Genomic DNA, 57,671 nt, shown 5'->3' on the forward strand with positions numbered 1-57,671 from the left:
TTAGACCATGTTAAGAACTATGAAGCGGTTTCTAAAAAGCAAATGCCTGTTTCATCACTTGGTGTTAAGGCAGATGGTAATTACAAGCTTGTAATTACACTTTCTAGACCACAAAGTTACTTCAAGTACATTGCCGCAATGTCACCATTATTCCCACAATCTGAAAAGGCTGTTAAAGAATATGGTGCTGCTTACGGAACTAAGAGTGCCGACCAAGTTTATAACGGCCCTTACAAGGTGACGGGCTGGACTGGGACTAACGATTCCTGGACTTTGACTCGGAATAAGGATTACTACAATAACAGTAAGATCAAGTTAGATAAAATTAAATTCTCTGTATCTAAGGATGCTGGAACAACTTTGAACCAATACCAAGCTGGCAAGTTTGACGTTGCAACACTATCAGGGAAACAACAAGTTAATAACTTCAAGAACTCTCCTGAACTACATGATTTGAAGACGGCGGCGACTTTCTATCTTGAAATGAACCAAAAGAACAATCCTGATTTAAGAAACGCAAACATCAGAAAAGCAATCTCATTAGCAATTAACCGTAAGGCATTTACTAATGATATCTTAGGTGATGGCTCTGTTCCTGCACAAGGATTGGTTCCAACTGGATTAGCAACACACGATGGTAAGGACTTTGCGACTGCAGCTAATAGTAATAACCAAGATACTAATGGTGTATCATACAACTTAACAGAAGCTAAGAAGTACTGGGCTAAGGGACTTAAGGAATTAGGTAAGAAGAGCATTAGCTTGAATTTACTTGCCGATGATACTCCAAACGGAACTAAGGCTACTGAAACTTTCCAAAGTAACCTAACTAAGTTACCTGGTTTGAAGATTACCAACCAAAACTTGCCATTTAAGACCCGTTTGAGTTACTCACAAAGTGGTAAATTTGATTTAGTAATCAGTGCTTGGAGTGCTGATTATCCTGATCCAATTAGTTTCCTCCAACTATTTACATCTGATGGTTCTTACAACAATGGTCACTGGAAGAATGCTAAGTATGACCAATATGTTACTGATGCAGAAGGAAAGGATGCTAACAACGTTAACAAGCGTTGGGATGACCTTGTTAATGCTGAAAAGATCTTAATGGATAACGCTGGGGTTGTACCAATTTACCAACAAGTTCAACCACAAGTTCGGAAAGACAAGGTTAAGGGACTTGAATACTCCACTACTGGAGCTAACTTCAATTTCCGTGACACATATCTTAAATAGAATTTACTATTAATATTAACCAAAAGTAATATCATGATTATATTGATATTACTTTTGCTGTTTTTAACAGAATTATTGAATTAGATTGCGAGGGAAAGCGAATGGTAAAGTATCTGAGTAAGCGGATTTTTTACTTGGTTTTAACATTGTTTATCGTAACAACGATTACGTTCTTTATGATGAAGTTGATGCCAGGAACTCCGTTAACGAATCAAGAAAAATTATCCCCATCAGAAATTCATACTATTTACCAACAATATGGGTTGGATAAGCCCGTTTGGCAACAGTACTTGAACTATCTTGGTGGAGCGGTCACTGGTAATTTTGGAACATCATTCCAATTTAGTGATCAACCAGTTTCATATTTAATTTTTAGTCGAATTGGTGCCTCAATTCAATTGGGGATTCAAGCAATGATTATTGGGGTGTTAGCCGGATTAGTCGTTGGGGCAATTGGTGCGATCAAACGGAACACGTGGATTGATACCACTACGACAATCATCTCCATTTTAGGAGTTTCGGTTCCATCATTTGTGTTGGCCGTATTACTTCAAAACTGGTTTGGATTGCAATTGCGTTGGTTCCCAATCGCTGAATGGGGTGGCCCAATTTACACGGTGCTACCGACTTTAGCGTTAGCAGCATTGCCATTTGCGGAAACGGCACGGTTCATGCGGACTGAAATGATTGATGTTTTAAGCTCCGATTACATTGAATTAGCGAAGGCTAAAGGATTCAGCCAAACGGGAATCATTTACCACCATGCGCTTAGAAATAGTTTGATTCCAATTATTACCATCATTGGACCGTTGTCAGTAAACATCATGACTGGTTCGATGGTAGTTGAAAACATTTTTTCGATTCCAGGAATTGGGGAACAATTTGTTAAGTCGATCTTGACTAATGATTACCCCACCATCATGGGATTAACGATCATGTACAGTTTTATGCTCTGTGTAGTGTTATTACTTACTGATATCGTTTACGGAATTATTGATCCTAGAATTAGAATTACAGGAAAGAAGGGTTAGTCGATGGCAGATAAAGAAACTCAACAATTACCAGCTGATGCGTTTGATCGTCTTCCTGACGGTGCGCATTTAGATAGTGAAAAAATTGCTGCGCCATCATTGACCTTTTTGCAAGATTCATGGCGACGGTTAAAACAAAACAAGGCAGCAATGGTTTCACTTTGGATTTTAGTAATTCTCTTCGTATTAGCATTTGGTTCTATGATTTGGTCTCCAGCCAATCCGAATGCTACCAACCCTGGGCATGCTAATTTACCACCACGGATTCCATTCTTAGAATTTATCCCTGGGTTTAATGGGACCCTAGTTCAAAGTGGCGAACGGGTGAATGCATATGCACAAGCCCACGTTGCTAACGGTGTGAACTACTGGTTAGGGACTGACTACCTTGGTCGGGACCTTCTTTCTCGGATCCTCTATGGGACGCGAATTTCATTGACGATTGCGCTTGTGGCCACTTTCTTTGATTTAACAATCGGGATTGCTTATGGAATGTTCTCAGGTCTTAAGGGTGGAGCCGTTGATAACGTGATGCAACGGATCATTGAAATCATGCTCTCAATTCCAAACTTGATCGTAATGGTATTATTGATCTTGATCTTGAAGCCAGGAATGCCTGCAATTATCATTGCGATTGCGTTCACTAGTTGGATTAACATGGCACGTTTAATTCGGGCTCAGACTTTGGAATTAAAAGACCAAGAATTTGTGTTAGCTGCACGGACCCTTGGGGAAAGTCAATGGAAGATCGCAACGAAGCACTTGCTTCCAAACTTATCAAGTGTGATTATCATTAATACGATGTTCACGATTCCAAATGCGATCTTCTTCGAAGCATTCCTTTCTTACATTGGGATCGGGATTTCAGCACCAAAGGCTTCGTTGGGGACGTTGATCAACAACGGGCAACAAAACTTCCAGTTCTTACCATATCAAATGTGGGGACCTGCAGTTGTCCTAATTATTTTGATGCTAGCCTTTAATATCTTAGGTGACGGGATGCGTGATGCCTTTGATCCAAAATCTAGAAAGTAGGTGCTAATTTACGATGGAAAACCAAAATGATATTCTTGAAGTTCGTGATTTAAAAGTAAATTTTGATACTTACGCTGGTCAGGTCAAGGCGATCCGTGACGTTAGCTTCGATTTGAAGAAGGGTGAAACCTTAGCAATCGTTGGAGAATCTGGTTCTGGTAAAACGGTAACGACTCGAACGATTATGGGGCTAATGGCCAACAACGCCAAAATTGCTGGTGGTAGTATTAAGTATAAAGATAAGGATTTGCTCAAACTGAGTGAAAAAGAGTTAAGTGGATTGCGTGGTAATGATATTGCCGAAATTTTCCAAGATCCGATGACGTCACTTGATCCCACAATGAAGATTGGGCGCCAAGTTGCCGAACCTTTGATGATTCACCAAGGGTTGGATAGAAAAACAGCGATGGGAAAGGCATTAAAGATGCTTGAACTGGTGGGAATCACCAATGCCGAAGCGCGGATTAATGACTTTCCACACCAATTTTCTGGTGGAATGCGCCAAAGAATCGTAATTGCGATTGCGTTAGTTAATAATCCAGAAATTATCATTGCCGATGAACCTACTACTGCTTTGGATGTTACCATTCAAGCTAAAATCTTGGACTTAATGAATGAATTGAAAAACAAGATCGATACTTCGATTATCTTCATTACCCATGATTTAGGGGTCGTTGCCGGAATGGCAGACCGTGTGGCGGTTATGTACGCTGGTAAAATCGTTGAATATGGAACTGTTGATGAAATTTTTTACAATCCTAAACATCCTTATACTTGGGGATTATTGAATTCAATGCCAACCATTAGTACGAAGGGCAACGAATTACCTTCGATTCCTGGGACCCCACCTGATTTGTTAGATCCACCAAAGGGGGATGCGTTCGCACCACGGAATCCATACGTCTTGAAGATCGATACATTAGAACAACCACCGTTCTTTAAGGTTTCTAATACTCATTACGCTGCCACTTGGTTATTAGATAAACGGGCACCTAAGGTAACACCACCCGAACAAATCGTAGAGCGGCAAAAAACGTACGCTAAATTAAAGGGAATTTCACTTGAAGAAGTTCAGAACGGGGGTGAATAGTAAAATGGAAAAGAAGAATGCACCGGTTATTTTAAATGTTGAACATTTAAAACAGTATTTTAACATTACTAAAAAAGATGCTGTTAAGGCTGTTGACGATATTAGCTTTCATATTTTCAAGGGGGAAACCTTTGGTCTAGTTGGTGAATCCGGTTCTGGAAAGACGACGACTGGTCGAGCAATCATTCGATTATACGAACCAACTGCCGGGAAAATTACCTTTGAAGATGAAGATGTTTCAAAGCTCAAGGGTAAACAACAACTGCAAAAGTTTCGGCGTGATATTCAAATGATTTTCCAAGATCCATACGCTTCATTGAACCCACGGATGAAGGTTCGAGACATCATTGCTGAGGGGATTGACATCAATCACCTTGCTAAGGATGAAAACGATCGTAATCAACAAGTGGATGAACTATTAGAAACGGTTGGATTAAGTAAGGAACATGCTACTCGGTATCCGCATGAATTTTCAGGTGGTCAACGGCAAAGAATCGGGATTGCACGGGCATTAGCAGTGAAACCTAAGTTTATCATTGCCGATGAACCAATTTCTGCACTAGATGTTTCGATTCAAGCCCAAGTGGTTAACCTATTAAAGAAACTCCAAAATGAACGGGATTTGACATTTCTATTCATTGCCCATGATTTATCAATGGTTAAGTACATTAGTGATCGAATTGGGGTAATGCACTACGGTAAAATGTTAGAAATTGCGGATGCAGATGAACTCTATGCGCACCCACTTCATAACTATACACGGAGTCTATTATCATCAGTGCCATTTCCAGATCCTGAATATGAACGGAATCGGAAGGTCATTGATTACGATGCTGCCGAAGAAAATGACGGTAAGGAACGCTCAATGGTTGAAGTAGCACCTGGTCATTTTATTCGTGCAAGCGAGGATGAAATTCCTGAATATAAAAAGCGTTTATCAGAAACACCATTATTTAAAGAAGTTTAGCATTAAGGTTCAATCCGAATTGGGTTGAACCTTTTTTGATACGTCATTAGAACTTTTAATAGTTTTAATGGCGTTTTTTTATATTTTAAATATGTGGATTAATTACAATTTAAATACGATTATTAAATGAATATAAATTAATAATTTGAATTTTATTTTGCACGATTTGTATGCACTGAATTAAATTGTTTATAATGGTTAAAAAAAGGTTTTAATCGTTGTATAATAGTATTTATAAAACACAGCCATAATAAGTGCACTATAAAAACCCCCGCTTTTTTAAACTACATAAAAAAGGAGATATTGATTTATGAAATATAATAAATTCGAATATGAAAAAATAAATGATAAAAAAATAATGAAAAAAGTCAAAAAGAACTGGGTCGTGGTTTCCTTTTCAGTTCTTGGCATTTTGAGCACGGGTTTTGTCTACCAAGATAGTGTTCATGCCCAAACGACTGGCGATAACTATAGTTCATTATCAAGTAGCAATGCCGACAGTAATACGACTTCAAATGGTGATAGTGCAAGTAGTATTGCAAGTACTGGGTCTAGCTCTGCATCAAATAATTCACAAAGTACTACAAGCGGTTCTACAAGTGCTGAATCGCAAAGTAATTCCGGATCTAGTAGTGCCGATAGTAGTTCATCCGTTAACAGTACTACTAGTAGTGCCTCAGTAGCTAGTGCTGGACAAAGTAGTGACAATTCAGCAGCTCCTTCAAGTGCTGATAATGGTTCAGTAACGAGTGATAATGATGATGGCTTAGACTTTAGGGATGCTTCTTATGGAGTAACTGATAATAATGGATCAGATTCAGCACTTCAATCTCAAGCTGTTAGCGCTGCTTCAGCATTAGATTCATTTTTAGCTTCGCTCAGTAATGCTAGTGCTGATGGTGTTGGATCATTATTTGCCAGATTCTCTGAAAATAGCACCGCTGCTTCCAATAGCCTCAGTGTTCTTAGCAGTGTTAATAATAGAGTTAGTTCACAAACGGCCGAAAATTTATTTTCATATAATGGTTCTACTCAATCAAACGCATTAGCTAATTCGCTTGCTACATCAGTATCTTTCGCATATTCGAGTGCGGCTTCAGCCGTTTCTACTTATAGTAGTTTATTCTCACAATATAGTTCTGCAAAATCATCAGTAAATGTCGCACTTGTTGGCCTTTCAAGTGCGCTTTCGAATGCCATTAGTGCAAATTCAATTAGTGTTGATTCCATTAATGCCATTAACAGTCAAATTAGTACTTATAGCAATTTAGCTAACGAATATGAATCAGACCGAGTTGATCAAAATAATATTATCTTCAAGGCTTCTAATGCCGCTACCAGTCTTGCTAATTTAGTTGATAAGGCAATTTCAAATGCCAGTAGCGTAGCTTCAATGGGGAACAGTAATCCAGCTAGTAGTTTAGCTGCTTTTGTTAGCAATAATGCAAGCAGTATTGCTAGCATCGATAGTAATGCATCTTCATATATTAATAAGTACAATAGCATTTCTACTGCTAATAATAATTTATTAAATTCATACTCATCGCTATCTGGAGAATATAGTTCATTAAATTCTTGGTATAGTAGTGTGGCTGATACTTATGCAAGTGACGGCATTAAATCAAATTCTTTATTTGCTAATTTCCAAAGCGATTATAGCGGGATCGTTAGTTTGTTTTCTAGTGCGATGTCTGTTATGAGTAGTACCAATAGTGTTAACTCTAGTAACATGGCAATCGTTTCAAAAGCAAGTAGCGACCTATCTTATGGATCAATCGCATCATATGCAAGTTCATTATCCAGTGCAATGGCATCTGCAATTAATTCAGGAATTAGTGATATCACTAACCCATCTAATAGTGCTGAAGCTACTAGTACATTTGCTAATCTGGATTCTGCAATCGTTAGCAGCATTAACGGTATTTCTTCATCTGCCAGTTCTTATTCAACGATTTTAAATAATAATCTGTTTAACGCTAGTAATACTAGTTATCCAATCGTTGCTAGTAGCGTCGTTAATATTTACAGTAGCGCTGACAGCTATCAAAATAGTTTAAACTCAGTTATTAGTTCGATTAATACTAGCAAGGCCTCAAATACAGGTTCTTCTGCATCTTCAGCTAATGCTATTGCATCGAATGCTTCTAATGAAGCTAACTCTGCTAATAGTGCCGCTGCATCGATTGCTTCTAAATTCCCAAATAATGCATCGATTAATAGCTCAGCTGCATCCATCGCTTCAATTGCTAGTGCTGCTAATTCCGATGCTAGCGCTGCATCAAGTGCCGCTAGTGCTGCTAGTTCCTTGGCATCTCAAGCAGCTAGTGCAGCTTCTGCTGGTAATAATTCATCTGCTAGCAGCATGAATTCAGAAGCATCAATTGCTGCCAGTACTGCTAGCTCTGCCGCTAACGACGCAAGCAGCAAAGCCAATGCTGCATCAGCAGCAAATAACTCATTAGCTTCACTTGCTTCTTCTGCCGCATCCGTTGCTTCTAAGACTAGCTCTGATGCCAATTCAGCAGTTTCATCGGCTGATAGTGCTTCAGCAGCTGCTTCGAGTGCAGCTACTGGATCGGAAAACGGCGCATCCGACGCATCGAATGCCGCTTCACGGGCTAGCTCCGTTAGTTCAGATGCATCTTCAGTTGCATCTAATCGTTCTGCTGCTAGTTCAGCCGCTTCTTCAGCTAATCAAGATGCTAGTGCAGTTAGTTCAATGGCATCTAAAAATCCAGATAATTCAGCTGTGAAGAGTGCGAACTCAGCTGCTAGTTCGGCTGCTTCCGTTGCTAATTCCGCTGCTTCTGATGCAGCCAGTGCTAATAATGATGCTTCAAATGCCAACAGTGTTGCTAGTTCAGCCAAAAGTGCGGCTAGTTCGGCAGCTGCTGTGGCCAGTTCTGCTGATATCGTTGCTCATTCAGCATCTGCTGCTGCTAGTGCTGCTGCTGCTAGTGGGGATTCATCAGCTGCTTCTGCTGCAATTAGTTCTGCTCAATCAGCTGCTTCCGTTGCTAGTTCTGCCGCTTCCGTTGCATCCAATGCTAATGATTCTGCTGCCTCCGCTGCTTCTGCCGCCAATTCAGCTTCCACGAGAGCTTCAAATGATTCTGTCGTTGCCTCGAGTGCTAATTCTGTTGCATCAAGCGCTGCTTCTGCTGCATCCAGTGTCCTCTCATCAGGAATTTCTAGTGCCAATAGTGCGGTTAGTTCTGCAGGATCAGTTGTCTCATCCGCTTCGAGTGCAGCTTCAAGTGCTGCTAATGGTGCTAATGGGGACAGTCAATCAGCAAGCGCTACATCATCTCAAGCCAGTTCTGATAGCTCTACGGCAAGCGCTGCTGCTAATAGTGCCGCTAACGATAGTTCTGCAGCCGCTTCAATCGCATCTAAGTATCCAAACAATTCATCAATTGCCTCTGAGGCTAGCGCTGCTTCCAGTGCCGCTTCAGTTGCATCATCAGCAGCTAAGGTAGCTAGCTCGGCTTCTGACGTTGCATCCAGTGCATCATCAGCTGCTGCCAGTGCTAGTGCTGTTGCATCTAGTGCCAACGCTGATGCTAGTTCCGCAAAAAATGACTTTTCATCCGCTGCTTCTGCTGAATCATCCGCAGCTCAGGCAAATGATAGTTCTGCTGCTAGTTCTGCCGCCAGTGCTGCTTCATCAGCTGCTAATCGTGCTAGTTCTGATGCCTCTGTAGCAAACTCAGCATCTGCTGATGCTAGCGCTGCAAAGAGTGCTGGTAATTCAGCTGCTTCAATTGCATCTAGTGCTAATAGCGTTGCTAGTGACGCAGCTAGTGTTGCTAGTTCTGCTGCCAGTGCTGCCAATAATTCGAACAGTGTATCATCATCTGAAGCTGCTTCTAACGCTAGCTCAGGGAATAGTGCAGCATCCAGTGCCAGCGCCGCTACTTCATCAGCATCGAGTGCAATTGTGCCATCAAATGTAGTTAGCGCGAATGCTTCCAGTGCTGATAGCTACGCTAAGGTTGCCAGTTCCGCTAATAGTGGGGCCAATTCTTCCACCAGCCTTGCAGATAGTAAGACTGATGTATTGAATAGCTATGCATCTCAATTCCCAGCTAACTCATCGATCGCTAGTCAAGTCGCTGTTGCCAGTTCTGCTGATTCAATTGCTCAATCTGCTAATTCAGTTGCCGCTAGTGCTAACAGTGATGCTCAATCTGCTAAGTCAGTTGCTGATTCGGCAGCTAATGAAGTTAGTCAACAAGATTCAGTCGTTTCATCCGCTGTTGCCGTTGCTAACTCTGCATCTAGCGCTGCTTCATCATACTACGCGGCTGGTAACACTAGTTCTGGAAACTCTGCTGCTGCTGTTGCTACTAAGGCTGCCAGTGATGCTAGTTCTGCTGTTGTTAAGGCTCAATCAGATTCAGCAAGTGCTAATTCTGCCGTTTCAGCTGCATCGATTGCTGCTTCAAATGCTGAGTCAGCATCTTCCGTTGCTGCCAGCGCTGAATCAGTTATCGATACAGCATTATCAAGTGTTGCAAGTGCTGCTAATAGTGCCAACAGTGCTGCCAACTCTGCATCGGCAGCTAATTCAGCTGCTTCCAGTGCTAATAGTGTTGCTAGTTCTGCTAACTCCACTGCTCAAAGTGCTAGTTCAGGAGCTACGAATGATTCTTCATCCGCTAATAGTGCTTCATCACAAGCAGCTTCAAACAATAGTGCTGCCAGTCAAGCGGCCTCTGCTGCATCGACCGCTAGTTCAATTGCATCTAGTGCTGGTAAGCCAGACTCATCGATCGCAAGCGATGCTTCAACCGCATCCAGTGCCGCTAGCGTTGCATCCAGTGCCGCTTCTGAAGCAAGTAAGCAAAGTGCATCTGCATCATCAGCCAGCGCTGCCGCATCTAATGATGCTTCGACTGCATCGAGCGCAGCTAGTCAGGCCAGTGCAGATAGTTCAACTGCTTCTAGCGCTGCCAGCGTTGCCTCCAGTGCGGCTGCCAACGGTGATAGCTCAACTGCATCTGCCGCAAATAGCGCTGCTTCGAGTGCTGCCAGTGATGCATCTAAGGCTGCTTCAACCGCTAGTTCGGCTGCTTCGGCTGCTAAATCTGATTCAGCAAATGCCTCCAGCGCTGCCAGTGCTGCTCAATCTGCTAACTCAGTTGCTAGTTCAGCCAACAGTACCGCTAGTTCCGCAGCTTCAGATGCTCAATCCAAGGCTGCCAGCTTAGTTCCATCTAATAATACTTTGAATCCAGATCGCGCATCGAGTGCTGCTGCTGATGCGAGTGCTCATGCTAATAATGCTGGAAGTTATGCTTCGGTTGCAACATCTGCTAATAATGGTGCTCAATCCAATAGTGACAAGACTAATTCAGCAAGTGCTGCTGCTAATTCTGCAGCTTCGACCACTAGTTCGATCGTTAGTCACTATCCAAACAATTCCGCAATTAACAGCTTGAACAGTAGCGCCCAAAGTGCTAGTGCTGTTGCTTCATCAGCAAGTTCTGATGCAGCAGCTGCTGGGGCTTTAGCAAGTTCTGCTGCTTCTGTAGCCCACTCTGCTGCATCAGTTGCAAGTAGCGCCGCTAGCGTCGCTAATTCCGCAAACGCAGTTGCCCAATCAGCAAAGAGTGCGCAACCTTACGATTCCGCTGCTGCTGAATCCGCTGCCAACTCTGCTGCCAGTGCTGATAGCAATGCCGCCAGTGCTGAAAGTGCTGCTAGTGCCGCTGCCTCAGCTGCCATCTCTGCTTCCAATCGGGCTAATAGTGATTCAGAAGTTGCCAGTTCCGCTGCTTCCGTAGCTAGTTCTGCTGCCTCAGCAGCTACTTCGATTGCAAATGCTAACTCCTCAGCAAATGCATCAGCTAATTCAGCTGCATCAAATGCCGCTAATTCAGCTAATAGCAATGCTTCAAGTGCTGCCAGTGCTGCATCAGGAGCTTCAAATGATGCCTCAAAGGCTTCGAGTGAAGCGAGTGAAGCCTCAGCAGCTGCATCTAAGGCAGCAAGCATGGCAAGCAACGTTCCAGGAGCTCAATCTGGTGCAAGTACTGCATCTAGCGCAGCAAGTGCAGCTAACTCAGCTGCTAGTGCTGCAAGTAGCAATGCAAGTAAGGCATCCAGTGCTGCTAGTGAAGCTAGTGCCGCTGCCAGTGATGCATCCAGTGCCGCTAGTGAAGCTAGTTCAGCATCTGCTGCTGGCGATAGCTCCGCTGCAAGCAGTGCTGCCTCAAAGGCTGCAAGCGATGCAAGCAAGGCAAGTAGCGCCAATAGTACCGCTAATTCAGCATCTAGTGCTGCAGCGAGTGCTGCATCAGAAGCATCTAATGACGCTTCGATTGCCTCGAGTGCGGCTAATTCAATTGCATCTAGCGGGGCAAATAACCCTGGTAGTGCTTCGAGTGCCGCTAGCTCCGCTTCTGCAGATGCTAGTTCCGCAGCAAACGACGCTTCTAAGGCTAATAGTGATGCTTCCAGTGCCGATAATGACGCTAATAATGCTTCATCAGCAGCATCTAAAGCATCTAGCATGGCAAATAATGTGCCAGGAGCTAGTTCAACGGCAAGTATTGCATCCAGCGCTGCTTCGACTGCTAGTTCTGCAGCCAGTGCTGCAAATAGTAACGCTAGTGTTGCCTCGAGTGCTGCGAGTGCGGCTAGTGCTGCTGCCAATGATGCAAGTAATGCTGCCAGTGAGGCTAGTTCAGCTTCCGCTGCTGGCGATAGTGCTGCAACTAGTTCAGCTGAGTCTAGGGCTGCTAGTGCTGCATCGAATGCCGCTAGTGATTCAAACAATGCTAAGTCAGCTGCTAACGCTGCATCTAGTGATGCCTCGATCGCCTCGAGTGCTGCTTCAACTGCCTCGAGTGCCGCTAGTTCGATCGCATCCAGTGCTGCATTGAATCCAGGGAGCGCAAGTAGCACGGCTAGTTCAGCATCTGCTGATGCTAGCTCCGCTGCTAATAACTCTAATAATGCTTCTAATGCTGCTAAAAGTGCTTCAAACGATGCAAGTGGTGCATCCAGCGATGCATCCAAGGCTGCGAGTGCTGCTAGTCATAACCCAGATGCTAGTTCAAATGCATCTAAGGCCTCGAGTGCTGCAAGTGCCGCTAGTTCGGCCGCTAGTGCTGCAAATAGCGATGCCTCTCAAGCATCTAGTGCTGCATCAACTGCTAGCTCCGCTGCTAGTGATGCAAGTAAACATGCCAGTGAAGCTAGTTCAGCATCTGCCGCTGGCGATAGCTCTGCAGCTAGTGCTGCTGCATCATCTGCAGCCAACGATGCAAGCAAGGCTGCTAGTGCTTCAAACGATGCAAGCAAGGCCGCAAGTGCTGCATCTAGTGAGGCATCCAATGCAGCCAGTGCTTCTAATGCAGCTAGTTCAGCTGCTAGTGCTGCCATTGCCAGTGATCCAAATAGTAGAGCTAGTGTTGCCAATGTTAATATTAGCAACTACGCTTCAGTTGCGAATGCAGCTAGTGTTGCTGCTAGTCAATACGCTAGTGCTGCTAATAATGATGCCAGCTTTGTTAACAGTGTTGCGAGTGCTAATCCAGTTTCATCAGCATTGTCCCTAGCTAATGTTGCTAACACGGCTTCAGCGGCTGCAAATAATGCTAATAATGCTGCAAGAAGTGCTGCTGCGGTTGCTAATAGTATTTATAGTTCGGCTGTGAATGAATCGCAGGCTGCTAGTTCAGAAGAGTCCCTTGCTAATTCTGCATACAGTGCTGGAAACAGCAGTGCTGGAAGTTCATACATGGCGTTAGCCGCTTCATATGCTAAGAATGCAGAATCGCTTGCTAGTGTTGCTTCTAGTGCTACTTCCGTTGCTGAAATTAATTCATTTAATGCAAGTAACGCAGAAAGTACTGCTTCATCAGCAGCTAATGCTGCCAAGGCCTTCATTGTTAGCTCAGGTACTAATAATGGTGGTTACGTTCCATCTGGTTCAACTGGTAGTTCAGCCGCTAGTGGTAGTGCTAGTTCATCAACATCTAGTTCAAACACCAGCAGCGCTCCTGCTAGTGCTGATTCATCAGATGCAAGCACTGCATCATCTGCTGCTAGCATGGCATCATCTGCTGCTTCTTCTGCACAGAACAACCCACAGGATTCATCTGCAGCTAGTGCAGCTGCTAGTTATGCTAGTCAAGCTGCAAGTGCTGCTAGTCAGGCTGAAGCTGCAGCAAGTGCTGCTAAGAGTGCCGCCAGTGCAGCCGTTAACCAGATGAATAGTGGGAACTCCACAGCTGCTAGTTACTTTGCTAACATCGTTAATTCAGCTAATGGGCAAGAGAGTTTCTTTGCCTCAATGGCTGCCAGTTATGCAAGTTTAGCTATTAGTGCTGCTAATAAGGCGCAGGGGAGTTCAGCTAGTTCTACCGTGGCTAGTTCTAGTGCAGATAGTTCTAGTGCAGCCGATTCCAATGCTGAATACGAAGCTGGTTTGAAGGCTGGATATGCTACTACCTCTGTTTCACGGAGTAATCTTCGTGGTAAGTCTGAAGCATATCGGAGAGGTTATGTACAAGGATTCGATAATCGTTTGAAGAATAAGCCACTTCATATCCAAGTTACCAATACGATCTATAAACACAGCAAGGATGTCTTTACCACGGGCAATCGAGGTAAAAAGCTTGCACGTAAGGTTCGTGAAAAACAACAACAGTTTAAGGTCCTTGGAATTTCGGTTAATAAAAACGGCTTAGTTCGTTACATTGTTAAGGGTGGATATGTAACTGCAAATCCAAAATTCGTAATGAATGCTTATTACCAAGAATCAGATCTTAATGATGCTAAAACGATTAAGGTCAGAGTAATTAACTCAAAGGGTGTCTACACTTATAAGACCCTTAAGTTTACTAAAAATGCACGGATAAATTATCTTAGAAAGAGTAAAGTTAATTACAGTATTTCTAAGGTAGTTCCTTATCAATCAATTACTCGTTTTAAAACTAGTGCGGGTCATTACCTAACAACTAACAAACGATTTATTGAATTTGATAATGAAAAATAATGCTTCTAAATAAAAACCAGATAGGGTCTAGACTTTATCAGAATGTGTTTTAGGTGAAGGGCTGTCGGAATTAATCCGATTGCCTTTCACCTTTTTTGTTTAATGTGAAATAAAAAAACTTCTTTAATATTATTAAAGAAGTTTTTTAATTTCATATGATCATTGAAGTCTCATAAAACGTTAGGCCTTAATCAATATGATTATAGTATTCAATTGAGGGGTGATTATCCTTAACGACCATTTTGGTAATACTACCATTCAGAATTGGTTTTGAAATATCAAAGTCACTATATTGTTCGGTGATCCAACGAATGATACTACCATGAGCCGTAACTAAGACGTTATCACCATCATTAGCATGCTCTAAAATTCGTTTTAAGCCAGGTTGAAAGCGTGCGCGAATCATATCATCGTCTTCAGCTTGGTTATATGGATCAGCCTTGCGAATGAGGGTTGCGGTCCCACCCATTCCTAATTTTTTAAGCATTTCACTAAAATCATTAAAACCATCTGGACCACCAATAACGTGCCATGCTTGACCGCTATCGTTTCCTTCAAAGTAACCAAAGTTTTCCTCACGAAAAGCCTTGTCCAATAATGGTTCTTTTACATCACTTGGGTTTTTAGCTAAAATATGACGACCTGTATTAGCAGCTCTTGGTAGGTCACTTGAATATGCGGCATTAAAATTAATATTTTTAAGCCGTTCACCAGCATTATCAGCATCTGCAATTCCCTTTTTAGTTAATGGGGCATCAATAATTCCTTGAATGCGATTATAATAGTTTAAATAAGTTTGACCATGACGAACAAAATATATGTTTACGGTTGTCATAAATATCCTCCTCAGTAATGCTAATTAATACCTTAATTTTATCATATTTAATGATGAAAGTGATTAATTGTGATTTTACAGCGTTTTAGTTTGTTATTAGCTGAAATTGTGCTAAAATATTTATTCAAGTTTTGAAGTTAGGAGATAAAAAAATGGCTGACTCGATTAAAGAATATGAACAGCATCACTTAGATATAGTAGAAGATGAAATCAGAACCCAAAAGCACAAATTTGAGATTAGTGCTAAAAAAGCAGAAAACGATGAAACGGCGATTCAGGATAATTTTTATAATGATGTCCGCGTCAATACGGGGACCTATAGTGGCTTAATGGATACCTCTATTTCGATTAGACAACAACAACAGTTGTTAGATGAACGACAAAATAGTTGGAACAATGCCACTTTCCAAATCGAAAAATTAAAACGGCTCCAAGAACGTCCATACTTTGCGCGACTTGATATTCGTGAGAATGGTGAAGATCACGATGAAACCATCTATATTGGCTTAGCATCGTTATCAGACGCTCCTGATCATTACTTGATTTATGATTGGCGGGCACCCATCTCCAGTATTTACTATGAAAACAAGTTGGGAGAAGTTCAGTATGTAGCTCCTGATGGTGAACAAACTGTTGATGTAAAGCTCAAACGGCAATTCCAAATTGAAAATGGTAAAATTAAAACGATTTTTGATACCGATGCAGCAATTGGTGATCAGCTTTTGTTAAATAACTTGAGCAACCAGTCCAGCACTAAGATGAAGAGTATTGTTACTACGATTCAAAGGGAACAAAATCAAATCATTCGTGACACTAAGTCTAATTTACTATTTGTTCAGGGGGCTGCAGGTTCTGGAAAAACGGCTGCGGTCTTACAACGAATTGCGTTTTTACTCTATCGTTATCGGGGAAAACTTAATTCCTCACAAGTAATTTTGTTTTCACCAAATCAACTGTTCAATGATTATATTAATCAGGTCCTCCCTGAATTAGGGGAACAAAACATGGTTCAGATGACTTATTACCAATACGCCAGCCATCGGTTACCCCATTTAGCAGTGGAAAACCTTTCCCAACGCTTTTTAGAAGATAATTCTGGGGCCACCCATAAACGCAAAATTAATGATTTTAAAAGTAGTCTGCCTTATTTTGAGGCGGTCACCAAGTATGCTGAGGCATTGAATCATTCTGGAATGCGCTTTAGAAACATTAAGTTTCGTGGTGAAATTTTATTTAGCAAAGAGATGATCCGCGACATTTATTATGGTTTTAACAATTATTATAACCTACGAAACCGCATTGATGGGACCCGCGAAGCCTTAGTGAAGCGATTGAACAACCGCATTAAGTCTGAAATTAAGACCAAGTGGGTGGAAAATGCGATTCAAGACCTAAGCGATGAACAAATCAGGACCCTGCGGATGGGCCACCCAGATGACTTTGCCGACCATAATGCAGAGTATCGGTTCTTAGCAAAGCATATTGTAATTGGTGCGTTTAAAAAGATCCATAAACAAATCATTCATAATCGTTTTTTGAGTATTAACCAACAAACGGTTGATATGCTAAGAAAAATCCCTAAATTAATCGATTTAAGCCAGAATAATATTAACGAGGCAGAATGGAAGGCTGGCATTAATTCAACGATTAAGGGCCTTAAGAATGGCCAAATTTCAATGGCTGACGTATCACCATACTTGTATCTATATGATAAGATGACTGGGCGCCACGTTAATCGTGATATTCGATACTTCTTTATTGATGAAGTCCAAGACTACACGCCGTTCCAGATTGCGTTTTTAAAGTATAACTTCCCACGGGCTAAGTTCACGTTGCTAGGGGACTTGAACCAAGCTATTTTTACCCATGAAAATAGCCGCAGCATGATGAAGGACTTAGCAATTATGTTCGATCCTGAAACAACACGGGTGATCGAATTAAATAAATCATATCGTTCAACGGAACAGATTACTGACTTTAGCAAGTACCTTTTAGGTAATGATACAAAGATTGAATCATTTGCACGGCAGGGTGCATTACCAACAATTAAGGTTGCTAAAAATAATACTGCTGCTTTGGATGACTTGGAATCTGTTATCCAGGCTGAATCAGGAGAAACGATTGCGGTGATTGGCAAGACCCTTGCTGATTGTGAATCCCTTAGTGCACAATTAAATGAACGGGGAATTAAAAATAATTTATTGCGCACCGAAAACCAACGACTTACCAATGGGGTATTAGTAATTCCATCGTATCTTGCAAAGGGGCTAGAATTTGACTCTGTTGTAATGTGGGATGCTTCTAAAAAGCAATATCCTGGTAAGGATGATAGTCAACTCGTTTACACAATTTGTACGCGGGCAATGCATGATCTCACTGTGATTTCAAATGGGGAATTATCACCGCTATTTGCTGCAGTCCCAAGCCAACGCTACCAGTTAAGTTAGGAGCAACCCATGAGTAAACCGATTAACTACTATTCATTTACCAAGGAACGGTGGAGTGAATTTTACTCCGCTCAATCGTTGCCAGTGACTAAAAAGGGCCTCAAACGGGTCAAGGCGTTCAATGATGAGATTTCATTGAAGGACGTTCGGGATGTCTATATCCCACTGGTCCATCTGTTGAAATTAAGAACTGATAGTTTTAACCAGTGGCAGGCAACGCGGGCGGACTTTTTACAACAACCCCACCGTAAGATCCCGTTCATTATTGGGATTTCAGGGAGTGTAGCTGTGGGCAAGTCAACGACTGCACGTTTATTAGAGCTGCTACTATCTTATTTTTTGAATGACCGTAAGATTCAATTGATCACGACGGATGGATTCTTGTATCCCACCGCGGAGCTACAACGACGGCATTTAATGGATCGTAAGGGCTTTCCGGAAAGTTATGACATGGCGCGGCTGATCTATTTTTTAGATCAGGTCAAGGATGGCCAAAAAGACGTGAAGGCACCCGTTTATTCGCATGATGTTTATGATATTATTCCGAACCGTTATGATATTATCGACCGTCCTGATATCTTGATCATTGAAGGAATCAACACCTTACAGCTGCCTAGTAATCAACAAATCTACGTTAGTGATTTTACTGACTTTTCGATCTATATTGATGCTGATCCGAAGTTGATCGAGAGTTGGTATTTAGACCGCTTTGCAAAACTAATGGATACGGCCTTTATGAATCCCTCTAATTATTATTATGATTATGCGACCGGTGATCGTGATGAAGCGATGAAAATGGCGAAACGGGTGTGGCGTGACATTGATATGCCGAACCTAACGGATAATATTCTCCCCACTAGAAGTCGGGCCAATATGATTATTCATAAAGCAAAACATCACATTATTGATGAGCTATTGTTGCGGAAATACTAGAATTTAATTTGACCTTGACCTAGTTTATCGATTATCATTATTGATATAAAAATAATTTGTTTGAATTATGTGAAAGGGTGTAACGGCTTGGCTAATATTGATTTATCTGCATTCGATAAGATTTTGGTATTAGATTTTGGGAGTCAATACAATCAATTGATTACCCGTCGAATCCGAGATTTGGGTGTTTACTCAGAATTAAAACCCCATACGATGACTGCTGAAGAAGTTAAAGAATGGGGACCAAAGGGAATTATCTTCTCTGGTGGTCCTAATAGTGTGTACGATAAGGACTCATTAAGTGTCGATCCTAAGATTTTTGAGTTGGGAATTCCAATTTTGGGAATTTGTTATGGAATGCAATTAATGGCATACACCCTTGGTGGTGGTGAAGTTAAGTCTTCCAACGGTCAATACGGACATGCTGATATTGACGTGACCGAACAAAATAAAGAGACCCTTTTCACTGGCCTTCCAGAAAAACAACCAGTTTGGATGAGTCATGGGGACTTAGTGACCAAGGTTCCCGATGGTTTTGAAAGTGTTGCAACGACTGAAGAATGCCCAATCACTGCAATGCAAGATACTGCTCGCAAGTTCTACGGGGTGCAATTCCATGCCGAAGTTCGCAATACCAAGTATGGAAATGACATCTTGAAGAACTTCGCATTTAAGGTCTGTGGAGCAAAAGCCAACTGGACGATGGATGATTTCATCGACTTACAAGTAAACTCCATCCGCCAAGAAGTTGGCGACCAAAAGGTCATCTTGGCCCTCTCTGGTGGGGTGGACTCCAGTGTCGTTGCCGCATTATTGAACCGTGCAATTGGTGATCAATTGACTTGTATCTTCGTTGACCACGGTTTGATGCGTAAAGACGAACCAGAACAAGTGATGAAGGCCTTAAACGAAGATCTCGGGGTTAACATCATTAAGGTCGATGCGCAAAAACGGTTCTTAGATAAATTAGCCGGCGTTTCAGACCCAGAACAAAAGCGGAAGATCATCGGAAATGAATTCATTCAAGTGTTCAACGATGAAGCAGCTAAGCTCAAGGATATTAAGTTCTTAGCTCAAGGGACGCTTTACACCGACGTGATCGAAAGTGGAACTGATACTGCCCAAACTATCAAGTCACACCACAACGTTGGTGGATTACCAGAAGACATGCAATTTAAGTTGATCGAACCACTCCGCTCACTCTTTAAGGATGAAGTGCGAGTGTTAGGTAAGAAGCTTGGGATTGCTGACGACCTTGTTTGGCGGCAACCATTCCCAGGGCCTGGTCTTGGGATTCGGGTGATCGGTGCGATTACCGAAGAAAAGCTCCACTTGGTTCGTGAAACCGATGCAATCTTACGTGATGAAATCGCAAAGGCGGGGCTCCAACGCGAAGTATGGCAATACTTCACTGTTCTGCCTGGCTTTAAGAGTGTCGGGGTCATGGGTGATGGGCGGACTTACGAATACACGATTGCGATTCGGGCCGTTTCATCGATTGATGGGATGACGGCTGACTTTTCACAAATCCCATGGGATGTCTTATCCAAGATCTCCACACGGATGGTTAACAGTGTGAAGGGAATCAACCGAATTGTGTACGACATTACGAGCAAGCCACCTTCGACAATTGAATGGGAATAATTAATAATTGATATTAATAAAAACCTCATTTCTAAAGGGAAGCGATTTACAATGAGATTTAATAAGCTGATTTTAGGGTTTGTCGTTACTGCTGGACTAAGCTTTACATTTAGTAATATTAATGTAAATGCAGCTACTTGGCATAAGGGAACTCCAAAAGTATTGAGAGGCAAGTATAAATCACATAAATATGGTGCTGATTTAATGTCGACTTTAAATATTACAAAGACAAAAATGATTTATTGGACTTCTGGGATTCCAGTTCAAAATGGATATAATCTTAGTTATAAGATTACCGATAATCACAAGTACGTCTTAAGATACAGCATTAAATCAAGTGGGATTCTTCATGGTGGGAAAAATTTAAAATTCACTATGAAGAAAATAGGCAAGAATATTAAAATTGGAAATGATTCCCATTTGCTATATAAGTATTAATTATGACGATAAAAGAGCGATCAAGATTAAAATTTCTTGACCGCTCTTTTATTGTCTAAGTTCCCTTTTAGTTTGGATAATTTATCAACCATTAAAAAGATTGCAAACTTATGGTTAAATTTTAATAGGATTCGTTGTTAAAGTTGCTTTCGAATGCCTCTTTAAAGTCATTGTTTAAAGTTTTTGATCCTGTTTATATCATCATAGCGTCTTCAAGCTATTAAGTCATGGATGGCGTTTTATCCTTACTTTCTGGTCTGGCCATCCCCGTTGATTACATACTTATACGAAGTTAAGGCTTCCAATCCCATCGGGCCACGGGCATGTAATTTTTGGGTGGAGATTCCGATTTCAGCTCCAAACCCAAATTCAAATCCATCAGTGAAGCGCGAAGAGGCATTCACGTAAACACAAGCAGCATCAACTTGTTTTTGAAATTGGACTCCCGCTTGGTAGTTGTCAGAAACGATTACCTCGGAATGGTGGGTCCCATAATGGTTGATCCATTCGATGGCCGCAGCTTCTGAATCGACCACCTTAATGGCAATTATCAACGCATTGTATTCAGTTTGCCAATCTTCATTGGTTGCTGGAATCACGCCTGGCACGATCATGCGGGTTTGTTCATCCCCCCGCACCTCGACGTTGGCGTTAGTGAGTTCACTCACGATCTTAGGCAGCATTTTAGCTGCGACATCTTTGTGAATTAGGATCTTTTCGGTTGAGTTACATACGGAAGGACGTTGGACCTTACCATTAATAATGATATCAACGGCCATTTTCAGCTCTGCATCCTTGTCAACGTAGATATGACAATTACCAGCACCGGTTTCAATCACGGGGACGCTAGCGTGTTTTACTACGGCTTGAATCAACCTGGCACTCCCGCGGGGAATTAAAACGTCAACATAGTCGGTTAGTTCCATGAATTGTTGGGCAAGCGCGTGTGCAGAATCATCGATGATTTGAACGATGTTTGGGTCTAACTTATGGCTTTTTAAGACGGCGCGCAGAATCGATGCTAAAGCGAGGTTAGAATGCATTGCTTCCTTGCCACCCCGTAAGATGACCGCGTTACCTGCCTTAAAGCATAGTCCCGCAGCATCAATGGTCACGTTGGGGCGGGCTTCATAGATCATTCCAATTACGCCCAAGGGAACGCGTTGTTTGATTACCCGCAGTCCATTTTCAGTTTCCCAACCGCCATCAATTGAGGCGATCGGGTCCTTTAGTTCGACTAGTTTGCGCAGCCCAGTTGCCATGTTGGCAATGCGTGAATCATCTAGTTTTAACCGATCTAAAAAGCGGGGTTCGATATTCGGATTTGCTAAATCCTTTTGATTAGCATTTAAAATGGTGGGGGTGGCCTGTTCTATTGCATCAGCGAATGCGAGCAAGATATCATTTTTTTGTTTCGTACCTAAGTTACTGGCGTTAAAGCTAGCGTGCTTGGCGTTTTTACCCAATTGAATTAAATCATCCTTATTCATTATTACGACCCTCCGGTTTCTTAGTACTGAAGTAGGTACCAACATTGGCACCTGAGATTAGTTGTTCAATAATTGCTGGATCTTGACCATTTAAAATGGCCATTTCTTTGTGGTGTTCAAGGATTAGCCGAGCGGCGTTTAGCTTGGTGGCCATTCCACCAGTTCCGAATTGAGAACCGTGGCCGCCAGCGACTTTCATCAAGTTGTCGTTGACCTCTGGAATCCATTGCAATAACTTTGCGTCGGGATTGTTTTTAGGGTTAGCATCATAAAGGCCATTAATATCGGACAGGATAATTAATAGGTCAGCATCAACGAAGTTAGTCACGATGGCGGCTAGTTGATCATTTTCACCAAAGGTAGTTTGATGATTAAATTCATCGACCGAAACGGCATCGTTTTCGTTGATGATCGGGATGACATTGTTTTTCAAGAGGGTGTTAATGGTTTGCAAAACGTTTTGACGACTTTTAGGATAGTCAACAACGTCCCTGGTTAGTAACAGTTGGGCAACGGTTTGATCGGATGCTTTAAATTGATCAGAGTAAATGTCCATTAACTCACTTTGGCCAATTGCGGATAGGGCTTGTAATTCGGCGATTTGTTCTGGTCGATTTTTGATTCCAACCGTGTTCATGCCGACCCCGACTGCCCCAGACGTCACTAGGATGACCTCAAATTGCTGTTTGCGTAATGTACTCAATACTGCGGTCAATGTTTTAATTACTGGTAGTTTAACGTTACTGTCGGAATCAATAATGGAACTAGTCCCGATTTTGACAACAATGCGTTGGTTTTTATTTTTCATATTGTTTATCCCTTCATTCTTTAAATCTAGTTTACTTTAATTGAGCGTTTCTAACAATTAAATTAGATTTATAATCATCAAAATAATTATGTTACATTTAACTCAAAACTATTGATTGAATTCATATTCATCATTATAATTGATGTTATGTTAGTATATTGATGGCTCAACTTTGCTATATCGCAGTGAGCTGGCACTCAATTAAATATTACCAACTAAATGATTAAAAAAGTTAAATCAGTTAATATTTTTTACGTATTTATTCATTAGATAATCTTAAATAAGTTATTTGGTTTATTTTAATTAAATTGTACAAGATGTTATAATGAATTATTCATAATTATGAAAGGATTGATTAAATGAGTTCATGCATGTACCGAACCGCTGAAGACAGTGCGTTCAATAACGTTTGCTCTGATGTCCGAAACCGATTGGATCGCGGTTTAGAAAAAGCTAGCTTTATTTATGATACTAGCTATCGGCGTTTAATTGGTTGGCTAAAGAGCTATCACCCGGAAATAAAGGTTGATTATTCTCATTTAGCTGGGATTCACGTTGAAGAACGGGATAACCGATTAATGGCAATGGATAATCAATCCGAGTGGCACCCATTTGGGGCGACTGACTTCGATCATATTGCTAGGTATATTAAAGATAATTTCGTTAAACAGGGTGTTATTGTAAAATAGTTACTCTGAAAAGACTGCCAACAGCGGTCTTTTTTTGTTATGATATTAATCAAGAACGTTACTAAAGGGGGCTTGGATCATTAAATTAGAGTGGCAATATCAAAACCAAACTGGGAACACATTAAAAAGTTTTTTAAAGCAACACGGAATTAGTCATCGGATGTTCTTATCACTTAGGAATACCGGTGATTTTAAGGTCAATGGTAAATCCATTACTGGCAACGTTGCTTTGCGGCCTAACGATGTCGTGCAAGTTATTTTACCGCCTGAGACTAGCGACCCTAACGTTGAACCAAGTGATCAGCCAATTGACATTATTTATGAAGATGCTAACTGGCTGGTAGTCAATAAACCTGCTGGATTAACCTCCGTTCCAGGCCCTAGTAATCGTCATGATACACTGGTTAATCGAATCAAGGGTCACTTGATTGCCCAGCAAAGTCAGGACTTAAGACCCCACTTGATAACGCGCTTGGATCGTTTTACTAGTGGAGTGGTGCTGGTTGCCAAACACCGCATTGCGAATAGTTTTGCTAATCAACAGGTCATGAACCATGCGATCGACAAGCACTACTTAGCGTTAGTGAAGGGTCGATTAGATCGGCCTCATGATATAATTGATTTTCCGATTGGTAAATTAGAATCGGAGGTCAAGCGGCACCGAATGGCAGATGGCCAAGCTGCACGAACTGAGTATTGGGTGTTAAATGAATTTGCTAGCTTTACCGAACTGCGGATTAAATTGCATACGGGGCGGACCCATCAAATTCGGGTTCACCTCAGTGAAACGGGGCATCCATTGTTAGGTGATCAACTATACGGGGGGCCATTACACCTGGGGATTGAACGCCAGGCACTGCATGCAAGCGATATTAAATTTTATGATCCATTCAAGGGACGGTTCGTTGAATACCAAGCCCCAGTCCCAGCTGATATGGAATCATTAATCAAGGGAGATGAATAAGCCCATGGCTGATTTAAAAACTGATAAATGCATTGTAGATGGAAAGATTTTTCCGATTGAATCGGGGATGTACCTATACGAACTAGAAAAGCCACTTTATAACCAGATCAAAAATGAACACCATCAAGCCACCCCCCAAAGTTTTATTTGTGAGCACCATTTGTTAGACTATCGAATTGGTCGGATCGATCAGATGATTCATTCAGATGATCTACATAACCAGCGGATCAACCGTCGTTTGACGAAGGCATTACAAGACGATAACTATGAAGTGACCGATGTGAATAAAATTTTGAGCGAGCAACAAACCTTTGGTGAAAAAGTTGCTGATGGGGTTGCCAGGTTCGGTGGGAGCTGGACGTTCATTTTAATCTTCATTGCCATTTTATCAATCTGGATGTTCTTCAATGTGACCCATTTGTTTGGGGTTAAATTTGATCCATACCCATTTATCCTTTTGAACCTATTTTTAAGTTGTATTGCTGCGGTTCAAGCTCCGATCATTATGATGAGTCAAAATCGATCTGCTGATCGTGATCGAATGGATGCAGAAAACGATTTTCACGTTAATCTAAAGTCAGAACATGAATTAAGAATTTTACACGCTAAGTTGGATCATTTGAACCAAAGTCAACTGCCACATTCATTGGAAGTTTCACGCCTCCAATTAGAAATGTTAGGTGAAATCAGAAGCGAAATTGAGCGTTTGCGAATTGAACATAATCGATTAAATCAATCAAAGGAGAACTCGCAAGATGGAAGATAATATTAAACTGGGTGATGCAGTTTTTAATAAGATGTTATTTGTGTTGGAAAAGCCGATCACAAAAGCTAATCATAAATACTACAAATTTGATAATGAAGAGATGCAAGAAATTGCTGATGGCGTTTGGTCAATGCCTGCCTATATGAAGGAAGATGATGACTATAGCCTGTTCTTTATCTTTACCCAAATTGAATCGGGCGAAACAGTAGTTGCCTTTTCTGAGGGGCAATTAGATGGGACTAAATTTAGTTTGGGGACACCATTGATTTCTGGTGAAGGGCTCAATCACTTAGCAGTTCATGATCAAGAAACTGCTGGGCGAATCCTGCATTTTTTAAATCAAATTTCTAAGGCTGCCGAGGGAAATTGGCGCATGGTGGAATAATAATGGGATGCTTGTGAATAACAAGCATCCTTTTTTGGTTTGTGGTTTACATTTAAATACTTATGCACGTATAATTATAAGTGTATATGAAGAAAAGGAGGAACATATTAATGGCAGAAAATCATCATGATCACAACCATGCCGATGCACTAAGCGGCGGTAAATTTTTGTTCGTTACCGTCTTGAATGCTTTAATTACATTAGTAGAATTTTTAGGCGGTATCTTTGCCGGTAGTTTATCTTTAATCTCTGATGGATTTCATAATTTAGGAGATTCATTATCGGTAATATTGAGTTATTACGCCCATCGAATTAGTGGACGTCAACAAACCAGTCGGAATACCTATGGTTTTAGGCGGGCGCAAATTATCTCTGCATTTATTAATTCCGTATTTTTAATTGTTGTTTCTGGATTTTTGATCATTGAAGCAGTGCAAAAATTGTTGAAGCCCGAACATGTAGACGGTGATTTAATGTTCATCGTTGCCATTATTGGGACAATTGCTAATTTTATTTCAGCTGTCATGTTGAGCCGTGGTTCAAAGGGCAACTTAAATATTCGGGCAACTTATTTACACTTCTTGAGTGATTCACTATCTTCGGTCGGAATTATTATTGCAGGGATTTTGATCAAGTTCTTTGGTTGGTATTTTATGGATCCATTGGTCACGATTATCGTTGCAATCTATATTATTTTTGAAACGTGGCCCATCATTAAAAAAACAATTTATATTTTAATGCAGGGAGCACCGAACGTTGATTGCGCAATGTTGAAAAGAGACATTATGAATGTACATGGCGTTACTAATGTTCACCATGTCCATCTTTGGTCGATCGATGAAAATAGTATTATTTTTTCGGCCCATGTCAATATGGACGATATGATGATTAGTGAGGCTGAGAAAATTTATCAACCGATTGCTGATCTATTAAAGCGTAAGTATCATATTGATCACGTTACAATTCAAGCGGAAGTTGAGCGTGGTAAACAAGAGGAATTCTTTTTTGACCAGGGAAATGACATCAAATAAAAAATGGTTTCAATCGTCTTTGATTGCGATTGAAACCATTTTTTTAAAGGCCGCGTTGAACATCAGCATATTTATCTTCGTACCAATTATCCCAACTCTTTTCGGGATTACCGTTATCGAAGTACTTTTGATCAATGTTTTTTAATAAGTGCGCATACTTAGTGAACCGTTCTGAAATTGAATCATTGATAATGGTTGATTCCAGATTGAAGCGGTTGATGTATAAATCACGATTGATATCTTGAACAACACCGTCAATATCGTAGTTAGCGATTAATTCCATGTTGTTATTTTCATATTGATGCACATAAAAGATTGCAAAATCCTTTACCGCAGTGTGTTGAGCTTGATCACTAAGCTCACTAAAACTGAACAATTTATCACTCATATAATAACTCTCCTAACTAACTAACAAAACCTAACCATTTATTTAGGCTTTGATTTGCTGTATAATTTAATTATATATTGTATTGTTATTTTCGTAAAATAAAACAGAGTATTTTATATGTGTTTTTTTACGAAGTGATATGAAAATAGGTGAAATCAATGAGTCCAATGAAGGAAGACTATCTTAAGATCATTTTCGAACTTGGTGGCACGACTAAAAAGGTCTCCAACAAAAGAATCTCGATTGGACTAAATATCGCCGCAGGTTCTGTCACTGAGATGGTTAATAAGCTAGTTGAAGAGGGGTTAGTTTCACATGAACCCTACTCTGGAGTTTCTCTGACCCCAGCGGGGGTTAAACTAGCTGAGGGGCTGGTTCGGAAGCATCGAATCTGGGAAACTTTCTTAGTGAAAGAATTAAATTATGACTTACCTGATGTTCATAATGAGGCGGAACAATTAGAACATGTTACTAGTCCACGGTTATTGAACGCATTAGATGATAAGTTAGGCCATCCGACCCACTGTCCACATGGTGGAGTAATTCCAACAGCCAGTGGAAAGTATTCCGAGGATAGTCATACATTATTAAATGATGCAGAAGATGGATCAACTGTCGTTGTTGATCGGTTTATTGATAATCATGATTTATTAACTTATCTGGGGGATATTCAATTGGATATTGGTGATAAGCTTAAGGTCATCGAACATGCTCCATTCGAGGGTCCAATGAAGGTAATTAATATTACTGATAATCAAGAGATCTCAATTAGTTATAAGGCTTCTCACTATGTCTTTGTTAAGCCAGTTGAATAGAATGATTTTAAAAAGGGCGCCCTTTGGGAGCTCTTTTAATACATATTAATAAAATTAAGGGTGGTGTTAGAATTGCCAAAACCACGAACTAAAAAAGATGTGTTAGTTGTGGAAACCTGCTTACTAGCGGGGAAAATAATGATTGAAAACGGCTCAGAAATGAGTCGGGTGACAGATACGATTTATCGAATTGCTGAAAATGCACAGGCCTATCAAGCCAGAGCATACGTTACCCTAACTGGGATTATGATGTCGCCAAGTAGTAAGATTGGGGCTCAAATTGCCGTAATTGAAAAACGGACGTTTAATTTGGAAAAGGTGTCATTGGTAAATGATTATTCTCGACAGTTTGCAGAGCATCGAATCACGCTGAAAGAATTTCACTATCGCCTGTCTTTGATCGAAAAAAATGTGAAGGACTTTCCGTTTTGGCTACAAACACTATCTGCAGCAGTGATTAGTGGGACTTTGGAAGTGGTATTTAGAAATAATTTACCTGATTTTTGGGCAGCTTGTTTTGTCGGGATGTTGGGTTGGATCGCATACTTTATGATCAACAAGTATATTGCAGTTCAATTCATTAGTGAGTTCTTGGCAGCGTTCGTGGTGGCATTGGTATCAATTATTATCATTAAGCTACATATCGCGACTAGCATTGATGATTTAATTATTGGTGGCATCATGCCGCTGGTGCCAGGGGTGCCAATTACGAACGCGGTGCGGGATGCACTGTCTGGAAATTTAGTCAGTGGTCCTGCGCGTGGGATTGAGGCATTAATGATTGCCTGTGCACTTGGATTTGGGGTTGCGTTAGCAATAACACTATTCAAATAGGGAGTTTTCCAATGTTTATTTTAAATATCTGCTTTGTCTACATTGCAACAGTTTGCTTTGGGATTTTAGTTAACGTTCCCCACCGCGCATTGAATTTAGATGGAATCGTCGGGGTTCTTGGTTGGTTGGTATATTATCTATACGTTAATTATATTGGTGGTTATATTGGCGGTAACTTTTTTGGTACTTTTACGATTGGGATGGCTGGGATTTTAGCATCTCGTTATAAAAGATTGCCGGTGATTATCTTTAATATTCCAGGCTTAGTGCCATTGGTTCCTGGGGGACAAGCCTATCAAGTCATGCGGGACATGGCATTGAACCAATACGGATTAGCTAAGTATAATCTGTTGCAAGTGGCATTTATCGCTGGATCAATTTCAGCAGGATTCTTAGTGGCTGAAGTAATCAATCAATTGCTTTTTAAAGCCCGTCACTACCGTTCTCCTCGTCATTATCATCGTGATAAATTAGAACGAATCGAAAAAAGTCGTCATCGTTAGTGGGGACCCTATAATTGTTAGACAAAATCTAACGATTATAGAGCCCTTCAGTTGCTAACGTGACGACTTTTATTATGCTTGTGATATTCCGATGAAGAAACTAATGATTAATACGATGAGGACGAACGTAGTAATGTAAACGTATAGCATATCGTGTTCTTTGAAGAATGAATAGATTGATACTACGACCCTTAACACCGGTGTTAAGATCAAACAAAAAATGCCAAACATCATGATGGCATACGGTTTGAGGGCGAAAATACCAGCCATGATTTCATGAAACGATGTTGGATGAAAATCACCAGAGTAGCCTGATTTACCTGTAATGACCAGTAACAGCCAGCCAATGATCATGATCGTAGCTGAGATAATGACTCCGATACGCAGGATCTTACCGATGATCAACTCAATGCTATTCATTTCCTGATCTAGTTTTTCATTTGGTTGATTTTGCATTATAATTTCACCCCAAATCCTTGAAATAGCATGTTAGCACCAATATATAGTAATATCGGAATGAATACGATACGAATTAATTTAGTAGGCAGGACCTGCATAACTCGTGATCCAATTACTGCACCACCTAAAATACCAATGGCAAGCGGAACAGCAATGTTAGGGAGGATGGTACCGTTAAAAAAGTAAACCGTGGCACTTGCAGCTGCGGTGACCCCCATCATTAGATTACTGGTGGCACTAGAAGGTTTTAACGGCATTTTCATGAAGGTATCCATTGCAATCACTTTAAATGCACCAGACCCAATCCCAAGTAACCCACTAGCAAGTCCAGCACCGAACATAACTGACATCCCACTTGGGACGTTGGTAACTTGATAGTCAATTGTTTTTTTAAGGTTCTTATCATAGTAACTACCATTTAATTCCAACTTTTTGGCTAACGAATCTTCTTTGCCAGATCGGTAGTCATCAGGTTTCATTTTTAGCTTTCTGAACATGTTGAATCCAGAAAAAATAAGTAATAATCCAAATAGAACATATAGGTATTTCGGATCTAAAACTCCTGTTAACAATGATCCGGCAACCGCACCAATGGTGGTCGCAATTTCCAAAAACATTGCGACCCTGAGGTTCAAGACCTCATCTTTTAAATAAGCAATTGTGGAGCCAGAGCTAGTGGCAATGACCACGATAATGCTTGCACCAATTGCATATTTAATATTCAGGCCAAATCCTAATGTTAAAATGGGGGTAACAATAATTCCACCACCCAGGCCCAAGATTGCACCAGCGATTCCAGCGAAAACACCAAGTGCCATCATAATAAGAGCAGTCTCAAGCATGATAATCCTCCTAATAGTTTAGATATTATAATACGTTATCAATTATATGCTTATTTTTAAATAATTGTAAATTTTTAATGGAAGCGTTGTAGTTATTGCTATGTTATAATTGGTAAATACAGAGTTATATTCTAGGGGATGAATTTAAAGGTGTTAATTAATAAGGATATAAACCGCATGTATCGGTTTATTTTATCACTCGTGCTGACGATTATAGTTACGGGCGGGGTGATGATTAGTACGGGATCTGATTCTGGGTATCTATCATTTTTAGATTCGATCGTAACTAGTGCAGTGCAAGGACGTGAACAATTTTATAAGCAATTGATTTATGGATTTGTTTCGTTTTTGGCTAGTCCTAAGATGGACATTTTATGGATTTTGATCATTGCGTTCTTTCTTTGGACGATTAAATATCGAATCCCGGCTGTCTGGGCGATTTTTACGTTGCTAAGCGGAAATGTGATCGGAGCAATTTTGAAAAACATAATCCAAAGACCACGGCCATTACTACACTCAGCATCTGATACTGGTTTTAGTTACCCCAGCGGGCATGTTCTAGGCACGGTATTAGTGATCAGCGTTGTTTGGGTAATGGTGATTCCGTTACTGAATACGCAAAAAGCACAAATGATCGCGAAGACGATTGCAGTGATTTATGTAATCCTAGTGATGTTATCGCGGGTATTCTTAAATGCCCATTTTCCTTCTGATACCATTGGAGCATTTTTAGTAGGGTATACTTGGTTTCAATTTTGTGAGTGGCTTTACTATCATTATGCAGGAAAATTAAAGAAGTACCATCCATTCCAAAAATCTGTTTATTAAAAAAGCATTGCGCAAGCAATGCTTTTTTGTTTGTTAAATTTGATTGAGCCATTCGATTGCTAGGGGGAACCAATTAGCAACGTGTGGATCGTTACTTGCCTCATTCCATGCAGTCAGTTGATTGGCCATTGCTAGTCCGTGGCTACCGTGGTGGAAAACATGTAATTCATAGTCGATGCCATGGTTAGCCAATGCTTCTGCATATTTTAATGCATTGATCGATGGGACAAAGGGATCGTCTGCAGTATGCCAAATAAAAGTAGGGACGTTCGTATCCGTAACCCCGTTTTCAGTACCAGTTAGTTGATTATCAGTTTCCCAATCGGCAATTTTATCCTTGTCTGGGGGGAAACCAAGGTTTAAATCGATCACTGGGTAGCTTAGAATGGTAGCTTTTGGTTTTAAGTTGGTTTGTGGTTGTACCAGTTTTAATAATTTATCATCGTCATAACGATTATTGAATGAACTGACCACGAACCCACCAATTGAGAAACCACAAATTACAATGTTATTAGGATCGATATTAAGGCTAATTGCATTGGTTTTTAAATAATCAACTGATTTAGCTAATTCAATCAATGGATGGGGCATCAATGGATGCTTTTCATTTTCAAAGCTATATCTGAGATAAAAGCTTTGGTACCCCTGAGCTGCAAAACTAAGTGCAAAACTTTCTGCTTGTTGTTCTGAAATGTGGGTAAATGATCCCCCTGGCACGATAATAACTGCTGGAAATTTAAAATGTTGAGCATCAGTGTCTGATTCCCTAACATAGCCCTTTAAGAAGGCGTTTGATTGCGGAAATAATGATTGCTTGATTATTTTCATTGTGAACCTCCTGTTGTTTTAATTAAGTATATTGTAACTCATTTGATGATGGGGGAGGTGAAATATGGCGGGGCAAAATGGTTACAATTTCTGCTGTCAAAAGGATTTTTTAGTTTATTGATGACAACAGCTTGGAACTGGCCGATCATAAATAAAGATTGTAAATAAATCTTAAAAAAGATATAATAATGTCCGATATCAAAATTTCATATGAAGAGGTGCGGAAATCATTAGTAGTTACTGTGAGTCGAAAAAGCGATTGGGACCAGTAGTGAAAGGGATGACTGCCGAAGTTTGAAATAGCTTTTTCTATTTTTAACTGGGGCTGGGTTTAAGAGACCCTGAACTGTCGTGTTTTACACGGGGTGCTTCCAATATTCATAATGGCTTAAATGCAATTATAATTCCCTCTTCTTTTTTATAAAGAAGGGGGCTTTTTAATTGGGAACTCCTCTGACTTCTTCAACTTAAATTTTAGGAGGATATTGATATGAGTACGGAAAATCAATCTGGCGGGGTTAAGAGAAAGCTTAAGACCCGCCATGTTTCAATGATTTCACTTGGTGGATCGATTGGGACTGGTTTATTTGTTACAAGTGGTTCCACCGTTTCGCAAGCGGGTCCTGGTGGTGCATTGCTAGCATATGTTTTAATGGGGCTAATGGTATTTTTCCTAATGACTAGTTTGGGTGAAATGGCCACGAACACACCGGTCAGTGGATCATTTGCTGAGTATGCTGGTAAGTATGTCGATCCTGCATTGGGGTTTGCCATGGGCTGGAACTACTGGTTTAACTGGGCAATTACCGTTGCTGTGGATATTAGTACCGCTGCGTTGGTAATGAAGTTTTGGATGCCAAACGTTCCTAGCTGGATCTTTAGTGGAGGCGTATTAATTTTAATCTTTTTAATTAACGCCGCTTCAGTTGGTGCATTCGGAGAAATTGAATACTGGTTATCATTGATTAAGGTGGCCACTATCATCATCTTCTTGATCGTTGGAGTATTAACGATTGTTGGAATTATGGGTGGTGGTAATTCAGTTGGCTTGAGTAATTTCACTTATAAACAAGCACCATTTGTGGGTGGGATTCCCGCAATGCTATCAGTATTCGTCGTTGCCGGATTTTCCTTTCAAGGAACTGAGTTAGTTGGAATTACCGCTGGTGAATCTGATGATCCAAAACACAGTGTCCCAAAGGCAATTAGTGAAGTATTTTGGAGAATTATTTTATTCTACATTTTAGCAATTTTTGTAATTGCTGCTTTAATTCCTTACACTAGCCCTAATTTGTTAGGCTCTAGCGCTAGTGATATTGCGATCAGTCCATTTACCTTGGTATTTAAACGGGCGGGGCTAGCTGCTGCTGCTGGAATTATGAATGCCGTGATCTTGGTTTCAGTGATTTCTTCTGCTAATTCTGGAATGTATGCATCTACTCGGATGCTATATTCAATGTCAAATGGAATCTATGCACCAAAAGCATTTGGTAAAACTGACAGACGGGGGATTCCAGTATTGTCGTTAGTCGTTACGACCGTAATTGCACTGGCTACTTTCATTACTAGTTTTGCTGGTCCAGAAATTTACCTGTGGTTAGTTGCTGCATCCGGATTAACTGGATTTATTGCGTGGGTCGGAATTGCGATTTCACACTTTAGATTTAGACGAGCATTTATTAAGCAGGGTCATTCAATCAACGAACTTGCTTACCATGCTAAGTGGTTCCCATTTGGACCTGTCTTGACTTTGATTCTATGTATTTTAATTATTATTGGGCAAGATTTATCTGCTTTTTCTAACTTTAATTGGAAGGAAATTGGAATTACTTACATTAGTGTTCCATTGGTTCTTATTTTGTACGTTGTTTACAAGCTCAAGAATCATACTAAGTTGATTCCGTTGGATAAGGTTGACGTTAGTCCTGTTTCTAAGGAAACGATTGACAAGGAAAAATAGTTTTTAAGGGTGATTAATTATGATCACCTTTTTTAATACAAAAATATTGCTAATTTTGAATGGATATAATATTATTATTATGAATAGGATTTAGATTATAACACGATGTATGTTTCTTAAGTAGACTTTTAGAGATGTAGTGGTTGGTGAAAACTACAAGTCGAAAATTCCGACATATTTATGAGTGGGCAGGTAATGCTGCACGGTTGGTGGCCGTTATCACAGATGAGTTGTCCGATTTAATCGGGAACTTGGGTGGTACCGCGAAAAGCAGGCTTTCGTCCCAATGACGAAGCCTGCTTTTTATATTTTTAGGAGGGATTTTCCATGTTAGACATGAAGTTGATTAGAAACAACGAACAATGGTTTAAGGATAAGATGGCCACTAGAGGGATCGATGAAAAACAAATTGACGAACTCTTGGCACTTGATCAAAACCGTCGTGACATCTTAGTTAAGGTTGAAAACTTAAAGGCTGAAAGAAATAAAGTTTCAGATGACATCGCTAAGATGAAGCGGGCGAAAGAAGATGCTACCGGTCCAATTAACCGAATGAAAGAAGTCGGGGCTGAAATTAAGGAATTAGATGAACAAGAACAAGCAGTTTCAGCTAAGCAACATGATTTAGCAGCTCACCTACCAAACATTCCAAATGATGATGACCCAATCAGTTTAACTGAAGAAGGTTCAAAGGAACTGCGGAAGGTTGGGACTCCTCGTGAATTCACTGATTTTAAGCCTAAGAACCACTGGGAAATCGGTGAAGACCTTGGCATCTTAAACTTCGAAAGAAGTGCTAAGGTAGCAGGAAGTCGTTTCGTATACTACGTTGGTGCTGGTTCATTACTCGAACGGGCCATCTACAACTTCTTCTTGGATCAAAATACGAATGCTGGTTATGAAGAAATTATTCCACCATACATGGTTAATTCAGAATCAATGTATGGGACCGGCCAATTCCCTAAGTTCTTGGAAAAGAAGGCTGGGTTTGAAATTGCTGATAGTGATCTAACAATGATTCCAACCGCAGAAGTACCATTAGTGAACTACTATCGTGGCGAAGTTATCCCAGAAGACAAGTTACCAGTTAAGTTCACCGCTTTAAGTCCTGCCTTCCGTTCTGAAGCAGGGAGTGCTGGTCGTGATACCAGAGGTTTGATCAGATTACACCAATTTAACAAAGTTGAAATGGTTCAATTTACAAAACCAGAGGAATCATGGGCAGCCTTGGATGAAATTACTCACCAAGCTGAAAGTTTGCTTAAGTTATTGAAGATTCCATATCACGTTATTACTTTAACTACTAGTGACATGAGTTTCACTGCTGCGATGACTCACGATATCGAAGTTTGGATGCCAGCCCAAAATTGTTATCGGGAAATCTCAAGTTGTTCTAATACAACTGATTTCCAAGCACGACGGGCTAAAATTCAATATCGTGATGAAAGTGGCAAACTACAATTTGTTCATACTTTAAATGGTTCTGGATTAGCAGTTGGTCGTACGGTTGCTGCAATTTTGGAAAACTTCCAAAATGAAGATGGAACTGTAAATATTCCAGAAGTTCTTCAACCATATATGCACGGAATGAAAAAAATTGAAAAGCAAGACTTATTCTAAATTGCGATAATATCAATGATTATTAAATAGGAATCGGATTTTTAATCCCGATTCTTATTTTTTTTGAAAAAGGGGGTAGCTTTTTGGGTGGATTTATTATATACTAGTTTTTGTTGATTTTTAGTAATTGCTTTTCAGCTGAAAGGCGAAAATAAAAAATTAAAAAAACTGTTGACATTAAGTTAACTAAGTAGTATGATTAAATAGTTGCTTAAGTTAATAAGCATTGAGACCTCGGAGGATTAGCTCAGTTGGGAGAGCATCTGCCTTACAAGCAGGAGGTCACAGGTTCGAGCCCTGTATCCTCCATTTTTTTATTTTCACGAGCCGTTAGCTCAGCCGGTAGAGCATCTGACTTTTAATCAGAGGGTCGGGAGTTCGAACCTCCCACGGCTCATTTTCATATTAATATGCGGGCGTGGCGGAACTGGCAGACGCGCTAGATTTAGGTTCTAGTGTCCTTTGGACATGGGGGTTCGAGTCCCTTCGCCCGCACTTACCAATTTGCCGACTTAGCTCAGTTGGTTAGAGCGCATCACTAGTAATGATGAGGTCGGGCGTTCGAATCGTCTAGTCGGCATTTTTGTGCGGAAGTAGTTCAGTGGTAGAACATCACCTTGCCATGGTGGGGGTCGCGGGTTCGAATCCCGTCTTCCGCTTTTTATTTTATAAAAATAAATAGCCTGCCGGGGTGGCGGAATTGGCAGACGCACAGGACTTAAAATCCTGCGGTTAGTGATAACCGTACCGGTTCGATCCCGGTCCTCGGCATTTTAATTTTAATAATATTTTGCACCCATAGCGCAACTGGATAGAGTGTCTGACTACGAATCAGAAGGTTGTAGGTTCGACTCCTACTGGGTGCATTTTTTATTTCTTCTATTATATATAGTAGTAAGAGATAAGTTTCGGGAAGTAGCTCAGCTTGGTAGAGCACTTGGTTTGGGACCAAGGGGTCGCAGGTTCGAATCCTGTCTTCCCGATCAAGTTCTAATTACAGTTAAATAAAACGGGAAACATCGGGAAATAGCTCAGCTTGGTAGAGCGCTGCGTTCGGGACGCAGAGGTCGCAAGTTCGAATCTTGTTTTCCCGATTTTTTTGTCCTAAAATTTAATAAACAAAATACTTTTATTTCGCTAATGAATTTCTTATAATATTAGTCAAGATTAGTCAGAGATGAGATGAAGATATGCAATCAAAAAATGTTTCAGATATTATTGAAAGATATTTAAAGCAGATTTTAGCTGATTCTAGTCATGTTGAAATTCGACGTTCAGAGGTTGCTAATCTTTTTCATGTTGTCCCTTCACAGATTAACTATGTTATTAAGACTCGATTCACAATTCAAAACGGTTACGTTGTTGAAAGTAAACGTGGTGGTGGAGGATATATTAGAATCGAAAAAGTAAAGTTGCTAGATAATATAGAAGTATTAGATTCGTTACTTGATATTATCGGCTCTAGTATTTCCGAAAGGGACGGTGGTTCAATTGTTAAAACATTGTATCATAGTCAATTGCTTACCAGTAAAGAGGCTAGGATTATTTTAGCTGCAATTGATAAGGATAGTTTGGTGATTCATAATGATATAGAAACAGCAAATCGTTTAAGATCACAAATCCTATCTTCTGTATTGAATCATTTAAGATTCGAAGATTAGAAACGGAAAGCGAGGCATTTTATGGATAATTTATTTACTCCCAGCGCACGCAATGTATTAGTACTTGCACAAGGACAAGCGAAAAATTTTAGACACCAAGCGGTTGGAACAGAACATTTACTATTAGCATTGGCCTTAGAATCTAACGGAATTGCTTATAGTGTTTTGAGACAATTTCAAATTAATGATGAAGACATTAGAAGTGAAATCGAACGAGTAACAGGGTTTGGAAATGTAGAGGGCTTGGATAGTTCTTCTTACCTTCCATATTCACCAAAGGCAAAGGATATTCTTGCTTTAGCCGGAACGATTGCTCGTAAATATGGCTCTAATAAAGTTGGAACTGAACATTTGTTATTAGCCCTAATAAGTGATGATGCCATTTTATCATCCAGAATTTTTATTACTCTAGGTGCTGCTCCAAAGGCAATTAGAATGGCTACCCTCAGAAAGATGGGCGTTAGCTCGGTTTCTGGTAAAAAAGGTTCCTTTGCTGGCCAAAAGAGTCGAAACGAACCCAAGGGAAGTACCCCTACCTTAGATTCTTTAGCTACCGATTTAACCGAAGTAGCTAGAGAAGATCGTCTTGATCCGACTGTTGGTCGTGATAAAGAAGTTAAACGGGTAATCCAAATCCTCAGTCGGCGCACTAAGAATAACCCCGTATTGATTGGTGAACCAGGGGTTGGTAAAACTGCAATTGCTGAAGGCTTAGCACAAAAAATCATTCAGGGCAAAGTGCCTGATGATATGGCCGAAAAACGTTTAATGATGCTTGATATGGGTTCGCTAGTTGCCGGAACTAAATATCGTGGTGAATTTGAAAGTCGGCTTAAAAAGGTCATCAAAGAAATTAAAGATAGTGGCAATATCATCTTATTCGTTGATGAATTGCATACGTTAGTTGGTGCTGGTGGAGCTGAGGGAGCAATTGATGCTTCTAACATCTTGAAGCCATCATTAGCACGTGGTGAACTGCAAATGATCGGGGCAACCACGCTTAATGAATATCAAAAATACATTGAATCTGATACGGCCTTAGAAAGACGGTTCGCAACGGTTCAAGTTGAAGAACCTTCTCCTGAAGAAGCGGTTAAAATCCTAATGGGGATTCGTCCTAAATATGAAGCTCACCACCATGTGAAAATTACTGATGAAGCAATCGAAAAGGCAGTAGAGCTTTCTAGCCGTTACATTCAAAGTCGTTTCTTACCAGATAAGGCGATCGATTTGATGGATGAAGCTGCTGCTAAGGTAAGAATCAATGATCAACCAACGAATGCTTCAGCAAATCGGGTTAAGTTAAATCAACTAGATGAAGAAAAAGAACAAGCAATTGAAAATCAAGATTTTGATCGGGCTGTTTTAATTAGACAACAAGCTAAAGCCATTGCAGTGAAGGTGGAAGCTGAAGAAGCTGAGAAGCGGGCATCAAATAAAGACAATGGTTATGAGCTAGAAGAAACTGGTCAAGATGTTGCTGAAGTTGTAGCACAATGGACTGGCATTCCAGTTACTCAATTGAAGAAAACAGATGCTGATCGTTTAATTAACTTAGAAGATGTTCTTCATAAGCGCGTTGTCGGTCAAGATGAAGCTGTCTCTGCAGTTGCGAGAGCAATTAGACGGGCTCGTAGCGGACTAAAGGACCCTAACAAACCAATCGGTTCATTTATGTTCTTGGGACCAACTGGGGTTGGGAAAACTGAATTAGCTAAGGACTTGGCTGAGGCAATGTTTGGTTCGGAAAATGATATGATCAGAGTAGACATGTCTGAATACATGGAAAAGTATTCAACAAGTCGTTTGATTGGTTCAGCTCCTGGTTACGTTGGCTATGATGAAGGTGGTCAATTAACTGAAAAGGTTAGACAACACCCTTACTCAGTAGTTTTACTTGATGAAGTTGAAAAAGCCCATCCAGATGTCTTTAACTTGTTACTTCAAGTGCTTGATGATGGATACCTGACTGACTCAAAGGGGCGGAAAGTCGACTTTAGAAATACGGTCATCATTATGACTTCCAACTTAGGTGCAACGACACTTAAGTACAAGAAGACCGTTGGGTTCGGTGCTGAAAAAGCTGATGCTGATGACTATAAAGCAATGTCTGCAACCATCAAGGATCAACTAAAGAAACATTTCAGACCAGAATTCTTGAACCGAATTGATGAAGTAGTGATCTTCCACTCACTTAATAAACCACAGTTGCACTCAATCGTTAAATTGATGGCACAGAATTTACTTGATCGGATTAAGGAACAGGGGATTAATGTTAAATTAACTCCTGCTGCAATTGACGTAGTGGCGGAAGCTGGTTTTGACCCTCAATACGGGGCTCGGCCAATTAGACGGGCACTACAGACTAAGGTTGAAGATCAACTGAGTGAAACGATGCTTTCTGGGCAAGTTGCCACAGGAGATTCAATCACAATTGGTGCGAGTCATGGTAAGATTAAGATTAATGTAAAAAGTGTTAATCAAAAATCGACTAATTAGTTGAATTAATTTAACAAAAAAAGAGGAATTATTTCCTCTTTTTTTTGAGCTTTATATGTTGACATTGATCAATAAAATGAGTATTATATCATTATATAACTACGAATTGAAATGAGTTCTTGCGATCTATTGTCCGTAAGAGCTCCTATATCCCCCAAAGTTGAGATTATTGAATCTGTTTTGGGGATTTTTTTTGCCCAAATTAGGTAAAAAAATAGGAAAAATACAATTTGTAATCAAATTGTAACATTTCTTTTCGTAGAAATAATTAGGAGAGGTGAATAACTTGGCAGGACATTTAGTTAAATATGGAAAGCACCGTATTCGTAGAAGTTACGCTCGAATCAAGGAAGTTCTTGATTTACCTAACTTGATTGAAATCCAAACGAATTCATACCAATGGTTCTTGGATGATGGATTACGGGAAATGTTTAATGACATTATGCCAATTGATGACTTTAAGGGGAATTTATCTTTAGAGTTCGTTGATTATCAATTATTAGAACCAAAGTATACAGTAGAAGAAGCACGTGCGCATGAGGCAAATTATTCAGCTCCATTACACGTTACGCTTAAGTTAACGAACCATGATACTGGTGAAATCAAGACCCAAGATGTTTTCTTTGGCGATTTTCCATTGATGACTGACCAAGGGACCTTCATTATTAATGGTGCCGAACGGGTTATCGTTTCACAATTAGTTCGTTCTCCTGGGGTATTCTTCCATAAGGACATTAATAAGAATGGCCGAACTGTATTTGGTTCCACCATTATCCCTAACCGTGGGGCTTGGATGGAATTTGAAACGGATGCTAAAAACGTTTCATATGTCAGAATTGACCGGACACGGAAGTTACCAATTACCGAACTCGTTAGAGCACTTGGTTTTGGTGATGATAGCGAAATTAGTGAAATCCTCGGTTCTAATGATAGCCTATCATTAACATTAGAAAAGGATGTTCATAAAAACGCTGATGATTCTCGTGTTGAAGAAGCATTAAAGGATATTTATGAACGACTACGTCCTGGTGAACCTAAGACGGCCGATTCATCAAGAAGTCTTTTGACTGCTCGTTTCTTTGATCCAAAGCGTTATGACATGGCACCAGTTGGTCGTTTCAAGACTAACAATAAATTAACACTTAAAAATAGATTACTAGGATTGACCCTAGCAGAAACTTTGGCTGATCCTGATACTGGTGAAATCATTGCTAATAAGGATGACGTAATTAGCCGTGAACTATTAGAAAAATTAAAGCCATATCTTGATCGCCAAGATTTCAAGGCTTATACTTTCGAACCTTCTGACCAAGCCGTTGTGACTGAACCAATGACGATTCAAGTTATCAAGGTTTACTCAAAGAACGAGCCAGATCGAATCGTTCCAGTAATTGGTAACGATAATATTCCATTGGACTTCAAGCACATTACCCCAGCTGATATTATTTCATCCATTAATTACTTCTTTAACTTACAAGAAGGAATTGGTGAACCCGATGATATCGATCACTTGGGTAACCGTCGGATTCGTTCAGTTGGTGAATTATTACAAAACCAATTCAGAATTGGTTTAGCACGGATGGAAAGAGTAGTTAGAGAACGGATGTCAATCCAAGACGCTGCTACTGTTACTCCACAACAATTGATTAACATCAGACCAGTGGTGGCTTCCGTTAAGGAATTCTTTGGTTCCTCACAACTTTCACAATTCATGGATCAAACGAACCCACTTGGTGAATTGACCCATAAACGGCGGCTATCTGCCTTAGGACCTGGTGGTTTGACTCGTGATCGGGCCGGATATGAAGTGCGGGACGTTCACTATACTCACTATGGTCGAATTTGTCCGATTGAAACTCCAGAAGGTCCAAATATCGGGTTGATCAATAGTCTTTCTAGTTATGCACGGGTTAATAAGTATGGTTTTGTTGAAACTCCATACCGTCGTGTTTCCTGGAAGGATCACAAGGTTACCGATAAGATCGATTACTTGAGTGCGGACGAAGAAGATAAGTACGTGGTTGCACAAGCTAACTCTAAGTTGAACGACGATGGTTCATTTGCAGAACCAACTGTTTTGGCGCGTCACCGTTCAGATAATATCGTTGCTAACATCGAAGACGTTGATTACATGGACGTTTCACCTAAGCAAGTAGTTTCGGTTGCGACTGCATGTATTCCTTTCTTGGAAAACGATGACTCCAACCGTGCTTTGATGGGTGCAAATATGCAACGTCAAGCAGTTCCTTTGGTAAATCCACACGCTCCACTTGTTGGAACTGGGATGGAATATCGGGCTGCCCATGATTCTGGAGTTGCTCTAATTTGTAAACACGAAGGAAACGTTGAATACGTTGATTCACGTGAGGTTCGGGTTCGTCGTGATGATGGGGCCTTAGATACCTACAGATTAATGAAATTCCAACGTTCCAATGGTGGTAAGAACTACAACCAACGGCCAATCGTTAAGGTCAATGACCATGTTGACGCTAATGAAGTGCTTGCCGATGGACCTTCAATGGAAAACGGTGAACTTGCATTAGGACAAAACCCAGTTGTTGCCTTTATGACTTGGCAAGGTTATAACTTCGAAGATGCGATCGCTATTAACGAACGGTTAGTTCGTGATGATGTTTATACTTCAATTCATATTGAAGAATATGAATCAGAAGCTCGTGATACGAAGTTAGGACCCGAAGAAATGACTCGTGAAATCCCTAACGTTGGGGAAGATGCACTTAAGAACCTTGATGAAAACGGGGTTGTTAGAATTGGTGCTGAAGTTCACGATGGTGATATCTTAGTTGGTAAGGTTACTCCTAAGGGTGTGACTGAACTATCTGCTGAAGAACGTCTGCTTCATGCGATCTTTGGTGAAAAGGCACGTGAAGTTCGTGATACTTCCCTTAAGGTACCTCATGGTGCTGGAGGAATTATTCAAGACATTAAGGTCTTCAGTCGTGAAAATGGTGATGAACTTGCACCAGGTGTTAACCAAATGGTTCGAGTTTACATTGCACAAAAACGGAAGATTCAAGTTGGGGATAAGATGTCTGGTCGTCATGGTAACAAGGGGACCGTTTCCATCGTTATTCCAGAAGAAGATATGCCATACTTGCCAGATGGGACTCCAATCGACATTATGTTGAGTCCAATGGGTGTGCCTTCTCGGATGAACATTGGTCAATTGCTTGAATTGCATTTAGGAATGGCTGCTCGTAAATTAGGAATTCACGTTACTACCCCTGTTTTCGATGGTGCTAGTGATGATGATATTGATGACATCGTTAAGGAAGCTGGAATGGCTCCTGATACTAAGTCAGTAGTTTATGACGGACGGACTGGTGAACCATTTGATAAGCGAATTGCTGTTGGTGTTATGCACTACTTGAAGCTCGCTCACATGGTTGATGATAAAATTCATGCTCGTGCAATCGGACCTTACTCATTAGTTACCCAACAACCACTTGGTGGTAAAGCTCAATTTGGGGGCCAACGGTTTGGTGAAATGGAAGTTTGGGCTCTTGAAGCTTATGGGGCTGCTTATACCCTTCAAGAAATCCTAACCTACAAGTCTGATGACGTGGTTGGTCGGGTTAAGACCTACGAAGCCATCGTTAAGGGCGAACCAATTCCAAAGCCAGGGGTTCCCGAATCATTCCGAGTACTTGTTAAAGAACTACAAGCCTTAGGACTTGATATGAAGGTTCTTAACAAGGATCACAAGGAAGTTGAACTAAGAGATATGGACAATGAAGATGGCGATGTTGTTAATGTTGATGCTTTAAGCAAGTTAGCTAAGGAACAAGAAGCTAAGAAAAATGCTGAAAAAGCAGAACAAGAAGACAGCGAATCTGAAAAGTCCGATACAAATACTACTAACACAAATTCTAATGATTAAATAAGGAGGCCGCTCAATTGGTCGATGTTAATAAATTCGAAAGCATGCAAATTGGCCTAGCATCTTCTGATAAAATCCGTAGTTGGTCATATGGTGAAGTTCAAAAACCTGAAACCATTAACTACCGGACTTTAAAGCCTGAAAAAGAAGGTTTGTTCGATGAACGAATTTTCGGGCCTACTAAAGACTGGGAATGTGCTTGTGGTAAATATAAGCGTATTCGTTACCGCGGAATTGTCTGTGATCGTTGTGGAGTGGAAGTTACGCGCTCCAAGGTTAGAAGAGAACGAATGGGTCATATTGAATTGGCTGCACCCGTTACCCATATTTGGTACTTCAAGGGAATTCCAAGTAGAATGGGGCTTGTTTTAGACATGAGTCCCCGTGCATTGGAAGAAATTATTTACTTTGCTTCCTACGTTGTTACTGATGGTGGGGATACACCACTTGAAAACAAACAATTACTATCAGAACATGACTATCGTGAAAAGAAGTTAGAATACGGTAATCGATTCAAGGCTGATATTGGTGCAGAAGCCATTAAGACGTTACTTGAAAATGTTGATGTTCAAAAAGAAACAGATGAATTAAAAGAAGAATTAAAGAAGGCTACTGGTCAAAAGAGAACGCGTGCCGTTCGTCGATTAGACATTTTGGAAGCATTCTTAACTTCTGAAAATGACTTAGATTGGATGGTAATGGATGCAATTCCTGTTATCCCACCTGATCTTCGTCCAATGGTTCAATTGGAAGGTGGCCGTTTTGCCACTTCAGATTTAAACGATCTTTATCGGCGGGTGATTAACCGTAACAACCGACTTAAGAGATTATTAGATTTGCATGCTCCTGGAATCATTGTGCAAAATGAAAAGCGGATGCTTCAAGAAGCCGTTGATGCTTTGATTGATAACGGTCGTCGTGGTCGTCCAGTTGCCGGTCCAGGTAATCGTCCATTGAAGTCACTATCACACATGCTTAAGGGTAAGCAAGGTCGGTTCAGACAAAACTTACTTGGAAAGCGGGTTGACTACTCAGGCCGTTCAGTTATTGATGTTGGACCATTCCTTAAGTTCAACCAAATGGGTCTACCAGTACCAATGGCAATGGAATTATTCAAACCTTTCATTATGAAAGAATTGGTTAAGCGAGGCATTGCTTCTAACATCAAGAATGCTAAGCGCCAAATTGATCGTCAAGAAGATGAAGTGTTTGATGTCTTAGAAGATGTAATTAAGGAACACCCAGTGTTGCTTAATCGGGCTCCTACGCTTCACCGTTTGGGAATTCAAGCCTTCGAACCAGTGTTAGTAAGTGGGAAGTCAATGCGTTTACATCCATTGGCCTGTGAAGCTTACAACGCCGATTTTGATGGGGACCAAATGGCCATTCACGTTCCACTTTCAGACGAAGCCCAAGCTGAATCTAGAATCCTAATGCTTGCTGCCAGTCATATTCTTGCACCTCGTGATGGGAAGCCAATCGTTACTCCATCACAAGATATGGTTATCGGTAACTATTACCTTACTATGGAAGAAGCTGGTCGTGAAGGTGAAGGATCAATCTTCAATGATTATGACGAAGCAATTCTTTCATACCAAAATGGAACGACCCACTGGCATACTAGAGTTGGGATTCGTGTATCATCAATGCCTGATAAGCCATTTACAGATGATCAAAGGGATAAGATTTTGGTTACGACTACTGGTAAGATTATTTTCAACCATATTTTACCCAAGGCATTTACCTACCTAAATGAACCTACTGATACTAACGTTCATGGTCATATTCCTGATAAGTACTTCCTCGAACCAGGTGAAAACATTTTTGATCATTTGAAGGATGCACCAGTTGTGCCACCATTCAAAAAAGGGTTCTTAAGTGATGTGATTGCCGAAGTATACAACCAATACAAGGTTACAATTACTTCCAAGTTACTTGATAAAATTAAGGATATTGGTTACGATAAATCTACCAAGTCTGGTTTAACGGTTGGGATTACCGATGTTATTGAACTAAAGGAAAAACCTTCAGTAATTGAAGAAGCTCATGAAAAAGTTGATGGCGTTACCAAGCAATTCCGTCATGGTTTGATTACTGATCATGAACGTTATGAAAAGGTTATTCAAATCTGGACTGATGCTAGGGATAAGATTCAAGAACTATTGGCGCATAACTTTGATCCTCAAAACCCAATCTTTATGATGAGTGATTCTGGAGCTCGTGGTAACATTTCAAACTTTACTCAATTAGCCGGAATGCGTGGGTTGATGGCTTCGCCTAGTGGAGACATCATGGAATTGCCAATCACTTCTAACTTCCGTGAAGGATTAACTGTTTTGGAAATGTTTATTTCTACTCATGGTGCTCGTAAAGGGATGACCGATACGGCCTTGAAGACTGCCAACTCTGGTTATTTAACTAGACGACTTGTTGACGTTGCTCAAGATGTTATTATTCGTGAAGAAGATTGTGGGACTGATCGTGGCTTAATTGTTAGAGCATTGTACAATGATGATGATAAGCAAATTTCTGAACCACTTTCTGACAGAATTATTGGTAGAAATGCAATGAAGACCGTTGTTAATCCTGCTAATGGTGAAGTAATCGTTAAGAAGAATCAAATTATTAACGAAGCAGAAGCTCAAGCAATTGAAGATGCTGGAATCAAGGAAGTTGAAATTCGTTCAGCATTTACTTGTAACAGTGTTCACGGGGTTTGTTCAAAGTGTTATGGACGTAACCTTGCAACTGGTGATCCAGTTGAAGTTGGTGAAGCTGTCGGAACTGTTGCAGCCCAAGCCATTGGGGAACCTGGTACTCAATTAACGATGCGTAACTTCCATACTGGTGGGGTTGCCGGAAATTCAGATATTACCCGAGGACTTCCTCGGATTCAAGAAATTGTTGAAGCTAGAAATCCAAAAGGGAAAGCTGAAATTACTGAAGTTACTGGGACTGTTGAAACAATCGAAGAAAACCCAGCTGATAGAACTCAAGAAATTACAATTAAGGGTGACACGGATACAAGAACCTACAGTGTCCCAATTAACTCTAAATTGCAAGTTGCTGAAGGTGACTTTATCAGACGTGGTTCTAAGTTGAACAATGGTTCAATTGATCCTAAGGAATTAATCAAGGTTAGAGATACAATCTCAACTGAAGTTTACTTGCTTAGTGAAGTTCAAACTGTTTACCGTGGTCAAGGGGTGGAATTAAGTGATAAGCATGCCGAAATCATGATTAGACAAATGCTTCGTAAGGTTAGAATCATGGATCCTGGTGATACTGAATTACTTCCTGGGACTTTAATGGATATTAATGACTTTAAGGAAAGTAATCGTGATGCCGTTATCTCTGGTAAGATTCCTGCTACTTCACGTCCCGTATTGCTTGGAATTACGAAGGCTGCGCTTGAAACTAACAGTTTCTTATCCGCTGCTTCATTCCAAGAAACAACTCGTGTCTTAACTGACGCTGCTATTCGGGGCAAGAACGATCCATTAATCGGATTGAAAGAAAATGTTATTATTGGTAAGCTAATTCCTGCAGGGACTGGTATGCACACTTATGGTGACATTAAGCCAAAGGAAATTGGTGCATCTAGTACTGATGGTGTTTATTCAATTAGTCAATTAGAAGAAAAGATTAAAAAAGAAGAAGACGCTAAAAACTAGTTAATACCATAAAATAAGAACTCTCATTTATTGAGGGTTCTTATTTTTTTACATAGCTAATAATGTGATAATATATCCAACGCTTAAGAATGGAATGAATGCAATTTGATTGCGTTTAGCAAAAATAATTGAATACGTTAGTGCAACTATTGTAGCAATGATAATTAATGGTGGGATTCCCTTAATCCCGACCACTAACATAAAAATAAAAATAATGTCTATATCGCCACTTCCAATTTTTAAAGTAAAGTAATTGATAAATTGAACGACTAAATATGCACCAATTAAGAGGACAAAGTAGATAATATTGCCATTATTAAATATAAAATAGTAAAATACGTTATTGATTAATAACAATATGATCAATTTAGTGGGGACCATTAGTTTCTCTGCGTCAATGATCGATAATATTATTAACATTATTAATGAAATAAAAATTAAGATGTGGAATTTATAATATGATTGAAGTACGACAACAATTCCCATCACTAATTCAGTAACCAAAATGTTTTTATTGATTGGAGCTTGACAATTTCTGCAGCGTCCCTTTAATATTAGGTAGCTAATAATTGGAATTAAATCCAGACAACTAATGGTTGTTTTACAGCTATCACAATGGGAACGGGGAGTTACGATTGATTCATTGCGTTCGTTGCGTTGAATGATTAATAAAATAAAAGATCCTAATGCGGCACCGATAAAGAATAAAAAAATTATGTTCATTTTTAACACCTCTGGAATTAAATTACGCAAAAAATACCACGGACTATTTTTAAAATTCATTGACAGCATATATGGTGAGTGATAAGATAATAAGGTGCTTGCTATTGCAAAGGTTTATTTTCTTTGCACTATGTACAATTTCGTACGTAAACGGCGGTTCTTTTTTTAAAAATAAAAATGAACCACCTGGATGTGTGGACTTATATATTATATTAAAATTATGAAAGGAGGAATTTTTAGATGCCTACTATTAACCAATTAGTTCGTAACGGACGTAAATCTAAAAGTTCTAAATCAAAATCCCCTGCTTTAAACCATGGGTACAACAGTTACAAGAAAGTTCAAACCAACAACCCAGCTCCTCAAAAACGTGGAGTTGCTACCCGTGTTGGTACCATGACTCCAAAGAAGCCTAACTCTGCATTACGTAAGTATGCCCGTGTTAGATTATCAAACTTAATCGAAGTTACTGCTTACATCCCAGGAATTGGACACAACCTTCAAGAACATAGTGTTGTTTTAATTCGTGGTGGTCGTGTTAAGGATTTACCTGGGGTTCGTTACCACATTATTCGTGGTGCTTTAGATACTGCCGGTGTTGATGACCGTCGTCAAGGTCGTTCTAAGTACGGTACTAAGAAGCCTAAGGAATAATCGATTAAAATTAAAACCGAGGAGGATATTTAAATGCCAAGAAAAGGACATGTTGCGGATCGCGAAGTACTTCCTGATCCAATTTACAATTCAAAGTTGGTTACCAGCTTAATTAACCATTTAATGTTAGATGGTAAGAGAGGAACTGCATCAAAGATTTTATACGGTGCATTCGACATGATTAAAGAAGAAACTGGAAATGACCCAGTTGAAGTATTCGAAGAAGCAATGAAGAACGTTATGCCAGTACTTGAAGTTAAGGCTCGTCGTGTTGGTGGGGCTAACTACCAAGTGCCAATCGAAGTTCGTCCAGGTCGTCGGACTACTTTAGGTCTTCGTTGGATCACTAACTACTCACGTTTACGTGGGGAACACACGATGACTGAACGTTTAGGTCGCGAAATCATGGATGCCGCTAACAATACTGGTGCTTCCGTTAAGAAACGTGAAGACACTCATAAGATGGCTGAAGCTAACCGTGCATTTGCACATTACCGTTGGTAATTAGCGTTTAGTTATTCTTATAATTTGTTATAATAGAAAGTGGCTAGTTGATTTTCAATAGCCACTTTTATTTGAAACTGAACTGTTTTGAGAGGAGAAACAATTACACATGGCTAACAAACGTGAATTCCCACTAGAAAAGACTCGTAATATCGGTATTACTGCCCATATTGATGCTGGTAAGACTACCGCTACTGAACGGATCTTGTACTACACTGGAATTACCCATAAAATTGGTGAAACCCATGATGGTGCTTCACAAATGGACTGGATGGAACAAGAACAAGAACGTGGTATTACTATCACTTCTGCTGCAACTACTGCACAATGGAAGGGATACCGAGTAAATATTATTGATACCCCAGGACACGTGGACTTTACTGCCGAAGTTGAACGTTCACTACGGGTTCTTGATGGTTCAATTACTATTTTGGATGCTGCTGCTGGGGTTGAACCTCAAACTGAAACTGTTTGGCGTCAAGCATCTGAATACAATGTTCCTAGAATTGTTTTCGCTAACAAGATGGATAAGTTAGGTGCTGACTTTGATATGTCAGTTAAGTCACTTCACGAACGTTTGGATGCTAATGCTCATGCAATTCAAATGCCAATTGGTGCTGAAGATGACTTCGAAGGTATGGTTGATTTAATTGAAATGAAGGCATACCTATATGATGAAGATAAGTTAGGTTCAGAATGGGATACTGTTGAAATTCCTGATAACTTGAAGGAAGAATCACAAAAGCGTCATGATGAATTAGTTGAAGCCGTTGCTGACGTTGACGAAGACATCATGAACAAGTATCTTGAAGGTGAAGAAATCACCAAGGATGAATTAAAGGCTGCAATTCGTAAGGCAACTTTAAATCTTGAATTTTACCCAGTATTAGCTGGTTCAGCATTCAAGAACAAGGGTGTTCAAATGATGCTTGATGCAGTTATCGATTATCTTCCATCACCACTTGATGTTCGTCCATACAATGCAACTGATCCTGATACTGGTGAAGAAGTTGAATTGAAGGCTGATGACAGCAAGCCATTTGCTGCCTTAGCATTCAAGATTATGACTGATCCATTCGTTGGACGTTTAACATTTATTCGTGTTTACCGTGGTAGTTTGGAATCAGGTTCATATGTATTGAACGCTACTAAGGACAAGCGTGAACGTGTTGGTCGTTTACTACAAATGCACTCTAACCACCGTAAAGAAATTCCTGAAGTATTCTCTGGTGATATCGCTGCTGCGATTGGTTTAAAGAACACTACTACTGGTGATTCATTAACTGATCCTAAGCACCCATTACATCTTGAATCAATGGAATTCCCTGACCCAGTTATTAGTGTTTCTGTTGAACCTAAGACTAAGGCTGACCAAGATAAGATGAACAACGCTTTACAAAAGCTTGCTGAAGAAGATCCTACTTTCAAGGCTGAAACTAACCCTGAAACTGGTGAAACGATTATCTCTGGAATGGGTGAACTTCACTTAAACATTATCGTTGATCGTATGAAGCGTGAATTCAAGGTTGAAGCAACTATTGGTGCTCCTCAAGTTGCTTACCGTGAAGCATTTACTAAGGCTACTAAGGCTCAAGGTAAGTTCATTCGTCAATCTGGTGGTAAAGGTCAATACGGGGACGTTTGGATTGAATTTACTCCAAATGAAGCTGGTAAAGGATTCGAATTCGAAGATGCTATCGTTGGTGGGGTTGTTCCTCGTGAATTTATCCCTTCAGTAGAACAAGGTTTGAAGGAATCAATGGCTAACGGTGTGCTTGCTGGATACCCATTGATTGACGTTAAGGCTAAGTTATACGATGGTAGTTACCATGATGTCGATTCTAGTGAAGCTGCATTTAAGATTGCTGCTTCAATCGCATTGAGAAATGCTGCTAAGACTGCTGATCCAGTGATCCTAGAACCAATCATGAAGGTTGATATTGTTGTTCCTGAAGAAAACATGGGTGATGTTATGGGTCAAGTAACTTCACGTCGTGGTAATGTTGATGGAATGGAAACTCGTTCAAAGGCTCAATTAATTCATGCTTTTGTTCCACTTTCTGAAATGTTTGGTTACGCAACTACATTGCGTTCTGCAACTCAAGGTCGTGGTACATTCTCAATGAGTTTTGATCACTACGCTCCAGTTCCAAAGGCAATTCAAGAAGACATTATCAAGAAGAACGGTGGAAACGCTGAATAATAAAATATTTTAATTTTATTGTTGAAGGAGACTGAAATTTTCAGTCTCCTTTTTTCTATCTATAATAATAGGAAGCTAAATCAAAAATAATTTTAAAACCGCAAATTATTTTTTAGAAACTCTTGCAACCCAGCTTTAAATCGGGTATTATAGTTAAGTACTGATTTTTGAGGGGTTGTTATACCCTAAACAGGACAGATGATAGCATTGATGTGAGAGATTGCGACACACCCGGATGCATTGCCACGGAGGTGCGTTGGTAACTTTCACGGAGTTAGTCTTATTTTTAAAATAGACGAAGGAGGGAATACAATGGCAAAACAAAAAATTCGTATTCGATTAAAGGCTTATGAACACCGCATTCTAGACCAATCTGCAGAAAAGATTGTTGCTACGGCGCAAAGAACTGGTGCCAAGATTTCAGGTCCAATTCCATTGCCTACTGATCGTACTGTTTACACTCTTTTAGCTTCACCACATAAGTTTAAGAAGTCACGTGAACAATTCGAAATGTTAACTCACAAACGTTTAATCGACATCTTGAATCCAACACCAAAAACTGTTGATTCATTGATGAAACTTGATCTACCAAGTGGTGTAGATATCGAAATCAAATTATAATTTTTAGAAATACAATCATATCGGAGGTGTACTCATGACCAAAAAAGGAATCTTAGGTAAAAAAGTAGGAATGACTCAAGTATTCAGTGAAAATGGTGAATTAACACCAGTTACTGTTATTGATGTTACTCCTAATGTTGTTTTGCAAAAGAAAACTGTTGAAAATGACGGTTACGAAGCAATTCAAGTTGGTTTTGACGACAAAAAAGCTGTTCGTTCAAACAAACCAGAAAAAGGTCATGCAGCAAAAGCAAAGACTAATCCTAAGCGCTTCATTAAAGAAATTCGAGATGTTGAGCTTGGCGATTATAATGTAGCAGATGAAGTAAAGGCAGATGTCTTCGAAGCAGGTGACATCGTTGATGTTACAGGTATCTCAAAGGGTCATGGATACCAAGGTAACATCCATAAGGATGGTCAATCACGTGGACCAGAAACTCATGGTTCTAGATACCACCGTCGTCCTGGTTCATTAGGTTCAATCATTAACCGAGTTGTTAAGGGTATGAAGCTTCCAGGTCGGATGGGTAACAAGACTGTTACTATTCAAAACCTTGAAATCGTTAAGGCTGACACTGAAAACAACGTTCTTCTTGTTAAGGGTAACGTTCCAGGTGCCAACAAATCATTATTAGTAGTTAGATCTGCAGCACGCGGATCTCAAAAATAAGAAAGGAGGAACAATAAATGACAAGCGTAGCATTATACAAACAAGATGGTAGTAAAAATGGAAACATCGACTTAAATGATGCCATTTTTAACATCGAACCAAACGATAGTGTTGTATTCGATACAATCACTATGCAACGCGCATCACAACGTCAAGGTACTCATGCTGTTAAAAACAGAAGTGCCGTACGTGGTGGTGGTAAGAAGCCATGGCGTCAAAAGGGTACTGGTCGTGCTCGTCAAGGCTCCATTCGTTCACCACAATGGCGTGGTGGTGGAATTGTCTTCGGACCAACTCCTCGTTCATACGCATACCACCTTCCAAAGAAAGTTACTCGTTTAGCTGTTAAATCTGTTCTTTCTGAAAAGGTTGCTAACGACGACTTTGTTGTTGTTGATTCATTAGCATTTAGTGCTCCTAAAACTAAGGAATTTAACAACGTATTAAAGAATTTAGATGTTACTACTAAGACTTTAGTTGTCTTAGAAGATGACAATGATAACGTTGCTTTATCAGCACGTAACTTAAAGAATGTTACTGTTATCAATGCTAAGAGTGTTAACACTCTTGATGTTGTTCACAGCGACAAGATTGTTATTACTAAGGCTGCTCTTTCTCAAGTAGAGGAGGTGCTCGCATAATGGAATTACGCGATATCATTTTACGTCCAGTTATCACTGAAGCAACTACTGCTTTGATGGATGACAAGCGTTACACATTTGATGTAGACGTACGGGCAACTAAGACTCAAGTTAAAAAAGCAATTGAAGACATCTTTGATGTTAAGGTTGTTAAAGTAAACATTATGAATCTTAAGGGTAAGAAGAAGCGTCAAGGATCATTCGAAGGTTACACTAAGAAGCGTCGTAAGGCAATCGTTACCTTATCCGCAGATTCAAACGAAATTCAATTATTTAGCGAAAAATAAAATATTAAAATAGGAGGGGAATACTTTGGCACTTAAAAAGTACAAACCAACCAGTAATGGTCGTCGTAACATGACTAGCCTTAACTATAAGGAAGTTATTACGACTCAAAAGCCTGAAAAGTCTTTATTGGCTGCTAAGAAGCACCAAGCTGGTCGTAACAACTCAGGCCGCATGACTGTTCGTCATCGTGGTGGTGGTAACAAGAACCAATACCGTATCATTGACTTTAAGCGTAACAAAGATGATGTTATGGCTACTGTTCAATCAATCCAATATGACCCAAACCGTACTGCTAACATTGCATTGTTAGTATACGCTGATGGTGTTAAATCATACATCCTTGCCCCTAAGGGACTTAAGGTTGGAGATAAAGTTGAATCAGGTGTAAATGCTGATATTAAAGTTGGTAATGCATTACCATTGAATAAAATCCCAGTTGGGAGTATCATTCATAACGTTGAATTAAAACCTGGTAAGGGTGGTCAATTAGTACGTTCTGCTGGTGCCTCAGCTCAATTATTAGGTAACGAAGGTAAATACGCACTAGTTAAATTATCATCTGGTGAAGTTCGGATGATTCTTTCTGTAAACCGTGCTACTATCGGTAGTGTTGGTAACGAAGAACACGGATTAGTTAACGTTGGTAAAGCTGGTCGTACTCGTTACAAGGGTCAACGTCCACACGTTCGTGGTTCCGTAATGAACCCTAATGATCATCCACATGGTGGTGGGGAAGGTAAAGCACCAGTTGGTTACCCATCTCCATTATCACCATGGCACAAGAAGACTGTTGGTAAGAAGACTCGTTCTAAGAGTGCTCGTTCTAACAAGATGATTGTTCGTCGTCGTAAGGGTTCAAAGATGTAATATAAATTCATCAATGATGAAATTGTAAGGGAGGTTTTATAATGAGTCGTAGTTTAAAGAAGGGACCTTTCGCTGATGCCAGTCTTTTAAAGAAGATTGATGCTCAAAAGGATTCTGAAAAGAAGTCAGTTATTAAGACTTGGTCTCGTCGATCAACTATTTTTCCAAGTTTTATTGGATACACTATCGCTGTTTATAATGGGAGAAGACATGTTCCCGTTTATGTTCAAGAAGATATGGTAGGACATAAGCTTGGTGAATTCGTACCAACCCGTACTTTCCATGGTCACGCTAAGGGTGACGATAAGAAAACTGTTTAAACAAGGAGGATTAATAAATGGCTGAACAAGTTACATCAGCAAAAGCTACTGCAAGAACTGTTCGTATTGCCGCTCGTAAGGTCCGCCTTGTAGTTGATCTTATTAGAGGTAAAAGCGTGGCAGAAGCCAGTGCAATCTTGAAATTCACTCCTCGGGGTGCTTCTCCAGTTGTATCAAAGGTTCTTATGTCAGCTGTAGCTAATGCAGAAAATAATTTTGATTTAGATCGTGAAGACTTAGTTGTAAGTGAAGCATATGTAAATGAAGGACCAACTCTTAAGCGTTTTCGTCCTCGTGCAAAAGGTTCAGCTTCACCAATTAACAAGAGAACTAGTCACATCACTGTCGTAGTTTCTGAAAAGTAGGAGGTATAACGCGTGGGTCAAAAAGTAAATCCAAACGGATTTCGTGTAGGGATCATTCGCGATTGGGAAGCAAAATGGTATGCTGAAAAAGATTTTGCTGCTAATCTTAAAGAAGATCTACAAATCCGTAAATATATCGCAGAAAGACTTTCTGATGCTTCTGTTTCTACTGTAGAAATTGAACGTGCTGCAAAGCGTGTTAACGTTTCTATCCACACTGCAAAACCAGGTATGGTTATCGGTAAAGGTGGATCCGAAGTTGAAAGTCTTCGTAAACAATTAAATTCATTAACTGGTAAGCGTGTTCACATCAACATCATCGAAATCAAGAAACCTGATTTAGATGCAATTCTTGTTGGTGAAAACATTGCTGCTCAATTAGAAGGTCGTGTGGCTTTCCGTCGTGCAATGCGTCAAGCTATGCAACGTAGTGTTCGTTCAGGAGCTAAGGGTATTAAAACTCAAGTTGCTGGTCGTTTGAATGGTGCTGATATGGCTCGGATCGAATCATATGCAGAAGGTACTGTTCCATTGCATACTTTACGTGCTGACATTGATTACTCATGGGAAGAAGCACACACAACTTATGGTGCTATTGGTGTTAAAACTTGGATTTACCGTGGTGAAGTATTACCAGGCCAAGCTGCTGTGAACAATGATGTTCCTGCAAATAACAACAATCGTCGTAATAATCGTCGTAATAATAATCGTAAAGGAGGGGAATAAACATGCTAGTACCAAAACGTGTAAAACACCGTCGTGAACATCGTGGTAAATTACGTGGACAAGCAAAGGGTGGAAAATCAGTTGCTTTCGGTAGTTACGGATTACAAGCTTTAGATTCTCACTGGATTACTAACAGACAAATCGAAGCTTGTCGTGTTGCTATCACTCGTTACATGAAGCGTGGTGGGAAAGTTTGGATTAAGATTTTCCCTCACAAATCATATACTGAAAAAGGTGTCGGAGTTCGTATGGGTAATGGTAAAGGGGCTCCTGCTGGATGGGTTGCTCCCGTTAAGCGCGGTAAAGTTTTATTCGAAGTAGGAGATACTACTGACGAAATCGCAAAAGAAGCTTTACGTTTAGCTTCAATGAAGCTTCCTGTACGGACTAAGATTGTTAAAAAGGAAGTAGGTGGCGAATCAAATGAAGGCTAAAGAAATTAATGAATTAACCACTGATCAAATGCACGAAAAAGAACAAGGTTACAAGGCAGAATTGTTTAACCTTCGTTTTCAATTGGCTACTGGACAATTGGAAAATACTGCAAGATTAAAACAAGTTCGTAAGAACATTGCACGTATTAAAACTGCACTTCGTCAAAAAGAATTAAACAAGTAAGAATACGATAAAAGGAGGTTTATACATGAGCGAAGAACGTAATGAACGCAAGGTATACCGTGGTCGCGTTGTTTCTGACAAGATGGATAAGACTATTTCTGTAATTGTTGAAACCACTAAGACTCATCCAACTTACGGTAAGCGGGTTAAGTATTCAAAGAAATACAAAGCACATGATGAAAATAATGAAGCTAAAATGGGCGACATTGTTGAAATTATGGAAACTCGGCCATTATCAGCTACTAAGCATTTCCGTTTAGTTAAGATTGTTAAGAAAGCTGTTATTATCTAATCATTTTATCGTATTCTAAATGATCCAACTATGAAGGGAGGATTTTACCGTGATTCAACAAGAAAGTCGTTTAAAAGTTGCCGATAACTCAGGTGCTCGTGAAATTTTAACCATTAAGGTTTTAGGTGGATCAAGCAGACGTTATGCAGGAATCGGTGACATCATCGTTGCTACTGTAAAACAAGCAACACCAGGTGGCGTTGTCAAAAAGGGTGACGTTGTGAAAGCTGTTATCGTTAGAACTAAGTCTGTTTCCCGTCGTAAGGACGGTTCATACATTCGTTTCGACGAAAACGCTGCCGTTATCGTTAATGATGACAAGAGCCCTCGCGGAACTCGTATCTTTGGACCAGTTGCACGTGAATTACGTGACAACAACTTCATGAAGATCGTTTCACTAGCTCCTGAAACACTATAATAACTACTAAACGCCAAGGAGGTGCCGTAAAATGTTAATTAAAACTGGTGACAAAGTTCGTGTAATCAGTGGTAAAGACAAGGGTAAAGAAGGAACTGTTACTAAGACTATTGCCTCAAAAGATCGCGTAGTAGTTGAAGGTGTGAACAT

General features: G+C 40.2%; 49 protein-coding genes, 9 tRNA genes and 1 riboswitch (2 of these 59 running past the window's edge). Of the genes, 50 read left to right on the forward strand and 8 right to left on the reverse strand.

The features are described 5' to 3' along the window. The 6 genes from ACSYTE_RS02765 to ACSYTE_RS02790 all read left to right on the forward strand — a co-directional run. On the forward strand, nt 1-1,236 hold the 3' portion of the coding sequence (locus ACSYTE_RS02765; RefSeq protein ID WP_491717190.1) for a peptide ABC transporter substrate-binding protein. The gene continues 405 nt to the left of window position 1, outside the view; 1,236 of the gene's 1,641 nt are visible here — the last part of the coding sequence; its start codon lies beyond the left edge, outside the window; its stop codon occupies nt 1,234-1,236. 101 nt (nt 1,237-1,337) lie between these two features. Further along, a complete protein-coding gene (gene opp3b, locus ACSYTE_RS02770) occupies nt 1,338-2,267 on the forward strand; it encodes an oligopeptide ABC transporter permease (RefSeq protein ID WP_491717191.1) in 930 nt (309 codons plus the stop codon). A gap of 3 nt (nt 2,268-2,270) precedes the next feature. Beyond that, complete coding sequence (locus tag ACSYTE_RS02775) at nt 2,271-3,302, forward strand: ABC transporter permease (RefSeq protein WP_491717192.1); 1,032 nt, start codon at nt 2,271-2,273, stop codon at nt 3,300-3,302. A 13-nt stretch (nt 3,303-3,315) separates the two neighbouring features. Then, nucleotides 3,316-4,392 (forward strand): ABC transporter ATP-binding protein, encoded by a 1,077-nt coding sequence (locus tag ACSYTE_RS02780; protein WP_491717193.1) that lies wholly within the window; start codon nt 3,316-3,318, stop codon nt 4,390-4,392. Nucleotides 4,393-4,396: 4 nt separating this feature from the next. After that, a complete protein-coding gene (locus ACSYTE_RS02785; RefSeq protein ID WP_491717194.1) occupies nt 4,397-5,359 on the forward strand; it encodes an ABC transporter ATP-binding protein in 963 nt (320 codons plus the stop codon). Between the two features lie 310 nt (nt 5,360-5,669). Further along, nucleotides 5,670-14,369: a DUF5776 domain-containing protein gene (locus tag ACSYTE_RS02790; RefSeq protein ID WP_491717195.1), complete on the forward strand. Its 8,700-nt coding sequence runs from the start codon at nt 5,670-5,672 to the stop codon at nt 14,367-14,369. A 187-nt stretch (nt 14,370-14,556) separates the two neighbouring features. On the opposite strand, the gene ACSYTE_RS02795 is transcribed toward ACSYTE_RS02790, so the two are convergent. Beyond that, the gene (locus ACSYTE_RS02795; protein ID WP_491717196.1) at nt 14,557-15,204 is read right to left on the reverse strand and encodes a histidine phosphatase family protein; all 648 of its coding nucleotides are present in this window, start codon (nt 15,202-15,204) and stop codon (nt 14,557-14,559) included. 152 nt (nt 15,205-15,356) lie between these two features. Here ACSYTE_RS02795 and helD point away from each other — a divergent pair, with 152 nt between their 5' ends. From helD to ACSYTE_RS02815, 4 genes are all read left to right on the forward strand, one after another. Next, nucleotides 15,357-17,651 (forward strand): RNA polymerase recycling motor HelD, encoded by a 2,295-nt coding sequence (gene helD, locus ACSYTE_RS02800; RefSeq protein WP_491717197.1) that lies wholly within the window; start codon nt 15,357-15,359, stop codon nt 17,649-17,651. Nucleotides 17,652-17,660: 9 nt separating this feature from the next. Further along, on the forward strand, nt 17,661-18,584 hold the full coding sequence (gene coaA / locus ACSYTE_RS02805; RefSeq protein WP_491717198.1) for a type I pantothenate kinase: 924 nt from the start codon (nt 17,661-17,663) through the stop codon (nt 18,582-18,584). 87 nt (nt 18,585-18,671) lie between these two features. Further along, a complete protein-coding gene (gene guaA, locus ACSYTE_RS02810; RefSeq protein ID WP_491717199.1) occupies nt 18,672-20,228 on the forward strand; it encodes a glutamine-hydrolyzing GMP synthase in 1,557 nt (518 codons plus the stop codon). 51 nt (nt 20,229-20,279) lie between these two features. Next, entirely contained in the window at nt 20,280-20,666 is a 387-nt protein-coding gene (locus tag ACSYTE_RS02815) for a hypothetical protein (RefSeq protein ID WP_491717200.1), read from the forward strand. Nucleotides 20,667-20,911: 245 nt separating this feature from the next. Here ACSYTE_RS02815 and ACSYTE_RS02820 read toward each other — a convergent pair whose 3' ends face one another. Continuing rightward, nucleotides 20,912-22,156 carry a glutamate-5-semialdehyde dehydrogenase gene (locus tag ACSYTE_RS02820; protein WP_491717201.1) on the reverse strand — a complete coding sequence of 415 codons (1,245 nt, stop codon included), beginning with the start codon at nt 22,154-22,156 and terminating at the stop codon, nt 20,912-20,914. Further along, nucleotides 22,149-22,964: a glutamate 5-kinase gene (gene proB / locus ACSYTE_RS02825; RefSeq protein WP_491717202.1), complete on the reverse strand. Its 816-nt coding sequence runs from the start codon at nt 22,962-22,964 to the stop codon at nt 22,149-22,151. Before proB ends, ACSYTE_RS02820 begins: the two co-directional genes overlap by 8 nt. A 359-nt stretch (nt 22,965-23,323) precedes the next feature. Between proB and ACSYTE_RS02830 the strand changes: the two genes are divergently transcribed. The 5 genes from ACSYTE_RS02830 (at nt 23,324) to ACSYTE_RS02850 (ending at nt 26,799) form a co-directional block, all read left to right on the forward strand. Continuing rightward, the gene (locus ACSYTE_RS02830) at nt 23,324-23,653 is read left to right on the forward strand and encodes a hypothetical protein (protein WP_491717203.1); all 330 of its coding nucleotides are present in this window, start codon (nt 23,324-23,326) and stop codon (nt 23,651-23,653) included. 79 nt (nt 23,654-23,732) lie between these two features. Beyond that, on the forward strand, nt 23,733-24,617 hold the full coding sequence (locus ACSYTE_RS02835; protein ID WP_491717284.1) for an RluA family pseudouridine synthase: 885 nt from the start codon (nt 23,733-23,735) through the stop codon (nt 24,615-24,617). Between the two features lie 4 nt (nt 24,618-24,621). Then, nucleotides 24,622-25,383 carry a DUF1003 domain-containing protein gene (locus ACSYTE_RS02840; RefSeq protein WP_491717204.1) on the forward strand — a complete coding sequence of 254 codons (762 nt, stop codon included), beginning with the start codon at nt 24,622-24,624 and terminating at the stop codon, nt 25,381-25,383. Continuing rightward, on the forward strand, nt 25,373-25,768 hold the full coding sequence (locus tag ACSYTE_RS02845) for a hypothetical protein (protein ID WP_491717205.1): 396 nt from the start codon (nt 25,373-25,375) through the stop codon (nt 25,766-25,768). The genes ACSYTE_RS02840 and ACSYTE_RS02845 overlap by 11 nt, the downstream gene beginning before the upstream one ends. A 110-nt stretch (nt 25,769-25,878) precedes the next feature. Then, a complete protein-coding gene (locus ACSYTE_RS02850) occupies nt 25,879-26,799 on the forward strand; it encodes a cation diffusion facilitator family transporter (RefSeq protein WP_491717206.1) in 921 nt (306 codons plus the stop codon). A 43-nt stretch (nt 26,800-26,842) separates the two neighbouring features. Here the strand turns inward: ACSYTE_RS02850 and ACSYTE_RS02855 are convergent, their stop codons facing one another. Then, on the reverse strand, nt 26,843-27,187 hold the full coding sequence (locus ACSYTE_RS02855; protein WP_491717207.1) for a hypothetical protein: 345 nt from the start codon (nt 27,185-27,187) through the stop codon (nt 26,843-26,845). Between the two features lie 158 nt (nt 27,188-27,345). Here ACSYTE_RS02855 and ACSYTE_RS02860 point away from each other — a divergent pair, with 158 nt between their 5' ends. From ACSYTE_RS02860 to ACSYTE_RS02870, 3 genes are all read left to right on the forward strand, one after another. Beyond that, nucleotides 27,346-28,002, forward strand: coding sequence for a metal-dependent transcriptional regulator (locus tag ACSYTE_RS02860; protein WP_491717208.1), 657 nt, complete (start codon nt 27,346-27,348; stop codon nt 28,000-28,002). A gap of 72 nt (nt 28,003-28,074) precedes the next feature. After that, nucleotides 28,075-28,836, forward strand: a complete 762-nt coding sequence (locus tag ACSYTE_RS02865; protein ID WP_491717209.1) for a threonine/serine exporter family protein — start codon at nt 28,075-28,077, stop codon at nt 28,834-28,836. An 11-nt stretch (nt 28,837-28,847) separates the two neighbouring features. Then, the gene (locus ACSYTE_RS02870; RefSeq protein WP_491717210.1) at nt 28,848-29,339 is read left to right on the forward strand and encodes a threonine/serine exporter family protein; all 492 of its coding nucleotides are present in this window, start codon (nt 28,848-28,850) and stop codon (nt 29,337-29,339) included. Between the two features lie 72 nt (nt 29,340-29,411). Here ACSYTE_RS02870 and ACSYTE_RS02875 read toward each other — a convergent pair whose 3' ends face one another. Next, the gene (locus ACSYTE_RS02875) at nt 29,412-29,795 is read right to left on the reverse strand and encodes a DUF1634 domain-containing protein (protein ID WP_491717211.1); all 384 of its coding nucleotides are present in this window, start codon (nt 29,793-29,795) and stop codon (nt 29,412-29,414) included. Continuing rightward, nucleotides 29,795-30,640 (reverse strand): sulfite exporter TauE/SafE family protein, encoded by an 846-nt coding sequence (locus ACSYTE_RS02880; protein ID WP_491717212.1) that lies wholly within the window; start codon nt 30,638-30,640, stop codon nt 29,795-29,797. The genes ACSYTE_RS02875 and ACSYTE_RS02880 overlap by 1 nt, the downstream gene beginning before the upstream one ends. A 150-nt stretch (nt 30,641-30,790) precedes the next feature. On the opposite strand from ACSYTE_RS02880, the gene ACSYTE_RS02885 reads away from it, so the two are divergent. Beyond that, the gene (locus ACSYTE_RS02885; RefSeq protein ID WP_491717213.1) at nt 30,791-31,468 is read left to right on the forward strand and encodes a phosphatase PAP2 family protein; all 678 of its coding nucleotides are present in this window, start codon (nt 30,791-30,793) and stop codon (nt 31,466-31,468) included. Between the two features lie 33 nt (nt 31,469-31,501). Here the strand turns inward: ACSYTE_RS02885 and ACSYTE_RS02890 are convergent, their stop codons facing one another. Then, nucleotides 31,502-32,296, reverse strand: coding sequence for a lp_1002 family arylesterase (locus ACSYTE_RS02890; RefSeq protein ID WP_491717214.1), 795 nt, complete (start codon nt 32,294-32,296; stop codon nt 31,502-31,504). Between the two features lie 205 nt (nt 32,297-32,501). Beyond that, nucleotides 32,502-32,675, forward strand: a riboswitch (Lysine riboswitch). Nucleotides 32,676-32,786: 111 nt separating this feature from the next. Between ACSYTE_RS02890 and ACSYTE_RS02895 the strand changes: the two genes are divergently transcribed. The 15 genes from ACSYTE_RS02895 (at nt 32,787) to rpoC (ending at nt 47,611) form a co-directional block, all read left to right on the forward strand. After that, the gene (locus tag ACSYTE_RS02895; protein ID WP_491717215.1) at nt 32,787-34,256 is read left to right on the forward strand and encodes an amino acid permease; all 1,470 of its coding nucleotides are present in this window, start codon (nt 32,787-32,789) and stop codon (nt 34,254-34,256) included. Nucleotides 34,257-34,583: 327 nt separating this feature from the next. Beyond that, on the forward strand, nt 34,584-35,876 hold the full coding sequence (gene serS, locus ACSYTE_RS02900) for a serine--tRNA ligase (RefSeq protein ID WP_491717216.1): 1,293 nt from the start codon (nt 34,584-34,586) through the stop codon (nt 35,874-35,876). Nucleotides 35,877-36,112: 236 nt separating this feature from the next. After that, a tRNA-Val gene (locus ACSYTE_RS02905) sits at nt 36,113-36,185 on the forward strand. 15 nt (nt 36,186-36,200) lie between these two features. Next, nucleotides 36,201-36,273 (forward strand) — tRNA-Lys (locus ACSYTE_RS02910). A 15-nt stretch (nt 36,274-36,288) separates the two neighbouring features. Beyond that, nucleotides 36,289-36,371: transfer RNA gene (locus tag ACSYTE_RS02915), tRNA-Leu, on the forward strand. 11 nt (nt 36,372-36,382) lie between these two features. Beyond that, nucleotides 36,383-36,456, forward strand: a tRNA-Thr gene (locus tag ACSYTE_RS02920). Nucleotides 36,457-36,463: 7 nt separating this feature from the next. Beyond that, nucleotides 36,464-36,535 (forward strand) — tRNA-Gly (locus ACSYTE_RS02925). A 26-nt stretch (nt 36,536-36,561) separates the two neighbouring features. After that, a tRNA-Leu gene (locus ACSYTE_RS02930) sits at nt 36,562-36,647 on the forward strand. 21 nt (nt 36,648-36,668) lie between these two features. Then, nucleotides 36,669-36,742 (forward strand) — tRNA-Arg (locus ACSYTE_RS02935). 43 nt (nt 36,743-36,785) lie between these two features. Next, nucleotides 36,786-36,859, forward strand: a tRNA-Pro gene (locus ACSYTE_RS02940). Between the two features lie 37 nt (nt 36,860-36,896). Continuing rightward, nucleotides 36,897-36,970 (forward strand) — tRNA-Pro (locus ACSYTE_RS02945). Nucleotides 36,971-37,066: 96 nt separating this feature from the next. Then, a complete protein-coding gene (locus tag ACSYTE_RS02950; protein ID WP_491717217.1) occupies nt 37,067-37,537 on the forward strand; it encodes a CtsR family transcriptional regulator in 471 nt (156 codons plus the stop codon). A 21-nt stretch (nt 37,538-37,558) separates the two neighbouring features. Next, nucleotides 37,559-40,036 (forward strand): ATP-dependent Clp protease ATP-binding subunit, encoded by a 2,478-nt coding sequence (locus ACSYTE_RS02955; RefSeq protein ID WP_491717218.1) that lies wholly within the window; start codon nt 37,559-37,561, stop codon nt 40,034-40,036. 277 nt (nt 40,037-40,313) lie between these two features. Further along, on the forward strand, nt 40,314-43,937 hold the full coding sequence (gene rpoB / locus ACSYTE_RS02960; RefSeq protein ID WP_491717219.1) for a DNA-directed RNA polymerase subunit beta: 3,624 nt from the start codon (nt 40,314-40,316) through the stop codon (nt 43,935-43,937). Nucleotides 43,938-43,954: 17 nt separating this feature from the next. Then, nucleotides 43,955-47,611 carry a DNA-directed RNA polymerase subunit beta' gene (gene rpoC / locus ACSYTE_RS02965; RefSeq protein ID WP_491717220.1) on the forward strand — a complete coding sequence of 1,219 codons (3,657 nt, stop codon included), beginning with the start codon at nt 43,955-43,957 and terminating at the stop codon, nt 47,609-47,611. Between the two features lie 48 nt (nt 47,612-47,659). On the opposite strand, the gene ACSYTE_RS02970 is transcribed toward rpoC, so the two are convergent. After that, nucleotides 47,660-48,334, reverse strand: coding sequence for a prepilin peptidase (locus ACSYTE_RS02970; RefSeq protein WP_491717221.1), 675 nt, complete (start codon nt 48,332-48,334; stop codon nt 47,660-47,662). A 240-nt stretch (nt 48,335-48,574) separates the two neighbouring features. Between ACSYTE_RS02970 and rpsL the strand changes: the two genes are divergently transcribed. From rpsL to rplX, 16 genes are all read left to right on the forward strand, one after another. Then, nucleotides 48,575-48,988: a 30S ribosomal protein S12 gene (gene rpsL, locus ACSYTE_RS02975; protein WP_219054193.1), complete on the forward strand. Its 414-nt coding sequence runs from the start codon at nt 48,575-48,577 to the stop codon at nt 48,986-48,988. 33 nt (nt 48,989-49,021) lie between these two features. Beyond that, nucleotides 49,022-49,492: a 30S ribosomal protein S7 gene (gene rpsG / locus ACSYTE_RS02980; RefSeq protein WP_219054194.1), complete on the forward strand. Its 471-nt coding sequence runs from the start codon at nt 49,022-49,024 to the stop codon at nt 49,490-49,492. Between the two features lie 109 nt (nt 49,493-49,601). Then, a complete protein-coding gene (gene fusA, locus ACSYTE_RS02985; protein WP_491717222.1) occupies nt 49,602-51,695 on the forward strand; it encodes an elongation factor G in 2,094 nt (697 codons plus the stop codon). Nucleotides 51,696-52,007: 312 nt separating this feature from the next. Beyond that, on the forward strand, nt 52,008-52,316 hold the full coding sequence (gene rpsJ / locus ACSYTE_RS02990) for a 30S ribosomal protein S10 (RefSeq protein WP_219054196.1): 309 nt from the start codon (nt 52,008-52,010) through the stop codon (nt 52,314-52,316). Nucleotides 52,317-52,350: 34 nt separating this feature from the next. After that, nucleotides 52,351-52,986 (forward strand): 50S ribosomal protein L3, encoded by a 636-nt coding sequence (gene rplC / locus ACSYTE_RS02995; protein WP_491717223.1) that lies wholly within the window; start codon nt 52,351-52,353, stop codon nt 52,984-52,986. Between the two features lie 17 nt (nt 52,987-53,003). After that, nucleotides 53,004-53,627: a 50S ribosomal protein L4 gene (gene rplD / locus ACSYTE_RS03000; protein WP_491717224.1), complete on the forward strand. Its 624-nt coding sequence runs from the start codon at nt 53,004-53,006 to the stop codon at nt 53,625-53,627. Further along, nucleotides 53,627-53,914: a 50S ribosomal protein L23 gene (gene rplW, locus ACSYTE_RS03005; RefSeq protein ID WP_491717225.1), complete on the forward strand. Its 288-nt coding sequence runs from the start codon at nt 53,627-53,629 to the stop codon at nt 53,912-53,914. The genes rplD and rplW overlap by 1 nt, the downstream gene beginning before the upstream one ends. 25 nt (nt 53,915-53,939) lie before the next feature. Next, entirely contained in the window at nt 53,940-54,782 is an 843-nt protein-coding gene (rplB, locus tag ACSYTE_RS03010; protein WP_491717226.1) for a 50S ribosomal protein L2, read from the forward strand. A gap of 41 nt (nt 54,783-54,823) precedes the next feature. Beyond that, nucleotides 54,824-55,102: a 30S ribosomal protein S19 gene (gene rpsS / locus ACSYTE_RS03015; protein ID WP_219054201.1), complete on the forward strand. Its 279-nt coding sequence runs from the start codon at nt 54,824-54,826 to the stop codon at nt 55,100-55,102. Between the two features lie 17 nt (nt 55,103-55,119). Continuing rightward, nucleotides 55,120-55,467: a 50S ribosomal protein L22 gene (rplV, locus tag ACSYTE_RS03020; protein ID WP_219054202.1), complete on the forward strand. Its 348-nt coding sequence runs from the start codon at nt 55,120-55,122 to the stop codon at nt 55,465-55,467. Nucleotides 55,468-55,479: 12 nt separating this feature from the next. Then, complete coding sequence (gene rpsC, locus ACSYTE_RS03025; protein ID WP_491717227.1) at nt 55,480-56,193, forward strand: 30S ribosomal protein S3; 714 nt, start codon at nt 55,480-55,482, stop codon at nt 56,191-56,193. A gap of 2 nt (nt 56,194-56,195) precedes the next feature. Beyond that, nucleotides 56,196-56,627 (forward strand): 50S ribosomal protein L16, encoded by a 432-nt coding sequence (gene rplP / locus ACSYTE_RS03030; protein ID WP_491717228.1) that lies wholly within the window; start codon nt 56,196-56,198, stop codon nt 56,625-56,627. Next, nucleotides 56,617-56,811, forward strand: a complete 195-nt coding sequence (gene rpmC, locus ACSYTE_RS03035) for a 50S ribosomal protein L29 (RefSeq protein WP_491717229.1) — start codon at nt 56,617-56,619, stop codon at nt 56,809-56,811. The genes rplP and rpmC overlap by 11 nt, the downstream gene beginning before the upstream one ends. Before the next feature lie 25 nt (nt 56,812-56,836). Next, the gene (gene rpsQ, locus ACSYTE_RS03040; protein WP_491717230.1) at nt 56,837-57,103 is read left to right on the forward strand and encodes a 30S ribosomal protein S17; all 267 of its coding nucleotides are present in this window, start codon (nt 56,837-56,839) and stop codon (nt 57,101-57,103) included. Between the two features lie 49 nt (nt 57,104-57,152). Next, a complete protein-coding gene (gene rplN, locus ACSYTE_RS03045) occupies nt 57,153-57,521 on the forward strand; it encodes a 50S ribosomal protein L14 (protein WP_219054207.1) in 369 nt (122 codons plus the stop codon). Nucleotides 57,522-57,552: 31 nt separating this feature from the next. After that, nucleotides 57,553-57,671, forward strand: partial view of a 50S ribosomal protein L24 gene (gene rplX / locus ACSYTE_RS03050; RefSeq protein ID WP_491717231.1) — the 5' portion only. The gene runs 190 nt beyond the window's last position; only the first 119 of its 309 coding nucleotides appear in the window; its start codon is at nt 57,553-57,555; the stop codon falls past the right edge of the window.

The organism is Nicoliella sp. ESL1120 (assembly GCF_058508515.1).

What these genes read in the sequence shown, in the direction of transcription:
- opp3b (WP_491717191.1), top strand. Translation starts at nt 1,338, where the DNA reads ATGGTAAAGTATCTGAGTAAGCGGATTTTTTACTTGGTTTTAACATTG.
- ACSYTE_RS02775 (WP_491717192.1), top strand. Translation starts at nt 2,271, where the DNA reads ATGGCAGATAAAGAAACTCAACAATTACCAGCTGATGCGTTTGATCGT.
- ACSYTE_RS02780 (WP_491717193.1), top strand. Translation starts at nt 3,316, where the DNA reads ATGGAAAACCAAAATGATATTCTTGAAGTTCGTGATTTAAAAGTAAAT.
- ACSYTE_RS02785 (WP_491717194.1), top strand. Translation starts at nt 4,397, where the DNA reads ATGGAAAAGAAGAATGCACCGGTTATTTTAAATGTTGAACATTTAAAA.
- ACSYTE_RS02790 (WP_491717195.1), top strand. Translation starts at nt 5,670, where the DNA reads ATGAAATATAATAAATTCGAATATGAAAAAATAAATGATAAAAAAATA.
- ACSYTE_RS02795 (WP_491717196.1), bottom strand. Translation starts at nt 15,204, where the DNA reads ATGACAACCGTAAACATATATTTTGTTCGTCATGGTCAAACTTATTTA.
- helD (WP_491717197.1), top strand. Translation starts at nt 15,357, where the DNA reads ATGGCTGACTCGATTAAAGAATATGAACAGCATCACTTAGATATAGTA.
- coaA (WP_491717198.1), top strand. Translation starts at nt 17,661, where the DNA reads ATGAGTAAACCGATTAACTACTATTCATTTACCAAGGAACGGTGGAGT.
- ACSYTE_RS02815 (WP_491717200.1), top strand. Translation starts at nt 20,280, where the DNA reads ATGAGATTTAATAAGCTGATTTTAGGGTTTGTCGTTACTGCTGGACTA.
- ACSYTE_RS02820 (WP_491717201.1), bottom strand. Translation starts at nt 22,156, where the DNA reads ATGAATAAGGATGATTTAATTCAATTGGGTAAAAACGCCAAGCACGCT.
- proB (WP_491717202.1), bottom strand. Translation starts at nt 22,964, where the DNA reads ATGAAAAATAAAAACCAACGCATTGTTGTCAAAATCGGGACTAGTTCC.
- ACSYTE_RS02830 (WP_491717203.1), top strand. Translation starts at nt 23,324, where the DNA reads ATGAGTTCATGCATGTACCGAACCGCTGAAGACAGTGCGTTCAATAAC.
- ACSYTE_RS02840 (WP_491717204.1), top strand. Translation starts at nt 24,622, where the DNA reads ATGGCTGATTTAAAAACTGATAAATGCATTGTAGATGGAAAGATTTTT.
- ACSYTE_RS02845 (WP_491717205.1), top strand. Translation starts at nt 25,373, where the DNA reads ATGGAAGATAATATTAAACTGGGTGATGCAGTTTTTAATAAGATGTTA.
- ACSYTE_RS02850 (WP_491717206.1), top strand. Translation starts at nt 25,879, where the DNA reads ATGGCAGAAAATCATCATGATCACAACCATGCCGATGCACTAAGCGGC.
- ACSYTE_RS02855 (WP_491717207.1), bottom strand. Translation starts at nt 27,187, where the DNA reads ATGAGTGATAAATTGTTCAGTTTTAGTGAGCTTAGTGATCAAGCTCAA.
- ACSYTE_RS02860 (WP_491717208.1), top strand. Translation starts at nt 27,346, where the DNA reads ATGAGTCCAATGAAGGAAGACTATCTTAAGATCATTTTCGAACTTGGT.
- ACSYTE_RS02870 (WP_491717210.1), top strand. Translation starts at nt 28,848, where the DNA reads ATGTTTATTTTAAATATCTGCTTTGTCTACATTGCAACAGTTTGCTTT.
- ACSYTE_RS02875 (WP_491717211.1), bottom strand. Translation starts at nt 29,795, where the DNA reads ATGCAAAATCAACCAAATGAAAAACTAGATCAGGAAATGAATAGCATT.
- ACSYTE_RS02880 (WP_491717212.1), bottom strand. Translation starts at nt 30,640, where the DNA reads ATGCTTGAGACTGCTCTTATTATGATGGCACTTGGTGTTTTCGCTGGA.
- ACSYTE_RS02890 (WP_491717214.1), bottom strand. Translation starts at nt 32,296, where the DNA reads ATGAAAATAATCAAGCAATCATTATTTCCGCAATCAAACGCCTTCTTA.
- ACSYTE_RS02895 (WP_491717215.1), top strand. Translation starts at nt 32,787, where the DNA reads ATGAGTACGGAAAATCAATCTGGCGGGGTTAAGAGAAAGCTTAAGACC.
- serS (WP_491717216.1), top strand. Translation starts at nt 34,584, where the DNA reads ATGTTAGACATGAAGTTGATTAGAAACAACGAACAATGGTTTAAGGAT.
- ACSYTE_RS02950 (WP_491717217.1), top strand. Translation starts at nt 37,067, where the DNA reads ATGCAATCAAAAAATGTTTCAGATATTATTGAAAGATATTTAAAGCAG.
- ACSYTE_RS02955 (WP_491717218.1), top strand. Translation starts at nt 37,559, where the DNA reads ATGGATAATTTATTTACTCCCAGCGCACGCAATGTATTAGTACTTGCA.
- ACSYTE_RS02970 (WP_491717221.1), bottom strand. Translation starts at nt 48,334, where the DNA reads ATGAACATAATTTTTTTATTCTTTATCGGTGCCGCATTAGGATCTTTT.
- rpsL (WP_219054193.1), top strand. Translation starts at nt 48,575, where the DNA reads ATGCCTACTATTAACCAATTAGTTCGTAACGGACGTAAATCTAAAAGT.
- rpsG (WP_219054194.1), top strand. Translation starts at nt 49,022, where the DNA reads ATGCCAAGAAAAGGACATGTTGCGGATCGCGAAGTACTTCCTGATCCA.
- fusA (WP_491717222.1), top strand. Translation starts at nt 49,602, where the DNA reads ATGGCTAACAAACGTGAATTCCCACTAGAAAAGACTCGTAATATCGGT.
- rpsJ (WP_219054196.1), top strand. Translation starts at nt 52,008, where the DNA reads ATGGCAAAACAAAAAATTCGTATTCGATTAAAGGCTTATGAACACCGC.
- rplC (WP_491717223.1), top strand. Translation starts at nt 52,351, where the DNA reads ATGACCAAAAAAGGAATCTTAGGTAAAAAAGTAGGAATGACTCAAGTA.
- rplD (WP_491717224.1), top strand. Translation starts at nt 53,004, where the DNA reads ATGACAAGCGTAGCATTATACAAACAAGATGGTAGTAAAAATGGAAAC.
- rplW (WP_491717225.1), top strand. Translation starts at nt 53,627, where the DNA reads ATGGAATTACGCGATATCATTTTACGTCCAGTTATCACTGAAGCAACT.
- rpsS (WP_219054201.1), top strand. Translation starts at nt 54,824, where the DNA reads ATGAGTCGTAGTTTAAAGAAGGGACCTTTCGCTGATGCCAGTCTTTTA.
- rplV (WP_219054202.1), top strand. Translation starts at nt 55,120, where the DNA reads ATGGCTGAACAAGTTACATCAGCAAAAGCTACTGCAAGAACTGTTCGT.
- rplP (WP_491717228.1), top strand. Translation starts at nt 56,196, where the DNA reads ATGCTAGTACCAAAACGTGTAAAACACCGTCGTGAACATCGTGGTAAA.
- rpmC (WP_491717229.1), top strand. Translation starts at nt 56,617, where the DNA reads ATGAAGGCTAAAGAAATTAATGAATTAACCACTGATCAAATGCACGAA.
- rpsQ (WP_491717230.1), top strand. Translation starts at nt 56,837, where the DNA reads ATGAGCGAAGAACGTAATGAACGCAAGGTATACCGTGGTCGCGTTGTT.